Consider the following 57,671-nt stretch of genomic DNA (forward strand, 5'->3'; position numbering starts at 1 on the left):
TCGCGGAACCACCGGATCGAGCCCGTCCACCCCACCCGCTCGGCCAGCACCGTCGCCGGCATGTCCGGCACTTCCCTCAACAGCGCCCGCACTCGCGGCTCGAACACGGTGAACGACGTCGGGCTAGGCGACCGCTCATACCTCGGCGGCGCCTGCGAGCCCACAGCCTTGATGACCGTCGTCCGCGAGATACCCAGCCGTTCAGCGATCCGCGCCTTCGGCACACCCTCCGCCGCCAGCCTCCTGATCAGCGCCCAGTCCTCCAAAGTGATCACACTCCAATCGTTGAGTGCTCACTTCTCACCGCCGAAACTGTTCAGTTTTCGAGCGCCGCCGACACGGAACCTCTGGCTGTTCCCCGCTCGCGCGGGGGTGATCCGGCGTTCCACGTGGCGATCCCGTCCGCGTGCGCCTGTTCCCCGCTCGCGCGGGGGTGATCCGTAGTGACCGGACGGCACCCAGGACGGCCACGCCTGTTCCCCGCTCGCGCGGGGGTGATCCGAAGTCGATGCCGCCCAGGTGTGTGATCGCGAGCTGTTCCCCGCTCGCGCGGGGGTGATCCAGCCACGTCGCCCTCTTGACCTTCGCCGCGGACCTGTTCCCCGCTCGCGCGGGGGTGATCCCACCACCGCCGACCCCACCGCGTCCACCAGGTCCTGTTCCCCGCTCGCGCGGGGGTGATCCCCTGGTGGCGACACTCAAGCCGCTGGTCGATGGCTGTTCCCCGCTCGCGCGGGGGTGATCCCACCACGACGTTACGGCTACGGTGCCTGGCCGCCTGTTCCCCGCTCGCGCGGGGGTGATCCCTCGGTGAACCCGTACGGCCGCCCTTCGAGCACCTGTTCCCCGCTCGCGCGGGGGTGATCCGGCCTTGGCCGGCCAGGCGATGGTGCTCGCCATCTGTTCCCCGCTCGCGCGGGGGTGATCCCCGCCTACAGCGGCGAGATCATGACGATCAAGTCTGTTCCCCGCTCGCGCGGGGGTGATCCTGGGGCTGGGACTACAGAAAGAACGGTGCAGCGCTGTTCCCCGCTCGCGCGGGGGTGATCCCGCCGCCGCGCCGGCCGGGTCGGTCACTGTAACCTGTTCCCCGCTCGCGCGGGGGTGATCCCACCTTCAACGGCATGGTCGAGATCAGCCCCGACTGTTCCCCGCTCGCGCGGGGGTGATCCATCATCCGGTGGCTCCGATGAGCAACACCAACGCTGTTCCCCGCTCGCGCGGGGGTGATCCCCTGTCGAAGGCCGGTAACGGGCTCGCCGACACCTGTTCCCCGCTCGCGCGGGGGTGATCCCCCGGCACCTGGCACACCGCCGGTGGAGCAGACCTGTTCCCCGCTCGCGCGGGGGTGATCCCCCGATGGTGGCCGAGTCGGTGACGTACCCGATCTGTTCCCCGCTCGCGCGGGGGTGATCCGACGGAAGAGGGCTAAGCCATGCCGACCGTGACCTGTTCCCCGCTCGCGCGGGGGTGATCCCTCGTCACGGGACCACTTGGACGGCGGTTTAGGCTGTTCCCCGCTCGCGCGGGGGTGATCCCCCGGCACAGGTGCAGTTCCCGTCCCTCGCCGGCTGTTCCCCGCTCGCGCGGGGGTGATCCGTCGTAGACCAGTTGCAGGTTGGCCTCGGCTACCTGTTCCCCGCTCGCGCGGGGGTGATCCCCTCAGAGGCCTCCCCAGCTGGCCCACCCCCACCTGTTCCCCGCTCGCGCGGGGGTGATCCGAACTCGCGGACCGCGGCGGTGCGCGGGTCGCCCTGTTCCCCGCTCGCGCGGGGGTGATCCCGAGTCGTCACCACCGACCGCCGGGTTGTGCCGCTGTTCCCCGCTCGCGCGGGGGTGATCCCTGGTTGGTCGCCCAGGGTGACCACTCGGGGGCCCTGTTCCCCGCTCGCGCGGGGGTGATCCCTTCGCCCAGACCCCCGTCCTGGCCGTGGCCGACTGTTCCCCGCTCGCGCGGGGGTGATCCTTGTCCTCATCCCTGGGCCGAAGGTCGGGCGGGCTGTTCCCCGCTCGCGCGGGGGTGATCCCGTCGCCGGCCTGGCGGGCACACCCGACACGATCTGTTCCCCGCTCGCGCGGGGGTGATCCCTACTCCGGCATCGCCCAGGGCAACCTGGCGAACTGTTCCCCGCTCGCGCGGGGGTGATCCCTCGTCGGCTTTGATGCCTTTGGCGTCGGCGGTCTGTTCCCCGCTCGCGCGGGGGTGATCCCTGGACACCGTACTCATTGAGCGTGTCGAGGAACTGTTCCCCGCTCGCGCGGGGGTGATCCCAACGACGCGCTGGTGACACAGGTGGCTGGTGTCTGTTCCCCGCTCGCGCGGGGGTGATCCTCACCTGCCGGACCGAACACCTCGAACTCGACCCTGTTCCCCGCTCGCGCGGGGGTGATCCTCTCACCTACCAGCTGAGTTACTTCTCGTAGGCCTGTTCCCCGCTCGCGCGGGGGTGATCCGTGATCGCGGTCACCCGACCGATTCTGCTCCTCCTGTTCCCCGCTCGCGCGGGGGTGATCCGTCGGGCGACAAGGGCAAGAAGGCCGAGTACAACTGTTCCCCGCTCGCGCGGGGGTGATCCCACTACCCCCGTGCCGCCATCGTGTCAACACCACTGTTCCCCGCTCGCGCGGGGGTGATCCCCAGGGCGGTGACCTCTGGGTGACGGTTTTACACTGTTCCCCGCTCGCGCGGGGGTGATCCCTTGATGTCCAGGGCGCAGGCGGCGTCGCCGTCCTGTTCCCCGCTCGCGCGGGGGTGATCCCGGGGTCGAGAACGGCACCACGATCCCGTACACCTGTTCCCCGCTCGCGCGGGGGTGATCCAACGTCGGCCGCCTTGCGGAGGTCGTCGGACTTCTGTTCCCCGCTCGCGCGGGGGTGATCCCTCCGTGGCCTCGACGAGCACCTGCACGGCAGCCTGTTCCCCGCTCGCGCGGGGGTGATCCCGTCCTCAAGCACCGCACACGCGGACGGGATCGCTGTTCCCCGCTCGCGCGGGGGTGATCCGAACGGCAGCGAGCTCTCGTCCAACGCAGGGGTCTGTTCCCCGCTCGCGCGGGGGTGATCCGCCGAACCCGGGGGCAGCTCCACCCCCGCCGGCCTGTTCCCCGCTCGCGCGGGGGTGATCCGGTCTTCGTGGTCGGCCCACCGGTCCCGAACTGCTGTTCCCCGCTCGCGCGGGGGTGATCCCTGGCGGCCGGCCGCCGCCTGACGCTGAGCGCGCTGTTCCCCGCTCGCGCGGGGGTGATCCCTGGCGGCCGGCCGCCGCCTGACGCTGAGCGCGCTGTTCCCCGCTCGCGCGGGGGTGATCCCAGCTCCGGTGCCGGACTCGGCCTGGACGCGCCCTGTTCCCCGCTCGCGCGGGGGTGATCCCGCCACCTGGTAGGCGGCCTGCGGCTGGAAGTCCTGTTCCCCGCTCGCGCGGGGGTGATCCCTGACCAGCGTCGTCACCGCCGACAGCGCCGCCCTGTTCCCCGCTCGCGCGGGGGTGATCCGGCGACACCGTCGGCGTCTTCCAAATCGAATCCCTGTTCCCCGCTCGCGCGGGGGTGATCCCTACACCCCTGAGCCGGTGGCTCCGACGCTGTTCTGTTCTCCGCTCGCGCGGGGGTGATCCCACCACCATCTGCCGGTCCGGTGGGTACACCACCTGTTCCCCGCTCGCGCGGGGGTGATCCCCGCTGGCGCGTCCCAGGTCATCCCCGTGGACCTGTTCCCCGCTCGCGCGGGGTGATCCTTTCGCACGGCGAACCGCAACCACCGCAGACAACTGTTCCCCGCTCACGCGGGGGTGATCCGATGACGACGCGTGCAAGCTCACCGCCTACACCCTGTTCCCCGCTCGCGCGGGGTGATCCGGGGCCATGTCGCCATGCGAACCGCAGAAAACTCTGTTCCCCGCTCGCACGGGGGTGATCCGTCGACCCGGACCCGGCGGGCGTCCCAGTGCCGCTGTTCCCCGCTCGCGCGGGGGTGATCCCGTGGCCGAGCACGGCACGTCCGACGATTTTTTCTGTTTCCGCTCGCGCGGGGGTGATCCGACATGCCGAGCGAGGTCTTCGTCGCGATCGATCTGTTCCCCGCTCGCGCGGGGGTGATCCCGTGCCTATTCCCTTCGGGAATAGGCACGTTGCGCTCGCGCAGCGGCACCTCGAGGTGATCGGTCAGCTTCAAGATCATCTCCGGGGTGGGTCGGGAGCGGCCAGTCTCGACGAAGCTCAGGTGCCGCCTCAAGATCTCGGCTCGGACGGACAACTCCAGCTGGCTCAGCCGTCGACGCTCGCGCCATTCACGTAGCAGTTGGCCCGACCGGACGGCTGGCGGTGGACGTCATCCGCCAGACGCTAGCGGTCACCGGACGCCGCGCGATTACCTCCGATGTCCCGGCCACGCATCACCGCAAGGGAATCGACACGACCGATGCACCGAAGCAAAGCTCGCCCTCGTCAAGCAGCACACCGAAGCGACTGTTATGACCGACCTGATCACCAACTACCTGGCCTGCTGGAACGAGGCCGACTCCGACGCCCGCCACGCGCTGATCGACCAGTGCTGGAGCGAGGCCGCATGGCCGGACCCGATGACCGAGGTGGCCGGTCGTGCGGCGCTGAACGCCACTATCAGCGCCGTTCAGCAACAGTTCCCGGGCTGGTCTTCACCCGTCGGCAACGTGGATGTGCACCACAACCAGGCGCGGTTCCAGTGGGAGCTCGGGCCGGCAGGGGCCGAACCGGTCGTCATCGGATTCGACGTCGTCGTCACCGATGCGCACGGGCGTATCGAGCGCGTCCTGGACTTCCTGGACCACGTCCCCGAGTGATCGCTGCATTTGGCAAACTCCCGACGGATGCCCAGCTTCGGACAGCGCTTACCCCCGCCCCAGCTGTACAGACGGATTGGCTTCGCTAGGTCAGTGGTGGCACCGGACCGGCGATGATGCTGCGGTCGCGGGCTCGACGGGCAGCTTCGTCGACGATGCTGGTGGCAAGCTCAGCCAGCTTCACGTTCTGTCGCTGGCTGAGGTCACGCAAAGCAGTCAGAGCTTCGTCGGGGCCACTACCGCGCCGGCTCATCAAGATTCCGACCGCGCGCTCCACGACGGCACCCTCGGTCATGGCCCAATGGGCGCTCGCTGCCAGCCGATTCGCCGCGGCCAACTGCTGGGCGTTGGCGATAACCGCCGAAGCTGCCGCGGTTACCAGCTGCGCACGCTGGGCAACCGGATCGGTGAAGGCATTCTTCGCCTTCGCGTACAAGGTGACCGCGCCCAGCGGTGGCTCGACGCGCAGTGGCAGCGCCAAGACGCTGTGCAGGCCCACACGGCCCGCGCGTGGCCCGAATCGGGACCAGCGAGGCTCACCGCCGAGCGATCCGGACATCACCGGCTGAGCCCCGGCGGCGGCGCTCAAGGAGGGTCCCTCGCCGAGCTCGTCCTGCAGCCGTTCGAGCTCGGTGGCGAATTTCTCGGTGCCGGCAACCGCATCCGCGCGATCGGCCTCTACCAACCGGATGCAGGCTCCATCCACGCCGGTGATCGACTCGTGCACGATGTGAGCTATCGATTGCAGGACGGACGCCAGGTCCCCCTGACCCAGCGGGATCTGAACCAGCTTCATAAGTGCTGGCGAGAGGTCGTTAGCACCCTGCAGGGACAACTCAGCTCCGAACGCCGGCCGATGCCAGAGAGCAAGGCCATCTCGCGATGCCACGCTCCTCTTTACGAGAGGACTTCGGAACCGAACGCCGGACGGATTGCCCGTCGCTGAGCACTCGGTGTCAGGAGCCCCCCGACGCCGTATGCACCTTGACCGCCTGGCCACCGAGCGAGACGTACAACCTGGCCCAGGCCTGGTCGATCGTGGTTGGGCTCGCGCCGTCGCAATACGGTTTCGCCCCGTTGCTGGTGTAGTACTGCATCATTTGCAGGATGTGAGCGGTGTCCGCATGCTGCGCGGCACCGGTGTAGAGCGGGCCGGGCCGTTGGGACTGGTGCCTCATGCAGGTCAGAGTGCCCTGCTGCTGATCGTCGAACAGCCCTGTGGCGGCGGATTTTTGTGTGTGGCCGCAGCCGGCAATGCCCCCGATCACCATTAGTGCAGCCAGGCCTGTGCCCAGTACGTGGCGGGGTTTGAGGGAGTCAGACGATGCCATGTGCAGCTCTCAGTGTGAGGCCGATTCCGACGACCAGGACCAGACCGGCGGTGAGGATCGGCATGAGGAAGGCCAGCCGGTTGGCAGCGCTGAGCCGTCTGCCCGAGGCGAGTCGGGCGAACTGGTTGCGCAATTTGACAAGGATCAGGCCGGCTGCGGTCAGCGCCCCGGCCATTCCGAGCCCGTAGAAGAGAACCAGGGTGATCCCGAATGCGGTGCGACCGAGCGCGATGGCCGCGAGGAGTACCAGCAACGCGGACGGGCTAGGGACCAGGCCACCGGCAACACCGAGGCCGATCAAGCCGCCACGGCTGAATCCCTGGCCAGGCTGGTGTGAGTGACTCCGCGACCCGAACCCGTGCCGGTGCTCGTGTCCCCCGCTGTGTACGTGCTCGTGCGGCTCGTCGTGCCGGTGCTCGTGCGGCTCGTCGTGGCTGGTCCCGTGTTCATGTGTGTGGCCGTGTTCATGTGTGTCGCCGTGTTGGTGGGTGTCGCCGTGTTGGTGGGTGTCGCCGTGTTGGTGGGTATGGCCGTGTGCGTCATGGCTCGCGAGAATGACGTCGGCATGGGTGCCACCCGCCGGTACCAGGGCGAGGTCTACGACTTCGTCTACGACGGTGGCCTGTCTGTGCTTGCGTAACCGGGCGCTCGCCGAGACCAGCAGCCCGAGCCCCACCGCGGCGATGATCAGCCCGGACAGGATGCCCAGGTCCTGTTCGGCGGCGGTTGTCGAGAACGCTGCGGTGATACTGATGATCAGGCCGAGGACGAGCACGCCGGCCGTGTGGGTGACGGTCACCGTGGCTCCGACCAGGACCACGTCGCGTAATCGGCCCTGACGGCCGACCAGATAGGCCGCCATGATGGTCTTGCCGTGGCCGGGCAGGAAGGCGTGTCCAGCACCGAGTGCCAGGGCCAGCAGGATCGCCAGCAAACCTATTCCGGCCGTGAGGTGCTTGCTGCCCACGAGGTTGTTGAAGGCGGTGGCGATTCGGTTGAGCGCGCGGACGGCTGCTCCGGCGACTGGCAGGTCTTTCGCCGCGGCGTACGTGGAGGCGCCCGAGCCGCCAGCAGTGGCGACCGAACCGGACCGGACGTTGAGCGGTGAGGACAGCATGTCGTTGGGGTAGGCGCGCAGCTCGTCGCTGACGCTGCGGGCCGGGAACGGCGACTGCCGCAGGGTCACCCGGTCGCCGACAGCGGTGATCTCGTGCCAGCCAATGCCGGCCGAATCCCAGTTGCTGTTGACCGCGACGGTGGCCTGGCCCGCGAGGTGCGCGGCTGCGGTCAGCTGGCAGGACAGCCGGCCCACCGTGAGCTGGATGACTCCCGGCCGCTCGACGTAGGAGGAGGCGCCGACTGTCAATGAGAGCCGCTGGCCGTTGACCGATATCGAGGTCGAGGTCGCCATCGCGGCGCACTGCCGGCTGGCGTACGCCGCCCGCTCGGCGTCATCGATCGTCCCGTCGCCGTTGGTGTCGATCAACGACTTGCGTTGCAGCGTCGGTATCTCGGCGATGTCCTCGACGGCGGAGTCGACGATGCGGTCGGGGTAGAGCCGCAGCCCGTCATAGTGGTTGACTGTTGCGTTGCCCAGCGGGTGAGCGCCTGCGGTCGGTGCGCCCGCCAGCCCGGTCACGGCGAAGGCGCCGATCAACATGGTGGCCAGCAGTCCGGTTCGACGGAGCGTGGCGTGGCGGATCACAACCCCGCCAGCGCGGTCCGGGCCAGCGGGGCCGCCAGCGGGTTGAAGTGCGGGTTGATGGCCAGCGCCTCCGTCAGCTCGGCTTTCGCCTGTGTCTTGTTACCCAATGCCTTGTGGATCATTCCGGCGTGGTAGTGGAACAGCGCGTTGCGGGTGCCCAGCGCCATCGCCTTCTTCTCCCAGACCAAGGCCTCGGCATCGCGGTGGTTGACGTGCAAAGCCCAGGCGTAGGCGTCGTCCATCTCGATAAACGGCCTGATTCGGATTCCTACCTTGCCGTACTTCAATGCAAGGGCCGGGTTGCCGTGATTGGCGTAGAACAGCGTCGGGTCGGTGTCCAGCGTGACGCCGTTGGCCTGGAAGAGCTTGTTCTCCGTGTCGAACACGGTGTACTGCTGCTGGGCCTCCTTCATGCGTCCGAGCGACTGCAGGTATTCCCCGTATTCCACGACGTACTCCGGCTGCGGCACGGCGTTGACCACCGCGGCGTAGTCGCGAGTCGCCGCATCGGTCCGACCGAGGGCGGCCTCGGCCCGGGCCTTGCCCTGGATCAGCGGGTAGTAGCTGGGATCGATCGTCAGGCCGGTCTCGCACAACGTCAGATCGGTCTTCGGATCCCCGGCGTTGAAGGACAGCTCGCCGAGGTAGTAATAGGCGAATGCCTTGTCCGCCGGGGCTGTGGAGGAGGCCAGCGCCTGCCGCATCGCCAGCCGGGCGTTGGAAATGTCACCGCGCAACTCGAAGACGTACTCGGCGCGGGTGAACGCGGCCACCCCGGGCTGCAGGTCGTTCATCTTCTGCGCCGCGGCGAACGCTTCCGGATAGCGGCCCAGCTGCGTCAGCGCGTCGTTGAGCGAGCCGTACAGGTTGGCGTTGTAGGGATTGAGTTTCAGCCCGCGTCGGGCCCAGCTCAACGCGCCGGTGAAGTCGTGCTCGGCCGCCTTCAGGGCGGCCTCGCCGGCCATCGCCTCGAAGTTCGAGCTGGTGTTTATGCTGAGCGACTTCTTCAGAACCGCTTCGGCCTTCGGATAGTACGAGGGGTCCACGGTGATCTTGGCCTGCTGCACGTAGTCCAATCCCAGACTCGCCCAGGCGCCGTAGTTGGCAGGCGTGGCGCGCACAGTGTCCTGCTGCTTGGCGATGTCGGCCCCGATCGGGTCCGGAATGGACGACCGCGCCGGAGAGGACGACGCCACCCCGGCCGGACCCGATGCCGTCCGGGTGGAGCCGCCGCCGGTGCCCACCGTGAAGGCCGCGACGGTGCCCGCCAAGGCGAGGAGGCCGACCCCGGCCAGCGCACCGGGCAGTGCCCAGCGAATCGGCATCACTTGCTGCCGCTCGCGAGGTAGGCGTAGGCGACGAAGTTCGACAGGTAGCTGCGGGCGTTGGTGTCGAATTGGCCCGTGCAGGTGATCAACCGCAGCTCCGGCCGACCCGTCGCTGCGTACACCGACCGGGCAGGGAACGAGCTCTTGACGTAATTAGCGGTCCGGTAGACGAGGAAGGTCGCGGTGGTTCCATCCGCCCGCGGCACAAGTACCTTGTCACCGACGCCGAGTTCCTTGAGCCGGAAGAAGACGGCCGGCCCCTTGTAGTTGTCCACATGGCCGACGATCAGCGCCGGCGGTTCATCGGCCTCACCTGGGTAGGCGCCGCTGACATACCAGCCCGCCTTGGAAAAGTCCGTGGGCACCTGCAGGGTGCCGTCGGCGGCCAGGCCCAGGCTCACCAGACTGGACGACACCCCGATCTTCGGGATCTTCACGGCAGTCGGCACCGAAGGACTGAGTCCAGTCTCGTCGGTCTTGACCGACCCGCTGATGTGCGCCGCCGGCGCGGGCCTGCTGATCGTGCTGATGGCGCCCGGGGACTTCTGAGGGACGGCCACCGCCATGGACGCGCTCTTGTGCGAACCCCCGAGGGAGCTGATCAGGACGGTGGCGGCGACGCCGAGCACCAGGCCGCCGGTGGCGAACGCGACCGGCATGACCGGAAACCGGCTAGCGGGCCGGTCACCGCTCCGGGGCGGCTCGGCCGGATCCTCAGACTCGGGCTTTTCCCCAACCGGGGGTGTGTCAGACATCGAAGACTCTTCCTGCCGTCAACGGCAATCTGGGAGGCACGACAGCCGAGCGATCTCGGCGTCGTGCCTCCCAGGCAGCACCTGTCAGGCCGACTAGCTGGCGTCCATTCCTGCAGTGTTGCTGCGGCGACGCCACACCAGTCCGGCCGAACCGAGAAGAAGCACTGCGAGGATACCGGTCGTCATCGGAACCATCGGGGTTCCGTGACTGCGGAGCGCGGTGCCACCGGCGCCGGTGTCGACCCCGCCGGTCGGCATCGTCATGCCGCTGCTACCAACGGTGGGGTTCACACCGCCGTTGACCGCCCTGTCGTTCGGCAACGCGATGTACGGGAAGCTGTTGGAGAAGGCCTTGTCGTTGGTGTTCACCCCGTCACCGGCGGCGAGGGCGGAGACGAGCTTACCCGACTGCGCAGCGCCTTCCAGCGCCTGCAGCTCGATGTCGACCACGTCATCGGACAGCCGGCGTCCATTCGGGAAACCCTGCAAATCGTTGGCCAGCACGCCCAGCCGGTTCGGCATGGCGGCGACCGGAACGGCCATGTTGAGCCGCAGCTCCTCTGACGCCACGAACTTCGACGCGGTGACGTCCTTGTTGAGCAGCTGAGAGTTCAGGTCAGCCTGGATCGGGTTGGCCGCGTCGTTCGGGTGCGTCTTGTGGATACCGGTCAGGAAGATCTCCACGAGATCGTTGCGCGGCGTGGCTGGCGCCGGGATGCCGTAGATCGACTGGATGAGCTTGGGCACCTCGGGGCTGGTCACTCGTTGGACGACGGCCGGGATGGTGTGGTCGACGTCCGGGGTGATCGAGTTGAAGGCATCCTTCAGACCGGTCGGTACGACGACCTCGTTGACCAAGGGGTTACCGAGCCGAGATACCTGCACGAACGGCCCGCTCGGGGTCGCCTTGCCCGCGGTGAGCTGAAGGGTCTGCTTCTCGGTGCTGCTCCACACCCCGATGACCGGGTTGCGGGTGCTGTTGCCGTTCAACGCCAAGGCCGCCTTGGGCACCTGCAGCGCAATGGTGTTGACGTTGTAACCGGCCAGGGTGTTCTGACCGCTCTCCTTCAGGTTCGCCCCGTACAGCAGGTCGAAGACCCGTAGGTCCAGGAAGAACGGGTCGTCGGCCTGACCGGCGAAGGTCTTGCCGGCGCCGCCGAGGACCGGCGTGATCGCGGCATCACGCAGCGAGGCGTAGTTCGGCATCGACGCGGGGCCTACATCCGAGGGAGCCGCGGTGCCGGTGGCGATCGTGGCGGCGACACCGCCCTTGATCGCCTGCAACGTGTACGTCTGCTTGAACAGCAGGTTCGGGTCGTTCAGCGAGGTGACCGGCCCGTTGTTGTACAGGAAGGTGTTGGTACCACGGTCATCGTGATTGGTGAAGGTCCACCGGTAGACGATGTCGGCCTTGCCGTCACCATTGCTGTCGATGTTGATGTCGTAGTGCGCACCCGCAGCGAACGGATAGAAGTTCGGACCACCGTTGGGCTCCTCGAACGGTATCCAGTTCGCGATGAGCGTCACCGAGTTCGCGTCGTTGGGGCTGGTGAACGCGTACACGTCGGTGTTGTCGATCTGGGGGTCCGACGCGGTGAGCGGGGCCTCGCGGTGGCTGGACGCGTCGGCGGCACCCGGCATGAACCCGACCGCGGCACCCCCTACGGCCATCAGGCCGACCAGACTCGCCGCCATGGTCCGCGAGCGGGAGCGACGGCCCTTCTGTACTTCTGTCATGCTCGATCCTTCCGCCGCCCGAAGGCAGACTGTGAGCGCAAAATGCGCGGCTTCCACCGTCATCCACGTGAGGGTGAATTTTCCAACCAGTTCAGAGCGCCCGAATCCTCGGACTCAAGCGCAGTCAATCCATGACATTCTGGGCGGCAGAGCACAATGCTCTCGTTATCGCAGCAGAAAAGCGGCGACACCGATCCCAGCCGGCTGGTGATCAACAGTCGTAGCTCACCGTAATCAGATGGATCTGTCAAGTCAGAACGGCTCGGGTGATCAAGGCGTGACCTTCGCTACGACAGAGGCGCTTGCTTTGGACCCCCGATTCACGTGAGCAGACACCAGCTCTCCGACACGGGTACCGGTCGGTCACGACACCAAATGGGTGGACACGACCAGGTTGTCGACGTAGCTGTGCGCGGCGCGGTCGAAGTCTCCGGTGCAGGTGATCAGGCGCAATACCTGCAGCGCGGTCGGTCCGTAGACGGCGGCGGTGGGGAACTTGTCTTTGGGGTACTCCTGCACCGTGTCCACCACGAATGTCAGCACGTGGCCGTTCTGCTGCCTCACCGTGGCGGTGTCGCCGGGCCGCAGGTCCTTCAGGCGGAAGAACACCGCCGGACCACTGACGGAGTCGACGTGTCCGGCAATGACAGCAGGCCCGGGATCGCCGGGCCGAACGCCGTCGGCGTACCACCCCGCACGCTGCCATTGCGAGGGCGACTGCAATGTGCCGTCGTCGGCCAGACCCAGCGGTTGTAACGAGCTGGTGACGCCGATCGCCGGAATCGATACCGACACCGGCGGCGAGGTCGTGGCGGCGGCCGCTGGGGCAGGAGCGAGCGCAGTGGGATTGCTGCTCACCAGCGCCGGTGAGGTCGACGTCGACCTCGCGGACGAAGTCGCACGCGAGGTGGTCGGCGAAGCGTCGGGCGCGGCACCACCACCACAACCGGTCAGCATGGTCAAGAGCGTGAGACCAGCGATACCGGCAGCCAGCGGTACGCCCCTGCTACCCATATTCATGAAGTGCTTGCGGCGCAGTCGGTGAGCGTCCGCGTGGTGAGCATTGCGGCGCCCAACGCGATCCACGCCGCTCCGTAGTAAGTGGGGGTGGTGGCCTGCGTTCGCTCCGCCGCGCTGAGCGCCGACGTGACGCCGGCCCGGTCACCGGCGGCCGAAGCCACTGCCGCGACCGCCACATCGCTGATCGGATGCCGCCAACTCACCTGCGGCTCCCCCGACAGCGACCGGATCGCCGGTTCGCCCAGCGAACCGACAGCCCGCGAGGCGGAGGCCGCCAGGGCACGATCGGCCGAGTCGCAGGACGAGGCCAGTCGGATCAACAGGCGAGGCGCGTCCAAGCCATACCGCGGACCAGCCGACCCATCCGGGCTGCCAGCGGGGGTAACCCCGGACGACGACTGATCCGGGTGCACGGAAGCCCAATCCGGCGGAAGCGCGGAGTTCACGAGCGTGCCGTCGAGCCGGCGAGTAGCCGTGGCGACCGAATCCCACTCCCGGTCACCGGTGAGCCGGCTCAACATGCTCGCTGTGCCGCCGACGAGATAACTGGGGTTGACCGTCGCGGGGGACTTGATCGCCCATGGCCCGGCGACCAGCACCCGTCCGGATTGAGTTGCGACAGTCTCACGTGCCAACGCGGCGGCCGCGAGCGCCCTACCACTCGATGTCGCGTGCGAGTCGCCGAATTTCCGGCCGGCGAGCGCCAACGCCCAGGCGGCATCGATGTCTGCGTCGGCGGCCGATTGCTCGTCGGCAACCTTGCCGTCCACCCACCGCCAGGCCAGCAACCCGTCCGGCTGTTGCAGATGCATCCTCGTCCAACTCCAGATCGTGTCGAACTTCGCGCGATCACCGGCCGTGACGGCCAGCAACATGCCATAGGCCTGGCCTTCGCTCACCGAGTCATTGCCCTGGTCCCGCCGTACTACCCGGCCGTCGGCATCGACCCAGGTAGCGAGGAAGTGCGCGGCCAGTGTCCGGGCCGCACGATCCGCGGTGCTCGGCTGCTGCCGATTGCGGAAGATCACCCCAGCGACCACGAGCAGAACAACCACAACGGCAGCCAGCAACCACCGTCGTGGACGCTGCGACGTCATGCCACCGGCGACCGATCCGAACGCACTCGACGGACGCCGAATCCCGCCAGCAGCAGAACCACCGCGAGCCCACCGAGCTCCAGTGCGAGTTCAGCCTTCGCGCCGCCGGTTGCCGTGAACGTGCCGGCCGTGCCGCCACCGCCCGCCGGCACCGCACCGGCCGGCATCTTCACCGCGCCCGCGGCGTCCAATGTGGTGCTCAGGGTGAGGCCGCCCCCGCGCTTGTCGAGCAGCAGGATCGAGGTGACGCTTCCCGAGGCAACGGATACCGATCCAGCCGTGCTCACCGACGGCATGCTCACCGCTATCGCCTTCAAGGGCCAGGTGCCCGCGGCCACCTGCGCGTAACCGGTGGCCGTCGCGAAGGCGGCGTCCTTGGCCACCACAGGCCCGTTCACCGCGACCACGGTTGCGGTTGGTGCGACGCTCGCGGCCTGAATGAGCCGCACCCGCGCCGTCCCGGGCTTGGGCGGGGTCAGGTCGTCGTTGAAGATCGCGCCCTTGCGCGCGGTTCCACTGCCCACGGCAGCAGCGGTATAGGCCTTGCCTGATTTGGCATCCAGCGTCCACGTCATCATCGGCCGCTGGGTGGCGGGCGCGCCGTGCGGGCGCATCGACACCGTGTAGAGGCCGGCCTTGACCGGGGTGTACTTGCTGACGCCGCCGTATACCTCGTTCGGGACCCACAGCGTGGTGGTGCCGCCGGAGAACGCGGTCAGGTAGACGTCGACCCCGGGTGCGTCCGGTGACAGGTGAGCGCTGCGGATATCTGCAATGCCGGTCGGCGTGGGCGAGGCGTAGGCGAGGCCACCGGTGCCTGCGGCGGCAAGAGCCACGGCGAAGACCCCGGTAGCGGCGAGGCGGAAACGATTCATCGTAGGTGTCCTTAGGGGTGAGGAGGGATGTTTGTCGGAGTGATCAGCCCTGCGGCACGACGGTGTCGCCGTCGATGGACCACACCAGTCGGACACCCCCGGACGCAAGTGCCTTGATCTGCATGGGTTGATAGCTCGTGGCCTGACCACTGAGTTCGGCTCGAGCCTGGGCAACGGTAAGTCCAGCCACGTCAACCGTCCTGATCGACAGTCCCGCGGCGGCCTCACTCGGGTCGATCGCCAGCGAATCGATCTTCACCGGCTGGATCGCGGCGAGGGAGACCAGGGCTGCCGCTGCTCGCAGATCCAGCCTTCCGGTTGCCAGCTCAGCCCTCGCGGCCGGAGTCTCACTCAGCCCGGAGTTTCCCGCGAGCGCCGCCGATGCGGTTTTCCGCATCGCGGTCGCGGTCTTCAGCTGGCTGGTGAAGGAAGCCAGACCGGACGAGATCACCCGGCGCACCTCCACCCGGGTGTCGCCGGAACCGAACACCGCATACAGAACGGAGTTGTTCAGTGCCTCCGCGACTTGCGGCGCCGCCTGCGGATTGGTCCGCAGCGATTGGGTGGATACGACGTAGTCGTAGTCCTTCCACCCGTCCGGCGAGAGCCGTTGGACCGCGGGATCGGTGTCGACCTTGTAGTACCAGACCACATTCTGACGAGGAAAGCCGCTGCGAACCAGATCGACCCAGAACGCGTCGTCGACGGTCAGGCGAGCGGTGTGCGGAATGTTCTGCTCGATCCAGCTCTCGGCTTGGGTCACGGGCTTGTCCAACGGACCGATGAACAGACCACGCTGCTGGGAGACCCAATCCGGGCCGCCCAGTCCCACCGCGACCAGACCGACCACCACGACCACCGGCAGTAACGGGGCGAAGCTGCGCCGGCCAGCAACTCTGGTCTTCCACCGACGCGGCACCCAGTGGGCGGCGCGGTCGGCGACGCCGGCGATCAGCAGGGCCGCGAGCGGCAGCATCGCGATCACATAGGGCACGGGCAGATAGCCGGGCCGCAGCATGGTCAGCAAGAGCAACGCATAACCCACTGCGAGGGGCCGCAGCCTGCTGATCGCCAGCGCCGGGACAACTGCCAACACCGACAGCACCGGGAATACCGTGTCCAGCTGCAGCCATTGGTGCAGATGGTCATGGCTCAGCGTGCCAGGGCTGAAGATGCTGCCGCTGGCCTGGCGGGTGAACAGCTGAAACTTGACTCCATTGAGCAGGCTTACGTGATTGGCTCCGGGCATCAACTCGTTCTTGATGACCGCGTAGAGCACGTAGAAGCCGCCGGTCAGTACGAACGCCGAGGCCGCCAGGGACACGGCGTACCGGCGGGTGCCACCGATGCCGCTGCTACGCCACAACAGGTAGCCGACCGCAGGCAACAGCAGCAGTGACGTCTCTTTCGTGAGCACCGCTATGGCAAAAGCCAGACCGGAGGCGGCATAGGCCCATAGTTGCCGGCGTGGGCTCAACGCCAAGGCCAGCGCCGCGAGGATCCACGGAGTCGCGATGTTGTCCAGGTAGACCGTCCGGTGGAACTGCACCGCGAGCGGGGACAGGCTGAACAGCGCCACCGCCAGAGCAGCTGCCCAGCGCGCCATCAGCAGCCGCCGGCAGACAACCCACAGCAGCACGCAGCTCACCAACTGGAAGAACAGCATGCCCTCGCGGCCGGCCAGCACCGCGTTCGGTTCACGGCCGAAGGCATCAGTCAGCCAGGTGTAGGCAGCGAGCTGGATCCAGCCCAGCGGCGGATGGTCATACCAGTACGTGTAATGGCCCAACGAGTGAAACGTCTGAACCGCGTACGCCTGGGCTACATAGGTACCCTCATCGTCGATGCGCTGCGGAGCGCCGGCCATTCCGATGCCCTGCCACAGCATCGCCAGGACGAGCAGCGGCGACAGGGTGGCCAGACTGCGCCAATGCACCTGGAGCCATTCGGTTCGGCGGCGGAACCCACTGTCGGGCACTTTGGCCCGGATCGCGGTGCTCGTCACGACGCCAACTCCAGACGCGGGTCCACCTGCGCGCCCGCAGTATCGATGCGGTGCAGGTTGCTGTGCTCGGTCTTTTCCCAGCTGCCGTCTCCGCGCAACTGCCGTACCACCGCCCGAATTGATGCGAAGGCGAGTAGCAGCTGGTAGGGAACGGCTCCCACGACCAGGTAGACGTAATCCCGCAGTCGGCGTTTCAGGCCGTACAGCTTGCAGAACTCCCCGTAACCGGCCGCCTCGACCGCGACCGTCATGATCGTGGGCACGATCGGTAGCAGCGTGATCAGCACCACGCCGGTGGGCACACTGGTGAAGAGCATCAGCGCCACTGAGAGCGGGACCAGCAGCCCTGTCATGGCTTGCAGGAACGGCATCGACAGGGTGTATCGGGCCAGCAGCCGTTGACTGCGAGTCGGCAACTTGCGCCATTCGCCCTTACCGAGGACCTGAAGGAAGCCCTGGTTCCACCGCGTCCGCTGCTTGACGAGGGAACGAATACTGCCGGGGGTCTCCTCGCGAGTGACGACCTCAGGCTCGTAGGCGACGGCGACGACCGCGCCGCGGCTGGACAGTCGCACGCCGATCTCGCAGTCCTCGGCCAGACACTCGGGATCCCATCCCTTCACTTCGCGCAGCAAGTCCGTCCGGGTGAAAACGGTATTACCGCCCAACGGAATGAAGTTGCGCGCGGCGTGATAGTGCAATCTACTGCGGAACCAGAAGTAGTACTCCAGGCAGTTTCGCAGCGTCCACCAACTTGTGTGTGCGTTCATGAGCTGCACCCCGCCCTGCACCACGTCAGCACCGGTTTCGGCAAACCGGGCATCGACGTGGCGAATCAACTCTGGATGCACCTCGTCCTCGGCATCGAAAACGCCGACGATGTCACCCCGGCAAGACTTCAGCGCAGTGTTGAGCGCCTTCGGCTTGTTCTTGGGGACCGAATGGTCGATCACCACGCGAACCCGATCGGGATGGCGGGCAGCCGCCTCCCGCGCGACCAACTCGGTCTCCGGGTCGTCGTGGCCGATGATGGCGATCACTTCGACGTCGGGGTGGTTCACCGCGGCGAGGGTATCCAGCGTCTGACCCAGGACGGCCTGCTCGTGCCTGGCCGGCACCAGCAGCGAGAAGCTCAGGTGAGTGTCACGCGTGAGCTCGTTGAACCGCGTGCCGCTCAGGTGTTTCGGGGTGCGCCAGGCATGAAGCATCCACGAGAGCGTCGTTGCGGCGACCGCGGTGAGCGCGAGGCTGAGCAATATCAGCGCGCCGATACCGACTAGTTCCGCGATCGAGGCCGAATGGTGCACTGCCACCGGAACGGTCGGCCTGGACCTGACGGCCGGCCCCAACAGCCCTCCCGGCATGGGCCCCGGCGTGGCCGGGGGCAGCACCGGCGAACCGGCCGCCTGCGCCGCCGGAAGGGCGAACGCCCCCCACGTGAGGCCGAAGGCGCTCAGCGCCAGGCCGCTCGAAACGGCTCGGCGCCGCAGCGCAGCGTTGATGACATAAGGATGAAACAAAAGAAGCCCCCGTGTGTTGGGCGTGCCGCTCGTAGCTCGAGCAGCGTGATACCCATTCAAACGTCGTTCGGAGTCAGCCGCCACCATGGTTTGGAATTCGATGAACTTTACGCCGAATTAGCGAATATCCGAACGTTGAGTAATTCGCTGATCACGGACAGTAACTTTGCCTGCCACATGTTTTTATTTTTAGCACCTGGCTATACGTCCATACGAAACAATAGTTGTCCTCGCCCGCTTACGTCACCCATCCCGGCCTCGGCTGCGTGGCTCGCGGTGTGACGGAGCGTCCTGGCGGGTGCCGCCCTGCGTTGCTCGGGCGGCGATGCCTGGTGCAACCGGGAAGGCCTCGGAAACCCGCGGGCGGAAAGGATGGACGTGGAGCCGCCTCGGAGAATCGAACTCCGGACCTTCTCATTACGAGTGAGACGCTCTGCCGACTGAGCTAAGGCGGCGCACGGCGAACCGCGACCAGCGAAGTCTAACCGGTGCGGCCGGTGCTGGTCGAACCGGTGCGGCCAGTGCTGGTCGAACCAGGCCCCAGCCAACGAGGGTCCCGGCGAACCATCCTCAATCAGAACCCCAAGGCAGCCAAGCTCACAGGGTCGCCACAGAGTTCCCACAGGCAGCAACCAGCCGTACGGCGCAATGTCCACAGTGAGGACCAGTACCACCTGACCCGCTTCGTCACCGCACAGGGAGGAGGGCGGCACCTACGATCGCGCGCTCGCCTAGCTACGGCGGGGCGCAAGACCAGCCACTGGATGTGGTTCGTCTTTCCGCAGTCGCCGGACTGGGGCAGAGCGCGACGTCACGCAGGTACGCCATCACCTCCCTCGGCGAAGCGCGGGCGTATCTGGCCCAATCCCGTGCTCGGCCCGCGCCCGCTGGTGTCCGCGACGTGGTCACGGCAAGTGACGCCTCTAGTGCCGCCCAACTTCTCGATGGCATCGACGCGCACAAGCTGCGTTCGTCGATGACGCTGTTCCTGCGGGCAGCGCCGGCCAAGCAGGTGTTCGCCGAGGTTCTGGATCGCTTCTCCGACGCAACCGCCGATCCCGCGACCGACGCCCTGCTCTGAGGGCACAGCCGGAGCACCGGCCCCTGGCGAATTCTGGAATCCGCCGATATTACCTCGCTGGTAATCGACCGGTCCGACGCTACCGGTCAGCCTAGGGCAATGACGCTAGAAGACTCCACTGTCCTCATCGACCTGGGCCCGATCAGGGACGCTGCCGTCGAACAACTCGCTGCCCGGCGCACCGTGAAGCTCGCCCCTAGCACGCTGGCCACCGCCTCGAGCCAGGATCCGGACAAGATCCGGCGGGCGTTTCCCGACTCGAACGCGGTACTGAGCGCACTGGTTCTTGGCGCCTACAACGACATGAGCGACGCCGCGGAGGCCGCGATCGTACCCGGTGACTCGCCACTGCAGCGCTGGATCGCGATCAGCCGGGGCGTCCGGGCCTGGGCGTTGGGCCACCCGGACGAGTACAGCCTCATCTGGGGTCAGCCGGTGCCCGATTTTTCCGCGCCGCCGGAGACGATGGCCGCCGGTGCCCGCACGGTGCTGGCGTTGCTGGCCACCCTGCACGAGGCACTCGCGGCCGGTGAGCTTCTTGGCGGCGAGGACGACCTGCCGCTGCCGCCCGCGATGGCCGCAAACGTGACTGCGTTGGCCGAAGGCCTACTCAACGGCCTGCCCGACTGGGTCATCGCCCGCATGCTGGTCGCCTGGACTCAGCTGCATGGCATGGTCGGCTTCGAGGTCAACGGCCACATCGCCGGCGTAGCGGGGGATCCCGAGGCCTTCTTCGATCATGCGGCTGCCCAGATGGGTCGCTACGTAGGCCTGTCCCGTTGATGGCGGTCGCCTCGTTCAATCATCCGACACCTAGAGGAACATTTATGCTCGCGACCGCCGAAAAAGTGCTGCACTGGCCGTTCTCACGAACTATGCACGGCCGTCCCCCGGTCGAATTCGACCTGCTGCGCACCGAATCGGCGTGCCCGGTACTGCTACCGGCCGGCGCTACCGAGTCCCGGCGTGCCTGGTTGGTCACCGCCTACGACGACGTCCGGCAGGCTTTGGCGGACCCGCGACTGTCGGCCGACGAGGTCCGTCCAGGCGCACCTGTTCGCATCCAGGTGCCACCGGGCGAGCGACCGAGTTCCTTTCTGCGCATGGACGATCCCGATCATGCCAGGTTGCGCAGCATGATCACGTCCGAATTCACCGCGCACCGAGCTCGGGCCGTCCGGCCCGTGGTGCAGCAGCGCATCGACGATCTACTCGACATTCTCGCGGCATCGCCTGGTGCGGCTGATCTGCAGCAGGTCTTCACCCGGGCGCTGCCGACGATGATCATCGCGGGCATTCTCGGGGTACCGACGGCAGACACTGGGAACTTCGTCGAACTGACCAGGACCGTGCTGTCGCAGGACGATCCGATGGTTGCTTTTGCCGCCTACCAGCAGATCACGCAGTACCTTCGCGACCTTGCCGTTTCCAAGCTGGCGGAACCAGGCGAGGACTTGATGAGCCGGGTGGCCACCAAGCACGTGCGCACCGGTCACCTCACCATCGACCAGCTGGTCGGTATCGCCCGGCTGGTACTCATCGCCGGGCACGAGACCACCACGAACCAACTCGCGCTCAACGTCCTGAGCCTGCTGCTCGATGCGAACCTGCGCGCCCAGGTCCTCACCGACGGTGGGGCGAAGATCGGGCAGTACGTCGAAGAGGCAATGCGCTATTGGTCAATCTCACAGGACGCGATTCTGCGACAGGCAACGGTCGACCTGGAACTGGGCGGCGTGCAGATGCGGGCCGGCGACGCGGTCGTGATTTCGATCCCAGCCGCGAACAACGACCCCGCAATGTTCGCCGATCAAGACGTGATCCGGTTGGACCGCGATTCGGGCAAGCATCTGCAGTGGGGCTACGGCCCGCATTTCTGCCTCGGCGCCCCGCTGGCTCGCCTGGAGATGGAACTCGCCCTGCGCTCGCTGTTCGAGCGATTTCCCAGTCTGGCGCTGGCAGTGGACGATCCCGCACCGCTGTATCGGACTGACACGATCTTCTTCGGTGTGAAGACTCTGCCGGTGACCTGGGACCCGGAACTACCTCGCAGGTAATTGAGGTACGCCGCCGTAGCCGCGATCTTCATAGAACGTCGACTAATCCGAACATCCGAAAAGAAGGAGCGCATCATGAGCTCTGATGTGAGTACTGGACCCCCTGCCCTACAAACGGCGAACCCGGCTGAGCGGGCACCGCAGGGCGCCGCCGCCGACAAGGTCCGCTGGGGTGCACTTGCCCTCGTCATGGTCGGCACCTTCGTCACCATCCTTGACTACTTCATCGCCAATGTCGCCATTCCGTCGATCCAATCCGGCCTGCACGCCAGCCCGGCGCAGGTCCAGTTGATCTTCGCCGGCTACGGCGTTGCCTTGACCGCCGGGCTGATCACCGGTGGAAGGCTGGGCGATCTCTACGGACGCCGCCGCATGTTCGGCATCGGACTCGCCGTGTTCACCGTCGCATCGCTCGCCTGCGGGCTGGCCCCGACGGCCACCGACCTGGTACTGGCGCGCATCGTGCAGGGCGTCGGCGCGGCTCTGCTGGTACCCCAGGTGCTCGGCATTCTTTCCACGATGTACACCGGCGAGCACCGCGCGAAGGCGTTCACCGCTTATGGCCTGGTGATCGGCCTGGCCGGCGTCTTCGGTCAGCTGGTCGGCGGCGCTCTGATCAGCCTCAACATCGACGGTCTCGACTGGCGTGCGGTGTTCCTGATCAACGTTCCCATCGGACTGCTCGGTCTCTTGTTCATCCCGAAGGTACTGCCCAAGATCGCCAGCACCCCCGGCGCCAGCTTGGATCTGCTCGGTGCCTTCCTGGTGACCGGCGCGCTGGGCCTGCTGGTGTACTGCCTCGTCGAGGGCCGCGAGCAGCACTGGCCGGTGTGGTCCTGGGCCGGGCTGATCCTGGCGGTCGTCCTGGCTGTCGAGGCGATCGTGCATCTGCGTCGCCTCGCCGCTCGCGGCGGCCAGCCCTTGATCGACCCGGGTATGTTCGCCAACCGCACCTTCTCGGTGGGCCTGGCTGCAACCGTGACCTACTTCCTCTCGATGGGTTCGTTCTTCCTGCTGTTTGCCTTCTACCTGCAGCAGGGCCGCGGATTGAGCGCGTTGCAGTCCGGCCTGCTGTTCATCGCACTCGGCTCCGGATACTTCGGCACCTCGGTGCTCGCCACCTCGCTGAGCAAGCTGATGGGACGCCAACTGGTGGCAGTCGGCCCGGTGACGATAGCCTTGGGCTACGGCCTGGTCGCGCTGACCGTGCATGAGATCGGTATCGGCGGCGACATCGGCTGGCTCATTCCGGGCCTGCTGGTCGCCGGTTTCGGCATGGGCATGACGACCGGTCCGCTGACCAACACCGTGCTGATGGGCGTGGACCCGCAACACGCGGCCGCTGCCTCGGGTGCCGTCAACACCGCCCAGGAGGGTGGCGCGGCGATCGGTGTGGCCATTGCGGGCACCGTGTTCTACCCGGCCCTGGGCAACGTCGTACACGCCGAGTCCTTCGCCCACGCGCTGCAGGTGTCGCTCATCCCATTGATGGCATTCGGGATTCTCGCCGCCCTCCTTGCACAGTTGCTGCCGCGTCCGGCCAAGGTCTGAACCAACCCGGACCCGGCGCGCCCGTGACAGCGATACGTCGTTGCCTGGCGCGCCGCCACCACCCCTGCCGAGCCTGGAGCTGACCATGAGCCTGCTGACAACCCGTGATGGAACCCGTTTGTATTTCGAAGATTGGGGAACCGGACGTCCGGTGATTCTGCTCGGCACTGCCATGCTGAGCGCCAAGATGTGGGAACACCAGGCTCCATACCTGGCTAAAGAGGGTTTTCGCTGCATCACCTATGACCGGCGCGGCTCCGGCCGGTCGGACCGGCCGTGGCAGGGCTATGACTACGACAGCCTGGCCGACGACCTCGCCGATCTGCTCGACCACCTCGACCTGACCGACGTCGCCCTGGTCGGCTACGCCGTCGGTGGTGGCGAAGCGGTGCAGTACCTGGCCCGGTACGGCGAGCAGCGGGTGAGCGGGTTGGTCCTCGTTGCCTCGACCACTCCCTTCATGATGCAGACCCAGGACAATCCCGATGGCCTCGACATCGCCTTGTTCGATCAGTTGGTCGAGGTGATGACCGCGGACCGCCCGAAGTGGATGAGCGAGCTGGCCGGGACGTTCTTCGCCGGCGCTGACCCCGAACGCGCCGCGGTGTCCGCTGAATTTGCCCGCTGGATCATCGACATCGCGCTCGACAGCTCGCCCCGTGCCGCGGTGGAGATCTACCGGACGCTGATCACCGCCGACCAGCGAACCGAGACCGCGAAGGTCTCGGTTCCCACGATGATCATTCATGGCGACGCCGACCTGGGCGCGCCGTGGCCGCTGTGCGGCCTCAAGACGTCACAACTACTGCCCGATGCTTCGGTTCACCTCTACCCGGGTGCAGCACACGGCCTGTTCGCGACCCACGCCGATCGATTGAATGCCGACCTGCAGGCGTTCCTGTCTGCCGGGGCGGTTCTGCCGGGCCGGGCATCGAGGGAGGACAGCACGGTAGCTGTGCAGCACCGGTGACCGATCCCAACCCGCCGGTAGGTGGCGCGTCGGCTGAGCGGGGCGGCACTCCCTCGCGAGCGAGTGAACTGCAACTGATCCTGGATCCGCAAGTGCCCGCGTCGCATGTCAGCTACATCGACACCCCGGACGTCGGGCCCAACAGCGTGTCGGCGCTCGAGATCTCGGAGCAGCTCGGGGTGCCAATGCGCGGTCGCCGGGTGCTACAGGGTATGGCCAGCCGCGCGCCCGTCTACTTCTACCGCTCGATCGCCGATCCGCTGCTGGCTAACGTTCGGGACTCGATCGCCACCATCCTCGCCGGCTTTCGGCCCTACCCGGCGCTGGCGATAGATCACAATTGGGATCTGGTCGCCGCCAATTCGAGCTTTGCGCTGCTCACGGCGGACGTGGCGCCTGAGTTACGCGCGCTGCCGATCAACGTGTTGCGGCTGAGTCTGCATCCGGGCGGCCTCGCCGGCCGGATTCGGAATCTGGCACAGTGGCGCTTTCATGTGCTGCGCCACCTGGACGAGGCGGCCCGAACCAGCGGCCGTCGCCAGCTACACGAACTGCATGCCGAGCTCAGCGACTACCCGGGCGGGGAAAGCTACGAGGTCGAGCCGGGCGTTGCTGTTCCGCTACGAATCCGGTCCGGGCATCGCGAGCTGGCATTCCTGTCCACGGTGACGGCGCTGAGCGGTGCCAGCGCGGAGCTGAGCATCGAAGCCTTCCTACCCGCGGACGAGTCGACGGCGCAGATCCTGCACGAGTTGATGTAGCAGCCGCCTCAGTTTCGCCGTGAAACCATGCGTGCGCTGATTCACACCGGCGCCGATGGGCCTGCCGCAACGAAAGGCTCGCGGCCGGATCGGCTGCGAGCCTTTCGTTGTGTCGGGAACAGCTTTTCAACTTGCGGAGAGGGCAAGATTCGAACTTGCGCAGGCCGTGAAGCCCATCCGAGCGATGCCCGGATCCCCTTAAACCACTCAGGGAACCTCTCCTTGAAGGATTACCGCGCTACCCGCCTGCCGGCTACTGTTCGGCTTTCCTTGCTAAACCCACTCTGCCAGCGTTGCCTGATCCAGCGCTGACATCTGGCTGACGATCGGAGCCTGCCCAACGTCGAGGTCGCGGGCTCGCGCGCCACTTTCATGGGGGGTGACCGGGCGGGTCTGCTGGTTAGGCCGTATCGTTCGGCTCAGGGCGGCAAATAACCTGTTTTTGGACGGTGAAGCCACATATGCTGGTAGCGGAATTAAGGCAGCCCTACCTCGTTCGATAACTCCCGACCGCCAGCGCCAGGAGGGTGCTCATGACCCAACAACTAGACCAACGGTATGTGTTCGGCGACTTGTTGCGTGATTGGCGCCGCTCCCGCAACGTCACCCAGATGGCGCTCGCAAACAAGGCCGAGATCTCGCCACGGCACCTCAGCTTCGTCGAGAACGGCCGTTCCACGCCGAGTCGCAGTCTGGTGATCCGACTGGCCGGGCACCTCGAGGTGCCTCTGCGCGGCCGTAACCAACTGCTGCTGGCCGCAGGCTTCGCGCCGGAATACTCCAAGCAGGAGCTGGACGGACCACGGCTGTCCATGGTCCGGATGGCCATCAGCAAGGTACTGACCGGTCACGACCCCTACCCAGCTCTGGTGGTCGACCACAGCTGGAATTTGGTCGAGGCCAATGCGAGTGCGTCATTACTCATCGCCGAGTTGCCTGCGGACCTGCTGGCGGAGCCGTGCAACATGCTCCGGATCAGCCTGCATCCGCGTGGGCTGGCGCCCCGCATCCTCAATCTCGAGGAGTGGACCGAGCACGTGCTCGACCGATTGAGGCGCCAGATGCGCATCAGCGGCGACCGGGAGTTGGTCAAGCTGCATGCCGAGCTCACCGGCTACACCGGTAACCGTGCGCCCAGGCAGGACGCACCGAGCCGCAATCCCGTGGCCGGCGACGTGATCGTGCCGATGCGGCTGCAGCACGGCGAGCACGTGTTGTCCCTGTTCAGCACGGTCACCACCTTCGGCACCCCGCGTGACATCACCGTGGAGGAACTGGCGATCGAGGCCTTCTACCCGGCGGATGAGGAAACCTCAGAATTGCTCCGCTCGCTCTAGCCCCACGCTGCTCCGCTCGCCGCACAGCACAAGCCGCGCGGGGAGCGGCCGGCTACCCGTAGGTAGACGTCCGGTCCCAGCGCGGCCCGGGTTGTGCGGTTGTGCGGGGTCAGGCAGCGGCAGGCATCTTGTCGATGAAGCCACTGACACCGCTGATCTTGCCGTCCTCGCCGATCACGGCGACATCGAAGCCCACCACGATGGCCTCGGTGCCCGGGGCAGTGACGAGCTCCCAGGTGAACCGGACGATGTTGTGGTGCGCATCGAAGGTGGTGCCCCGGACGAACTGCAGGCCCTTGAACTGATCCTGGGCGCCCTGCAGCACCTGGTTGAAACCGTCGCGGCCGACGACCGAGGCCAGCGGGTCGGTGTACACGGCGTCCTCGGCCCACAGCTTCTCGATCTTGGCCGTACGGGCGCCCGCGTCGGTCTCGTTCCAGACGGCGATGTAATCGTCGACGACCGCGTTGAGGTCGGTCACCGTAATCTCCTTTGTCGAAGTCACGACAGTTCCTTTCCGGTTGGCGGCCAGGCCCTTCCTTGCGGACCTGAGCCTGCGTGCTTGGCCGGCTGAGCTCTGCCCCTTCGGGACAGCAGATCGCCGTTGCGGACATGCACCGTGGCGTTCAGTGGCTCGCCCCGGTTTAGCAAGCCTCGCCCTGACCGGACCTATCTGTCGATGACGTGAGGGGTAATATCCTCGGGTATTGGAATCTGGCTACCGCACCCCCTATGCTGCAGGCATATTCTCGGACCGTCGAGTATGCACGAATGCGCGTACCTGGGACCGGCTCTAAACGGCCATGGAAGATTCACCCGCTGTTCATGGCGAAACGACGCTGGAGGTTACCGGATTATGTCGGGTGAACTCGCGCGGCGGCTGGTGCCCGACGATCTCTGGCAACTGCTCGAGCCCCTGATCCCGCCACCACGCACCCGACCGCAAGGTGGCGGCCGGTCCCGGGCCGACGATCGGGCCGTGTTCAGCGCGATCGCGTTCGTGCTGACCAGCAACTGCCCCTGGCGGGCGCTGCCACCGGTGTTCGGCGTGAAGCCACCGACGGTGCACCGCCGGTTCGGTGAATGGGCCGCACTCGATTTATGGGAGCGCCTGTATGAGAAGTCCGTTGCCTGTTACGGCGAAGGACCTGAGGTGGATTGGACCCGCGCGCTGGCTGAATCGGTCGAGTCCCGCACCCGGGCCGAGTCCGATCAGCGCCCTGTCAGGCACGAATCAGTCGCCGCTGTTGAGATCGATGGCACCGGACAGCCTGGTCCGGCGGCGGTGACTCTTCCGGATCGACGGGCAACGATATGACCAACGACGTGCACCACCCCCCGCACCGCGAAGTTGCCGATCATGGTGATGATGCGGGGCCGTTCCTCGGAGAAAGCCTCAACTTACCTTCGTCCGAGCAGTCCGCCGACATTCTGGAGGGCCTCGTCATCGAGATCTTCCGGGACCGGCTGCTGCTGGTTGAGGGCGAAGAACTCAGCATGGACACCAATTACTTCGATCTCGGGCTCACGTCGCTGCGGCTGACCGAAATCAAGCAGCGGCTCGAAGACACTCTCGACATCGCCATCGATGCCACCGTGCTCTTCAACCAGCCCACCGTCGATGACCTCATCGAGTACCTGAACGGGCTGCCGGCCGCCGTTTCCGGCGTCTCCGCCGCCTGACGTCCTCGGTCGGACCCGCCTGCCGACGCCTGCAGTACACCTCTCGGCTTTCCGCCCACCCTCGGCGGATTCGAGCGGGTACCCCAACACCTTCCCGAAGGAGCACCGATGTCGTCCGAGCCGAGCGAGGCCGTTCCGTCCGGAGAGGATGGCCTCGACGCCCTGCTCCAGCAGAAGTACGAGCCGATCGCCATCGTCGGTGTCGGCCTGCGCTTTCCCGGTGGTAGCGAATCCCTCGACGAATTCGATGAGTTCCTCGCTAAGGGCAGCTCCGGTATCAGTCCGTTGCCGTCCGATCGCTGGGATGTCACCGCCTTCACCCCGGAGGGGCCCGATGACCGCGGTAAGATCCAAACCACCGGTGGCGGCTTTCTCGACAGGATCGACCTGTTCGATCCGATGTTCTTCAACATTTCACCGAAAGAAGCGCAGTACATCGACCCCCAGCAGCGGATGCTGCTCGAAACAGCCTGGCAGGCACTGGAGAATGCCAACATCGACCCGACCTCGCTGCGGCGCGGCAACGGCGGCGTCTACATCGGTGCCAGCTCGATCGACTACGCACTCGAACTGGACTCGCTCCCCTATACCGAGCTCGATGGCCTACTCGCCTCCGGCATCACGATGTTCCCGCTGTCGGGCCGGATCTCTTACTTCCTCGGTTGGCGTGGACCGAGCGCAAGCATCGACACCGCCTGCTCCTCCTCGCTGACCGCGCTGCACATGGCGGTCCAGGGCCTGCGCAGCGGCGAGACCGACATCGCCCTGTGCGGCGGCGTCAATGCGCTGCACCACCCCCGCATCTCGGTCGTGTTCTCGCACGCCAACATGCTTGCCCCGGACGGCCTGTGCAAAACCTTCGACGACGGCGCCGACGGTTACGTGCGGGCCGAGGGGTGTGCAGTGATCGTCCTCAAGCGGCTATCCACCGCCCAGCGCGACAATGACGACATCCTCGCGATCGTGCGGGGCACCGCGGTCGGCCAGGACGGTGACAGCGTCGGGCTGACTGTTCCGAACGGGACGGCCCAAGAGATCGTGATGCGCAACGCGATCAAAGCCGCCCGGCTGACTCCCGGTGACGTCTCCTACGTCGAGGCCCACGGCACCGGCACACCGCTCGGCGACCCGATCGAACTCGGTGCGATCAACGACGTGTTCAGTGATTCCCACGACAAGCAGAACCCGTTGGTCGTCGGCTCGGTGAAGACGAATCTGGGTCACATGGAACCGGCCTCGGGCCTGGTCGGTCTGATCAAGGTCGTCGCCCAACTGCGTAGCGCAACCATCTACCCGCACCTGAACCTGACCACCCCGTCCGGACGGATTCCCTGGGATCGCTATTCGATCGAGATCCCGGTGGTGGGTCGCAGCTGGTCGGCGCCGATCCGGCGGGCGTTGGTCAACAGCTTCGGCTTCGCCGGCGCGATCGCCGCGGTCGTACTCGAACAGGCACCGCAACCCGCGCCCCGACCGGCACCGGCGGCCAGCGAGCAGCCACCGTCGGTGTTGACGGTGTCGGCCAAGAGCGCGGCCGCGCTGGCAGCTCAGCTTGCCGAGTACCAGCAGTACGCAGCCGACCGTCCGGACCTCGACGCGGGTCAGTTCTGCGCCACCGGCAACATCGGTCGGGCGCACTTCAAGCATCGGGCCGCGGCCGTGGTCACCGACCGTGCCAGCCTGGTACGCGCGCTGGATCAGCAGGCCGCACGCACCGACCGACCCGAACCGGTTGCCATCCGCAAGACCGGATTTCTGTTCAGCGGGCAGGGCTCGCAATACGCCGGCATGGGTGCGGCCCTGTACCGGCAGTACCCGGTATTCGCCCGCTGGGTCGACGAGTGCGATCAGCTGTTCGGGCCGCTGCTGACCGAATCGGTCCGGGCCCTGCTGCTCGGCCAGACACCGGAGCCGGAGCTGATTCACCAGACCGGATATACCCAACCGGCTCTGTTCACCCTCGAATACGCACTCGCCAAACTCTGGCTGTCTTGGGGTGTGCAGCCGGGTGTGTTGATCGGGCACAGCATCGGCGAGGTCGTCGCGGCGACCGTGGCCGGCGTCTTCAGCCTCGCCGACGCGGTCACCCTGGTCGCCGCCCGTGGCCGGCTGATGCAATCGGTCAGCACCCCCGGCGGCATGGCGGCGGTCAGCACTGCGGCTGACGAGCTGACCGGATTGCTGGCCGACTACCCGGATCTGGCACTGGCTGCAATCAATGCACCCGACCAGTGCGTCATCTCCGGCGGCCTCGAATCGCTGGCAACGGTGTCGGCGGTGCTCACCGACGCCGGTGTCCGGGTCGAGCAGTTGGCCGTATCGCATGCCTTCCACTCGCCGCTGATGACCGAGGTGTACGACAAGTTCCTCTCTGCGCTAGAGGGAATCGCGTTCAACGAGCCCACCCTGTCAATAGTCTCGAACGTGACGGGCAAGCTGGGCCAGCGCGGTGAGTTGACCGATCCGCACTACTGGGTACGCCACATCGGCAGCCCGGTGCTGTTCCAGGCCGGCCTCGCCGCGGGCGTCCGGCGCGGTCGGCACGCTCTGATCGAGATCGGCCCGTCCACCGCGCTCACCTCCTTGGCCGGGCGCTGCCTGGGCACCGATGAACATCTGTGGCTGGCCAGCCTGCGCCGCCGCAACACCGGTGGCGACACCATTGTCAAGTCTCTCGCCGCCGGCTACCTCGGTGGGCTGAGCATCGACTGGCGGCGGGTGCACGGTGACGACCGACCCGACTTGCTGACGCTGCCCACCTACCGGTTCCAGCGCAAGCGCTACTGGCTGCCCAACGGCGGCGTCGGCCGCAGGCGTGCCACGGCGGTCGCCTCGACGAGCCATCCGTTGCTCGGCGAACAGGTTTCAGCCGGTGCCGCCGACGACGGTTACAGCTGGCAGTTCGACGCCGAGTGGAGCACCGAGCAACCCGGTTACCTGGCCGAGCACCTCATCGCCGACGCTACGACGGTACCGATCGCGGCCTACATCGAGACGATCATGGCCGCGCAGGACGCGATCTGGGGCCATACCGGCCGAGTCGTCACCGATCTGAGCGTCGGCGAGCCATTGGTTCTCAGCAACGACGAGGCCAGGGTGCGTACCACCGTGGCCTGTCGGCCTGGCGCGGACCAGGTCGAGATCCGGATCGAAAGCGCGCTGGGTGAGGTGGTGACCGAGCATGCCCGGGCCACGCTGTTGACCGAGGCCACGCCCCTGACGCCCGGTGACGGCCTCTGGCAACACCTGTACGATCGCGGACCCGTCACCGGTTCGATCTCTGGCGCCGATCTCTACACCGATTTCGCCTCGGTAGGGCGTCACTACGGTCCGGCGTTCCGGTTGCTGACCACGGTCGACTGCCACCCCGCCGGAGTTCTTGCCGCGGAGCTGACCTGCCGCCCGGCCGGACCGGTGGAACAGCTGCCGGTCGAGGTGGTCGAGGCCGCGCTGCAGGCGCTGGCCGCTGCCGACCTGGACGGCGTACTGCGCAGCGCGGTCAGCATGCAGTCGGTCCGGATGTTCAAGAAACCGCGCGGCTCCCAGCTCCAGGTCGTGGCTCAGACCGGGTCGGAGCCGACGGCGCCGGGACAGCGGTGGACTGCCGATCTGCTCATCCTCGAAGGGCGGAACCCGGTCGCCGAGCTGCGCGGCGTAGTTCTTGAAATAGGCGGCGCCGTTGCCGAACGCCAGCACTTCGAGCACCAACTGAGCTGGTTGGCCGACGAACGGCAACTGCCCCGCACGTCTCAGCCGCGCCACGTGCTCACCCTCAACTCCAACCTGCCAGCACTGGCCGATGCGGCCTGTCAGGTATCGCCGCTGGCCGACCTCGCGGAACTGCCCGACGCGCTCGAGGACCGGTCGGTCACCGACGTCTGCTGGTTCTGGCGCCGCAGCGCGGAGCCGGTGAGTTCGGCAGCCTTGCGGGCCGAATGCGAACGCAACTACCGCGAGCTGCTGCAGGTGATCGGTGATCTGGAGGCGTCGCCGCCGAGCCGGCGGCTGCGACTGTGGCTGGTGACCCGCGGTGCCCAACTGCTGCCGGGCGATCGCCCCGACGACGGCCAGGCGCTCGCCGCGAGCACCCTATGGGGCTTCGGCCGGGTCCTGCTCAACGAACACCCGCGCTACTCCGCCACTCTGGTCGATCTCGATCCGGCCGGCGACAGCGCCCCGCTGGTGTCGGAGTGGGAATCCGACAGCAACGCCGAGTTCCAGCTGGCTTACCGCGGCAGGGAGCGGCAGGTGCGCAGGGTGCAGCCGGTCGCGGTCGCCGAGTACGCGACCGAAGGACTGTCCGACACAATCCGGCTGCGGCCCGATCGTACGTACCTGATCACCGGCGGCCTGGGTGGGCTCGGCCTGGTCACCGCCCGTAAGCTGGTGGAGCTCGGCGCCCGGGACCTGACGCTGGTCAGCCGGCGTGCCATTGCCACCCCCGAGGCCACCGCGGTACTCGACCAGCTGTCCGAACGGGCCACCGTCCGGCTGCTACGGGCGGACCTGGGTGCTGCCGAGGACGTCCGGCAACTGTTTGCCGACCTGCGCGTGGACGCGCCACCGGTGGGCGGCATCGTGCACGCGGCCGGCGAGATCGGCCAGTCGATGATCAGCGGACTGACCTGGGAGGCCATCGATGAGCAATTGGCGCCGAAGGTCTACGGCGGTTGGGCGCTGCACGAGGCGAGCCGGGACCTAACCGATCTTGAGTTCTTCGTGCTGTACACCTCGATCGCGGGAGTGATCGGGGGATTGACCCAGGCGCACTACTCTGCGGCCAGCACCTACGGTGACGCGCTGGCGGTCTGGCGGCGCGCGAGCGGGCTGCCGGCTCTGGCGGTCGACTGGGGCGCCTGGGCAGGGGTCGGCATGTCGGCGCGGCTGGACCCGACACTGAGTCGTCAGGTGGAACTCGGCGGCATCGGTTTCTTCTCCCCGACCCGGGCACTGCGTGCGCTGTCGGGACTGCTCAGCGATCCGACCGCTCACCGCATCGTGGGCCAGTACGACTGGGATGTTATCGCCACCGCCGGGCCAATCTCCGATGCGCTGTACAGCGAGGTCGCCCGGCCCGCCCAGCGCGCCGCCGCCGGCCTGGACATTGCGGCCCTGGTGGCAAAGCCGAAGGAGGAACGGCTCGCCGTCATTGCCGGCGTCATTCGGGCGACCGTCGCGGCGGCATTGCAGTACGACGAACCCGAATCCCTCGACACGACCGCGGAACTGCTGTCCCTGGGCCTGGATTCGCTGATGTCGATGGAGGTCAAGCGCGGTCTGGAAGCAGCCTTCGGACTCATCCTCGGAGCATCGCTGACCTATGACTACCCGACGGTCAAGCAGCTCACCGATTTCGTCAACGGCCAACTACTCGACACCGAGGGAAGCAGTTCATGAGCACCGCACCGGCCCCGACCTTGGCCCGCCGCGCGATCGAGCACGCCCGCGAGCGCGGCGACCACCCGGCGATCATCTGTGAAGATCGAGTGGTCAACTACCGGCGGCTGCATTCCGACAGCAACCGGGTGGCTCATGCGCTGCGGGCCACCGGCATCGAGGTCGGGAACAGGATCGGTTATCTGGGCAAGGAATCCGAGCATTACTACACCTCGCTGCTGGCTTGCGCGAAGGTAGGCGCGGTGCTGGTACCGGTGAACTGGCGGTTGACACCGCGCGAGGTCGACCACATCCTGGGTGACTCCGGCGCCCAACTTCTCATGTTCGACGACGAATACCGCGAAGTGGTGGAGCGGATACGGACGGAGCTGCCCCAGCTGCGCGAGCTGGTGTGCCTGGACCTCGGCGGCGACAGCGATCACGGGCAGGGCTTGCGCGATTGGTCCGCCGGCTTCGACGATTCGGACCTTCCGCCGGTGACCGGATTCGACGACGCGGTCGTGCAGATCTACACCAGCGGCACATCCGGCCTGCCCAAGGGCGTGGTGCTGGCGAACCGATCGTTCTTCACGCTGCCGACGGCGATGAGCGCGGCCGGTGTCGCCTGGATCGACTGGCTGTCCACCGACGTCAACCTGATCACCCTGCCCGGTATGGGAATCGCCGGCATTGGCTGGTTCATGCACGGCTTCAGCGCCGGTGCCACCAACGTCATCATGCGGATGTTCGAGCCGCAGGAGGCGGTTCGGCTGGTGCGGGCGTGGGGTGTCACGACCACCTTCGCCGCGCCCGCCATGCTGCAGCTCATGCTCGATGAGCGTGGGGTGGACAACTCGACGTTCGCCTCGTTCCGCAAGATCGCCTACGGTGCGGCCCCGATCTCCGAGGCGCTGCTGAGCCGGTGCATCGAAGTTTTCGGATGTGAATTGGCCCAGATCTATTCCAGCACCGAGGCCGGTAGTGTCGCGGTCTGCCTGCCTCCGGCGGTGCACACGCTGGGCAATCCGCTGTTGCGTGCCGCCGGCCGGCCGTGCCCGGGCAACGAGCTCAAGATAGTGCCCGTCACCAGTGCGCCGGAGGCCACCGGTGAGCCGGCGGCGCCCGGTGTCATCGGACAGGTCTGCATCAAGACACCGGCGGCAATGCTCGAGTACTGGAACAACCCGGCCGCCACCGCGGCAGCCTTGCAGGACGGCTGGTTGCACATGGGTGATCTCGGCTACCTCGACGACGACGGCTACCTGTTCCTGTGCGACCGGATCAACGACACCATCATCGTCGCCGGCCAGAACATTTACCCGGCCGAGGTCGAGAAGCAACTGAGCGAGCATCCCGAGGTCAGCGATGTAGCGGTGTTCGGGGTGCCCAACCCGCGCTGGGGTGACTCCGTCTATGCCAGCGTGGTGTTGACTCCCGGCGCTACCGTGACCCCGCGGCAGCTGAACCTGTTCCTGCGCGGCCGACTCGCGGACTACAAACTGCCGACCGGATACCGCTTTGCCGAGCGGTTGCCCCGGAACCCAGCCGGCAAGCTCCTGCGGCGCGAGATTCGCGATGACCTGCTCGCCGAAGTGCATGCCACCGAGCCCGAGTTCGTCCAGACCTGAGGAGACCAGATCATGTCCGATTCAGACCAGCCCCAGGTCGGGGTGCTGCTGCCCACCAGGGAGCAGGCGATCACCGGGAGCTTTGCCGGTCGCCCGCTGATCTCGTTCGCCCAGCAGGCCGAGCTACTCGGTTTCGATTCGCTGTGGACGGGTGACTCGCTGCTGGCCAGGCCCCGCCTGGATCCTGTCGTGGTGCTCGCGGCCGCCGCTGCGGCGACCAGCCGCATCACCCTCGGCACCGCCGCGATCACTCCGGCGCTGCGGCATCCGCTGATCGCAGCGAACATGATCACCAGCCTGGACCACGTCAGCTCCGGACGACTCGTGCTCGGGGTCGGCTCGGGATTTCCGATGCCCGAGACCGAACTCGAATTCGCCGCCGTCGGTGCCTCCTTCACCGGTCGGGCCGCCAGGCTGGACGAGACAACTCAACTGTGGCAGCGGGCCTGGGCCAGCACTACCCCGGAGGGGACCACCGACTTCACCGGCAAGTACTGGCAGGCCACCGGGTTAGACCGGCTGCCGGACCCCGCGCGGCCGGGGGGACCGCCGCTGTGGCTGGCCGGTAGCGACACTCCGCGGGTGCTGGCGCGGGTCGTCCAGTACTACGATGGGTGGCTGCCCTTTCTACCCTCCGCGCAGGCGTATGCCAAAGCCTGGCAGCAGATTCAGGTCGAGGCTACGGCCGCGGGACGAGCACCGGGCGCTATTACGGCGGGCATGTACGCCACCATCACGGTCAACCCGAACCGGGCGGCGGCCCAAGCCGAACTCGAGGATTACCTCGGGCATTACTACGGCCGCTCACTCGATCAGATGTCCCGGCTCCAGGCCTACGGCTGGGGAACGCCCGAGGAATGTGCCGACTGGCTGGCCGGCTACGTCCGGGCCGGGGCCCGACACATCATCATCCGGGTCGGCTCGTTGGATGCCGAGACGCAGTTGAAGGACATCGCCTCGATCGTGCTGCCCGTCCTACGCGCCGCACGCTGAAATCAACCCCACCCCGAAGGAGACCCCAGGTGACACTCGATTCCGCAACCCGCATGACCGCGACCCGCGGCCACTGGTTCCAGCCCGTCGAGCCCAGTCCGACCGCCGAGATACGGCTGTTCCTGTTCCCCCACGCCGGTAGCGGCGCGATCATCTATCGTGACTGGGCCGCGCTGCTGTCCGACGACATCGCCGCCCAGGCGGTCACGCTGCCGGGCCGACACGACCGGCGGGAGGAGGAAACGTTCACCGACTGGGATTATCTGCTCGATGCACTCTACGACGCCGTGCTGGATGAGCTCGACGATCGGCCGTTCGCCTTCTTCGGGCACTGCCTCGGCGCCCAGCTCGCCTTTCGGCTGGCCATTCGGATGGACCAGGACGGCATCGACACCCCGGCGCTGATCGGGATGTCGGGCTGGGCGCCGGAAGGATTCTTTCTCCCGACCGAGGAGCAGGCCCAGATGCCCGAGGCCGAGATGATCGGCTGGATCAAGAAGCTCGGGTCCTTTCCCGCCGCGGTCTACGACAATCCCGAGATGCTGGCGCTGGTGATCCCAGCGCTGCGAGCGGATCTCTCGGTGGCCGCGCAGTATCGTGACGACGGCGTGGGGGTCTCGTGCCCGCTGGTGTCCTACGGCGGTCGCTCCGATCCGCTGATGGAGGATCCGGCCGCGATGTCGTCCTGGCCCTGCCGCAGCCCGCAGTACCTCGGCCACAGTGACTACTCCGGCGGCCACTTCTATATCGACACCCACGCGGCCGCGGTGACCTCGGACTTTTCCCGTCACCTGCACCGGTTGGTCGAACGCAACAGCTGAGCGGATGGATCAGGTAGAAGATTGCCCAACACGTAGCAGAGGGACGAGGCCGGACGATGCAGCACGACCCGAAGGCACTGCTGGCATTGATGCCGCTGGCCGACACGCTTGACATCCGAATCGAATCGGTGCACCCGGACGAGGTGGTGGGATCGATGGCGTGGGCGCCAGAACGCTGCACCGCCGCGGGCGTGCTGCACGGCGGTGCCCTGGTGAGTCTTGCCGACTGCATGGCGGGCATCTGTGCCTACGTCAACCTGCCCCCGGGCGCCGCGACGTCGACCATAGAGCTGAAGATCAACTATTTCGCGGCGGTGCGCGCCGGCACAGTGGTCGCGGTGGCCCGGCCACTGCACAAGGGTCGGACGGTCACGGTGGTGCAGACGAGTTTGTTCCGTACCGAGAACGGCACGGACCGGATGCTCGTCGGCCAGGTCATCCAGACCCAGGTCGTGTTGCAGTAGCGCGGGCGAGCCGGAGCTAGACCTGCCCGTAGCGTGGTGAACACTGTGGAGGCACCGCTCCGACGCTGCCGACACGGTGTTGATCGACGAAGACGGGGCGGCCGGGCGGCAATCGCGACGCGGGGTGATCCGAGGGGCGGGATCAGGACCGCAGTGACAGGTGATCGCCACCGTAATGCAGGGCCGGGTCGTGGTTGAGGATCGCGGTCTCCAACTTGCGCAACGATGGCGACGGGGATACCCCGAGCTCGTCGTCCAGGCGCACGCGCATCCGACGGAAGGCACTCAAGGCCTCGGTCTGGCGGCCGGACCGGTACAGCGCGACCATCAGCTGCTCGCAGATTCGCTCGTTCAGCGAGGGAGATTCCACCAGCGCGCTGAGCTCTGATATCACCTCGCTGTGCCGTCCGTGGTGCAGTTCCAGATCGAAGAGGGTCTCCAACGCGACCGTCCGGGCGGCCTCCAGACTTGCCGCTGCGGCCTGGCAGATCGATCCGCCCATCGGGCCACCGAAGACCGGGCCGCGCCAGGCGCCCAGAGCTTGCCGGATCCGATCCACCGCGGCGTGCGGGTCCACAGCCGCGCGCCTGCGCGCCTCCTGGACGGTCTGCATGAACAGCAGCGCGTCCACATCGACGTCGGTGACCAGCAGCCGATAGCCCGAGGGCAGGCTGAGCAGACCCAGCGGCTGCCGATCGCCCACCGAGTGCAGCTTGCGGCGAAGCCGGCTCACATGTGCCTGCAGGGAGTTCTCAGCGGTGGCGGGTGGGTTCTCCGCCCACAGCTCGTCGACCAATGACTGCACCGAGACCGTCCGGGAGCCGGCCGCCAGCAGCGTCGCCAGCAACGTGCGCTGAATCGTGCCACGAATCTCGGTCTGCCGATCTGCGGACCACACCTCGAGGTTGCCCAGTAACCGGAATCTCGGTTGCCGGCCGGTGCCGAATTCAGCGGCAGGCTCGTAGTCCATGTTCCACGCGTGAGTTGATGTGAGCATCGCGGTTCTCAGCTCTCTTGGTAGAGAAGGACTTGTTCTGCGGACACCGCAGGCTTGGTCTGGCCATCGAGCTCGGCGGCTATCAGAAAGGCGGCCTCCCAGAAGCCGCGGGGCCGACTGCGCGCCGATTGCAGGGTGACCTCGATGCGAACGCGACTGCCGACCGGCACCGGGGTGAGGAACTTGGCTTTGTGCACCTCTTTGTTCAGTACCAGCCCGACGCCCTGCACCGAGATCACCTCGCCCAGCAGCCGGGGCACCATGGCCAGCACCAGGTAGCCGTGTGCAACGGTCGAGCCGAACGGGCCGGCCTCGGCGAGCAGTGGATCGGTGTGTATCCATTGCTCGTCGCCGGTGGCGGCGGCGAAACTGTCGATCAATGGCTGGCTGATCGACCGCCAGCCGCTGGCACCGAGCCGTTCACCGACCAACGGCGCCAGCTCGGCCGGATGCGCGAAGGTTCTCATACCGCGGCCTGTGCCGGAGCGGCTGCCCCGCCAGCCTGCTGTTGCCGGATCGCGACGGTTCCACCGCCGATGGCATGCATCCCGCCATCGACGTGCAGCACCTCGCCGCTGACCGCGGGCAACCAGTCCGACCACAGGGCGCAAACGGCACGGCCGACCGGATAGGGATCGCGAACGTCCCAGCCCAGGGGGGCCCGTGCGGCCCAGGCGTGCTCAAAACCGTCGAAGGCGCCGATGGCCGAAGCTGCGATGGTGCGCAGCGGGCCGGCGGCGATCAGGTTGACCCGTGTTCCGGCCGGGCCCAACGCGTTGGCCAGATACCGGCAGCAGCCTTCCAGTCCAGCCTTGGCCACCCCCATCCAGTCATAGCCCGGCCACGCCTGGCCGGCGTCGAAGTCCAGCCCGACCAGCGAACCGCCGCCGGCCTGAGCCAGTAGCGGTCCGAACGTCCGGCCGAAGGCGGCGAAGGTATAGGTGGACACCTCGAACGCCTGGGCGACCTCGGGCCAGGGCGCGGACAGAAAACCACCGTCCAGGGTGGTCGCCGGTGCGAAGGCGATGCTGTGCAACACGCCATCGAGCTTTCCCCAGCGTTTGTCACACCAATCGGCGACGGTATCGAGATGGTCGGGGCGGGTGGCGTCCATCTCGAGCACCTGGCAGTTTGGCGACAGCCGCTCGGCGAAGCGTTCGGTCAGCCGCAGTCCGCGCCCGAACCCGGTCAGCACCACCTCGGCGCCCTGCTGCAATGCCAGCTCGGCCGCCGCGTAGGCGATGGACCTCTCGTTCAACACGCCGGTTACGAGCAGGCGTTTGTCGGCCAGCAACATGGGCTCTCCCGGGAAACCGGATCGTAGGTTGGGGTACGGCGCGCTCACGACGCGTCGAGCAGCGCCTGCAGCTCGGCCAGTGCCTGATTCGCCTGAGTAGCGACGGCGGCATCGTCGGGTGCCCCACACACCGCAGCGAACATCTCGAGCACCTTGTGCCCGGCTTCCACCCGCTGCGGATCGGTGGCGGGTTGGTCGCTCTCAGCCGGCGTACCGGTGATGGCAGTCGGCGCCTCGGTGGCGTCCTGCTCTTCGATGGTGACAGTCATGATCGATCTCCTTGTTATGGGGACGAATCCGGTTAGAGGGCGCCGCAGGCCCGGAAGACATGGACGAACGCCGCGACATCCGCGGGCCCGTCGAAGGCGACGTACTCCGGCAGCACCAGATGCTGAGCCCACTTCTCCTTGTAGGCCAGCTGGGTCTTCGCCGGGTAGACCGCTTCTCCGTACTCCCACAGCAGCCCGGTCAGCTCACTGAATGCGGTGCTGTGGCCCGGGAGTTCGCGATCGGCGTCGAGCCCCGTGAAGGGGGTGAACCCGAAATGCAGCCAGGCGATGCCCTCGTCGCCGAAGGCGTCAATCGCGGCCTTGTTGATGGCCTCCATGATGCCCGGGAGCTTGCCCGGAATCCGGCGGCTGAGGTCGTGCATCCAACCGGCCCTGGCCCCGAACACCGGGGAGTAGGAGATGTAGCCGGCCAGTTCGCCGTCGATGGTGCCGATGAACAGCCGCCGATGGCCCTGCATCTCGCCGCCGTACTCGCCCACCAGGAACTCGAGCTGGTGCACCTCCTCGCCCTTGCCACGCAACCAGATCGCGTCCAGCGCACGCATCTGCTCGGCCCAGTCCGCGTAGTCGGCCTCGAAGACCACCAGACCGGCCTTGTGCGCCCGGGCGATCTTATTGCGCAACCGCATGAATCGGGTCCCCGCCAGCGAGAATCGGCTGAGCTCGATGGCGTAGGAGGCGCCGACCTGGTTCACAGTGAAACCGGTCTCGACGTAGCGCACGGCATCGGCCTGTTGCAGCTGGATGCTCACCACCGACCTGCCCTGCTCGGTCGCGAATTCGCGAAAGGCGGTCAGTAGCGCGTCATAGGACTCTGTCGGGGCGAACGGGCCGCCGAATTGAACCAGGTACTTGCCGGTCTGACGATATGCGATCGCACCCTCGGTGTCCGGCAGCGAAAAATACAGGTTGCCACTATTGACCGCAAGAAATGCACTCGGATTCTGTGCACCCGTAAAATCGCGGACCGCGTCGTACATGCGGGTTGCCGTAATTTCTGCCATGACCTGGTTCCTCTTCGGTTGACTGCAGGAGGTTTTATCGACGACTATTCGGTAGATCCGCACTTATTCCGTCGCCCTTGACTGCAATCAGATTTAGTCACGTGTTCCGGGCATACGCAAGCGTCGAGTGCCCACCGGGCCCTACGGGGACCTCCTTCCGTCTCATTTGGGCCCGAGGGCGGGGTTGTGTCGATAGATAGCAGCCGATTTGACCCGGTGATCGACCATCATTGAGCGTCCGCTGCCGGCGCGGGTGACTACAGGCAGGTAGCGGTGTCTCAGCTGGGTTTTCAGCAACGAATGCCCCAGTCACGGCCGAACCTCTCGTTCGGGAGCGCCCCGAAGCAGCTGTGCGCTTGTGGCGGTCCGCATTACCTGGCGAGTAGTTTCTCGCACCGACTTCTCCAGCCAATCGAGACATGCAATTGATGGCGCGTCGTCGGATTGGCCGTGCACGCGTCCCGCGTCAGGAACGCGTCAGCGGCCAGGGGCACCGTGGTCGCCATGATGACCACACCGACCCGTTGCCGAGTCGCCCACATCATCGCGAATCCGACTGCCGGCCAAGTCGACTCTGACCTCATCGCCGAGTTGGTCGGCCGGTGCCAGGCCCGGGTCAGCAAGTTGCACGTCTTTCTGACCGCCGACCGCGGTGATGCCGAGCAAGCCGCCGCCGCCGCAGTCCGGGAGGGCGCCGACGTCGTCATCGCGGTCGGTGGCGACGGCACCGTGCGCGAGGTGGTGCAGGGCCTGCTCGGGACGGGCGAGGGCGCCGAGCTGCCCAGCCTGCTAGTGGTACCGGCCGGCACCGGCAACTCCAGCTATCTGGCCCAGTGGGGCCGGCTGGACTGGCGCGAGGCGGTGGTGGCCGCACTGAGCGGTACCGGAGCGGAACGCCGGCTGCTCGACCTGGCCAAGCTCGTCGAGCTCGACCAACTGGTGCTGTTGGGCGCATGTTCCGGACTGATCGCCGAAGCCCTGACCACGGCTCGGTCGGTGCCGGTCACCGGACCCGAGCGGTACCGGATCGCGCTGGCGCGGACTGCCGTCGACTTCGTGCCCTATGCCGGCCGGGTACTGGTCGACGGGCTCGAGGTGCACTCCGGTGACACCGTCTTCGCCAACGTGGGCGGCGGCCGATTCCGCGGCGGCACCTACCAGGTGCTGCCGCGCTCGATCCTCGATGACGGGCTGCTCGACGTCTGCGTCGTGGGCAGCCCGGTCGCGGCCGTGGACGTCCCCGAATTGACCCTGACCGGCGGCCACCTAGGCTTGCTGGGTGTCGTCTACGCGCGCGGCAGCCGGATTACCGTGGAGCGCACCGACGGCGTGCCGATCAGCTTCGAGCACGACGGCGAACTCGCCACCACCGAACTCACCTCGGTCACCCTGCAGGTGTTGCCGCAGGTGCTGCCGGTGCTGTGCCGAACCGGTCTTGCCGGCCTGCAATCGATCCGGTGACCGAGCCGGCACTGGCGGTCCAGCTCGGTACCTGGGCGAGCTCGCTTCGGCTGGACGATGTCCCGAGCCGGGTCGCCAGCCTGGCCACCAGCCAGGTGCTGTCCCAGCTCGCGGCCATCCGGGCCGGCCTCGCGCACCCGCTCGGTCGCCGGTTGCTCGCCGCCTACGGGCCGCCGCTGCAGGCCGATACCGGCCGGTCCGCGGCGGTGCTCGCGGCGCTGGGCTCATGGCTGAACCTCGATGACACCGCTTACGCCGGACATCTGGGCCCCTCGACGGTGTCCGTTCCGGTCGCCTATGCCCACGCCGAAGGGCGCTCCGGTGCTGCCCTGCTGGCCGCCGTGATCGCAGCCGACGAGTGCGCGGCCCGGATCACCGCGGCGGCGACGCTCGGACCACTGCGAGGGCAGAGTGCGCTGCACACCCACCTGGCCGGTGCCGTGGCCGGCCGGCTGCATGTGCAGGCGGCGCCGGCGCAGCGCTGGATCGATGCCCTGGGCCTGAGCTTCAGCACCCCTAGCTGGCCGGCCATGCACGGGTTCCTCGGCAGTGATGCCAAGGTGCTGCATGCCTTCGTGCCGGTGCGAGCGGCCATGGACGCGTGCGACGCGGCGGCGGCCGGGCTACGCGGCGCACCCGACATCCTCGAACATCCGGACGGTTTCCTGGCCCGGTTTGCGACGGTGCCGTTGCCCGCCGAGGTGATCGCAGGCCTGGGCCGACGCTGGTATACCGACACTCTGTCGTTCAAGGTTCGCCCGGGAGGACCGGGCATCGACGCGGCGGTGGACTGCTGCTTGGACTTGCATCGACAGTTGCGTGCGGCCGGGGTCTCGATCGACCAGGACGTGGCCGCCATCGACATCGACGCCTCGATCTACACCCTCTTCGCTGCGGGGCGGGCCGAGCAGTACCTCGACGGCGCGGCCACGCCGATCAGCGCCTTACTGCTAACGACCCCGTACGCAGTTGCCTCGACCCTGCTCACCGGCACCCTCACGGTCGCTGACTTCGCCGAGCCGGCGCTCGGTGAGCAGCGCCGCTGGGCGCTGGCCGAACGGGTCCGGCTCACCGAGGATCCCGAACTGACCGCGCAGCTGTTCGCCGCGACCGCGCCGTTCGGCGAGGCGGTCCGGCATGCCGGCGCGGTGGCCGCCGGCTGGCTCGGCGCGTTCGGCACCAGCTCGCTGGCTCGATTCGCAATCGACCCGGCGCAGCCGGCCGAGACGTTCGAGTCGGCGACCAAACGAACGCCGGCCCGGGTGACGGTGCGACTGCGCGACGGCCGAACGTTTTGCAGCCAGCGCGACATCCCCATCGGTGCGGCCGGTGCCGACAGTCGGCTGCGACACCGAGAACTGGTCAGGACGAAGTTTCTCGACCAGGGTGGCTCGACCGCCGTCGCCGACGCACTCGGTGAGTTGGAATTATGCCCGGCTGGCGAGCTCGCCCGACTTCTGGAACTCGCAATAAGCTAGCTGCCGCTAACCCTGCGTTCAAATTAGCGCCGATGTCGGTCAGAAACATGTCAGTGGCCGATCAGTAACGGCGGCAAAACTGCTTTCAGCACGGTGAAATGAATTCATCCAACGACTCGCCCAGTATGCAAACCCCACAACCCGAGGAGTTCGAATGGGTGGCAACAGCGTCCGGATTCGAGAGGTCCGGCCCGTCCAGACCCAGCCGAGCGAACCGGCGTTCCGCAGCTATGACTCCTACATCGCCGGCAACGACGTGCCCGGCGTCGGCTGGGTCTACACCGTGACCGCCCGGGCCCTGCTCGAAGACGTGTTCACCGCAGTCAAGCTCAAGCGCACCCTGGAACAGGACCCCCACTCCGACGCGCGCAATCACCCGTACGTGGTCGGCCGATGCGCAGTCGCGGGCACCGACCAGATCGATTCCTCGATCGAGGCGGCCGCCGCAGCCACACCGGTCTGGGCCGCGGCGCCGCTGGCGGCGCGGCTTCGGCTGGGCGAGCTCTTCCGGGAGCGATTGATCGGTCACCGAGAGGAATTCCTTGACGTGCTGGTGGCCGAGGCACACCCGCGCAAGCTGGCCGAATGGGAATTCAGCTGCCTCATGCAGGTCTTCAGCCCCGAGAGCTGCTCGTGGTACGCCGACCAGATGTACACCGAATTCGAGCACGGCCCGCGCCGGCTGATCGTGCGGCGCCAGGCCGACGGTGTGGTGTGCTTCAACCCGCCACAGAATGCGCCCGCCCCGAGCGCGGCACTGTCCGTGCTCGCGCTGATGGCCGGCAACGCCGTCGTGGTGCGGGCCCCGCGCAGTATCCCGCTGAGCACGATGTACGTCCTGCGCGAACTGGTGGTACCGCTACTGCAACAGCTGGAAGCACCGCCCGGCGTCTTGAACATTATCTGCGGTCAGCCCAAGCAAATTCTCGACCGCTGGATCGAACACCCCGATGTGAACGACATCTTCTACATCGGCGGCAGCGAAGAGGGCCTGAGCTTGCAGGAACGGTGCGTCGCGAACGGCAAGAAGCCCATTCTCGAACTGGCGGGCAACGACGGGCTGGTGGTATGGCACGATGCGAACCTCGAGTTGGCGGCCGAGGCGATCACCGAGTGCTTCTTCGGCTCCGGCCAGATCTGCATGGTGCCCAAATACGTAATTGCCCATCCCGCTATCGCCCACCAGTTGATCGTCGAAGTCGTCGCCCAGATCGCGCGGATCAAGCCCGGTTATCCCGATGATCCCGACGTCCTGCTGTCACCGGTGCGCCGCAGCGAAAAGTTCTTCGCCCAGCTGCACCAGGCAATCGCCCAGGGGGCGCACCTGATCACCGGCGGCCGCCGGGTCGAGGTTGACGGATCACCCTCGGATACCGGGGTGTTCCTCGAACCGACGGTGCTGCGGGTGGACGGCATGGTCGGTGCCAGGGAACTCGACGTGGTGGCCCACGAGACGTTCTACCCGATGGTGCCGATTGTGGTCGCCGAGCCCGGCCCGGACGATGTCTTGCTCGACCTGATGATCGAGTTCATCAACGCCAACTCCTACGGACTGCGCAACTCCCTGTGGACCGGCTCGGATGAGGTCGTCGACCACTTCGTGCGCAACGTGGGCAACGCCGGCCTGCTCAAGGTCAACGACTCGCACATCGGATTCCTGCCATATCTGCCCACTCACGGCGGTACCGGCCTGACCGGTGGCGCCTTCGGTGAGGCGAACTACCCGATCCTCAAGACCTCGCACCTCCAGGGAGTCAGCATCGCCCGCGGTGTCCGGCCACGTGATGCCGTCTTCGGCTGATCCGGATCAACCAACCGCAATCACATTCGCTCGAATTGGGGAGAACCGTCATGCGCTCGTTGGATGCCGCACGAGAGACCTGTGAGAAGTACCACCCCGGACTGTGCCAGGCGCTGGCGGGCGTTCCACTCGCCGAGCGGGAGTCCGTCGGCGGCCCGGTCATCGAGATGTTCCGTAAGCACGACGGCGTCGGTCTGCTGGTGCCGGCCGAATTCAATGGCTCTCAGGCTGGGGCGCTCAGCGCGGTCCGGGTGATGCGCGGGCTGTCGTCCTACTCCCCCTCGTTGGGCGCAGCGGTCTGCATGCACCATTTCACCGCCGCCATGCTGTATTCCCTTGCCGCAAAAACCGATCGCCTCAGCCCGGCCCAGGTCGACATGCTGAACAAGGTCGTCACGGATGGCCTGCTGATGGCCTCGGGCTGGTCCGAAGGCCGCACCAACCAGAACATTCTGCTGCCCAGCGTCACCGCGGTACGCGACGGCGAGGACTGGGTGCTCAACGGCAGCAAGAAGCCGTGCAGCCTGTCCGGCTCGATGGATCTGCTGACCGCAAGCGTCGCACTCACCGACGAGACCGGCCAGACCTCGCTGGCCTTGGCGCTGGTGCCTGCCAGCAGCGCCGGGATCTCGATCAAGCCGTTCTGGGGCACCCCGGTGCTGGCCGGCGCCGAGAGTGACGAGATTCGTCTCGACGCAGTGCGAGTCCCCGACGAGCTGATGATCCGAACCCGGCCCGACGACCCGCACCGGCTCGACGACCTGCAGACCGCGGGCTTCGTCTGGTTCGTCATGCTGATCACCTCGGTCTACACCGGTGCGGCCAGCGCGCTGGCCGAGCAGCTGCTGACCAAGGCCAAGGGCAGCAGCACCGACCGGGCCGCAGTGCTCGTCGGCATCGAATCCGCAATCGCCCAGCTCGAAGGGGTCGCCCGCCGGGTCGACGACGGGCTGAGCGGTGACGATGCGGTGGCCGCGGTGCTGGTCTGCCGGTATGCGATCCAGACCGCGCTGGCCGCGGCCACCGACCTCGGTGTCGAGCTGCTCGGCGGTACCGCGTTCATGGGATCACCCGACATCGGCTACCTGTCTTCAGCCCTGCGGGCACTGGCCTTCCATCCGCCGTCGCGCACGAGTGCTGCCGAACCGCTGCTGGACTACTTCGCCGGCGGGCCGTTGCAGCTGTCCTGATCGACCGAGCAATCACTTATCCCAGAAAGGCACATCATGACGCTTGTCGACGCCAAGCCGGTGGAGACCGAGGCCGAGATCCTCGCCCTGTACCGGGCGCACCTGAGCAAGGGCCGCGCCACCCTCGCCGAGTTGTTCGGCAGCCACATGGAGGTCTGGTCCGAGGGCTCGTGGCTGCAGACCAGCGATGGTGAGAAGTTCCTGAACTGCGGCGGTTACGGGGTGTTCATCATGGGCGCCCGGCACCCGATCGTGATGGATGCGGTGCTCACCCAGTTGCACACCCATCCGATCGCCACTCGAATCCTGCTGGAACCGATGGTCGCCCGGGCCGCCGAGGCGTTGACGTCCATCACACCCAGCGGTCTGGACCGAGTGCACTTTGCGCTGTCCGGAGCCGAAGCCGCCGAGACCGGCATCAAGCTGGCCCGGGCCAACGGCAAGCGCCGACTGGTCTCCATGGAGCGCGGTTACCACGGCAAGACCATGGGGGCCCTCTCGGTCACGGCGAAAGAGGTGTACCAGAAGCCGTTCCGGCCGCTGCTGCCCGACGTCACGCATGTTCCCTTCGACGATCTGCTGGCGCTGGAGACCGAACTCGCGATGCATCCCGGTGAGGTGTGCGTCGTGGTGGAACCGGTGCAGGGCGAGGGCGGCGTAATCCTGCCGAGCCCGGGGTACCTGACCGCGATCTCGCGATTGTGCCGCACCTACGACGGATTCCTCATCCTGGACGAGATCCAGACCGGCCTGGGCCGGCTGGGGGAATGGTGGGGCGCCGATATCGAGGGCGTCATACCGGACGTGCTGCTCACCGGCAAGGCTCTCGGCGGCGGCGTGCTGCCGGTGTCGGCCGCGATCGCCAATCGAAAGACGTTCAGCCCGTTCGACAAGGATCCCTACATCCACACCTCGACGTTCTCCGGTGCCCCAGTGCTGATGGCCGCCGTCTGCGGCGCGATCCAGGCGATCAAGGAGGAGCGACTGGTCACCCGAGCGGCCGATCTGGGCGCCCGGCTGCTGTCCGAGATCGAGCGCATCGCTCGGCAGAACTGCGATGACCTGATCGTCGAGGTCCGTGGTGTCGGGCTGATGATCGGCATCGAGTTCGTCGAGGCCGGTTTGGCCGGCGAACTGCTGATCGAACTGTTCAACCACGGCGTCGTCGCCAACCACTCCATGAACGGCAACGCCATCGTCCGGTTCACCCCGCCGGCAATTCTCACCGATTCCGACGTGGAGTACCTCCTCCGCGCCTTCGACCGCGCGACCCGCGACCTGATCGCGAACCGCGCCAGCATGCCGAAAGGTGGTAAGTGACCATGCGTCGAGTAACCGTGGACGCTCTTATCGAGGATGTGTCGGCGTTGCAGGCCTATGACCAGGTCCTGCGGTTCGACCGCTACGCAGACCTCGCCCCCCATGTGCAGTCGACCGTGGTGCACCGGACCCGCCCGGAGCCGACCGGCAGCTCCAGCTGGGAGCTCCACTTCCGCAGCGGGCTGCTCAGCTGGACCGAGCACGAACGGTTCCTCATCGATGACCTGACGATCGAGTTCGAGCAGGAACACGGCGATTTCGACGAGTTCGCCGGGCGGTGGACACTGACCCAGACCGGCGCGGATACCGCGCTGCACTTCGAGGTTGACTTCGACTTCGGCATCCCCAGTCTCGAAGGCATCCTTGACCCGATCGCCGAGCGGGTCATCAAGGAGACCGTGGCATGGTCGGTGGTCGGGCTGTTCGACGTCGTGCACCTCACCGGCGAGGACGCGCCCGATCCCGTCCCGGACCCGGTCGCCGCCGGCGTGCAGGGATAACGGCCATGGACCAGGCGAATCCCTTCGAATCACGAAACACCTATCGGCTGCATCGCGGTGAGTACCTGGTATGGCTGGCCATAGTCACCGGTCTGTTCGCCTACCACATCCGAGATGTGCGCTGGCTGCCCGCCGTTGCGCTGTTCTTGTACATCGACCTGGTCGGTTACATCCCCGGCGCCATCGCCTACCACCGCAGCAGCACCAAGCATATCTCCAAGGTCTACTACGTCCTCTACAACACCATGCACAGCATGATCACCCAGACCGTGGTGGTCGGACTGTGGGGGCTGACCATCGGCTGGGAGTGGGCCCTGCTCATCGTGCCGTTCCACATCTTCGGTGATCGCGCGCTGTTCGGCAATTTCCTCAAGCCGTTCGCCCTCGACTTCGAACCCGTCCCGTTCAAGCAGTTCGAGACGGTCAGCGCCGCGCTGAACAAGACCCGCACCACCCGGGCGATCGCCGACACCTCGCCGGCATCGTCGGTTCCACCGTCGCTCAGCGTCAGCGTGCGACTTGCTGATCCCCTTCCGCAACTCCAGAAAGGTATTGAAGATGACCGATCTCGTTCAGCGTGAGGCAGCCTGGAACACCGCGCCCGGTCTGCTCGACGGCGCCAAGAGCCTGACCCTGACCGCCCAGCAGTGCGACCTGCCGTACTGGTTCGGTTCAGTGGCCCAGGGCACGCTGCTCAAGCGGACCCGGACCGGGTATGAGGCCGGCGTCGTGACCCCGGAGTGGATGCGCACACCGGGCCCACTGCGCGAGGCACTGATGTTGGAGCTTGGTTACCGTTCGATCGCCGAGGAAAAGGCGACCCGCATCCTCGCACACTACGTCGCGGGCGCACCCGACATCCCGACGATGGACTTCTTCGCCACCCAGCTGATCGACGAGGCACGGCACTCGATGGTCTTTCGCAATCACCTCATCGACATGGGGGTCCCGGCCGACACCCTGCTGTCCACCATCAAAGCGGCGTCGGCCGACTACACCGCCGAGGTTCTCGATCCGGTCGAGGAGTTCGCGGTTCGAGTGATGCGCGACGAGGGTGATTTTGCCGGTGCGGTCGCCATCTTCACGATCGTCATCGAGGGCGTGCTGGCACCCGCCGCCGAACTCAGTGAGCGCAAGTGGAAGCTGCTCGATCCCGCAGCGAGCGAGATCGCGCGAGGCGCCGCTATCGACGAGATCCGGCACCTCACCGTCGGCAGTTCGGTGATCCGTGAACACCTGATCGCGCACCCGGAGTACCGCCCCCGGCTGCTGGAGATCCTCGCCGAGGGAGAGCGCATGTGGGACGAGCTGCCTGACCGTAAGTACGTGATGGCCCGCGAGGAGCTGTTCCAGCGGGGCATGTTCGAACATGCCGAGTTGCTCGCCGACTACGAGGTGTGGCCTGGCCGGCTGTTGCTGGACACCACGCCCGACGAGCGTTACGACACCGCGGAGCGGTGGACCGACGAGATGGCCGAGTCCCGAATGGCATACATGGGCTTGGAGGGCGTGCTGTCGGGAAGCAAGGCGCGCTCGTGAGTCGCTCGGAACCACCGGCCGGGCGGCATGCGGTGGTCTGCGGTGCCGGGGCCTGGCTGCCACCGCGTGGGGTGAGCAATGCCGAGCTCACGCGGCGGCTGGACACCACCGAGGAGTGGATCACCAGCCGGACCGGGATCGAGCATCGCCACCTCGTCGACGGCGGCCTCTCCACCGGTGATTTGGCTGTCGAGGCCGGTCTGCTCGCGATGAAGTCAGCCGGCACCAGTGCGGTGGACGCGGTGGTGCTCGCAACGACCACCCCGGATCGGCTCTGTCCGGCCACCGCCCCCGATGTGGCCGCCAGGCTCGGGCTGACCGGCGTGGCCGCCTTCGACGTGTCGGCGGTCTGCACCGGCTTTCTCTATGGCTTGGCCAGTGCCGCCGGATTGATCGCCAGCGGACTCGCCGACCACGTCTTGCTCATCGGAGCCGAAGCATTCTCGACCATCATCGATCCTGCCGACCGGACTACCGCGGTGATCTTCGGTGACGGCGCGGGTGCGGTGGTCTTGCGGGCCGGGAACGCGGATGAGCCCGGCGCGGTGGGGCCCTGTGTGCTGGGCAGCGACGGTGGCCTGGGGGATCTGATCAGCATTCCCGGCGGAGGCGCCAGAGGCCGCAGTTCCGGCCGGGACCGAACCCCGAATGATGAGTACTTCACCATGCGCGGCAAGGATGTCTATCGGCACGCGGTGCACCGGATCACCGATGCCGCCACCACCGCGGTGGACCGGGCCGGGTGGCACCTGGCCGAGGTGGACCGTTTCGTGCCGCATCAGGCCAACCAGCGGATCTCTACCGCGGTCGCCGAGCGACTGGGGATCGAACCGGCCCGCCAGGTCAGCAACATCGCCCGGGTCGGCAACACCGCCGCGGCCTCGATTCCATTGCTGCTGGCCCAGGCGGCCGAGGCCGGCCAGGTGCGTCCGCGGGATCGCGTGCTGCTGGCGGCCTTCGGCGGCGGTCTCACCTGGGGCGCCGCCACCCTCAGTTGGCCCGACATCACCGCATACAGCGCGATCGGAAGCTCGCCCGCCGCAGTCCCGGCCGCGTAGCCGTCGCGGCTTCGCCGGATCCGCACCATCAACCATCCAGACGCCCGACCCTTCCAGGTTCGTTTGAGTCCAACATCCCAAGGAGCAATGACATGTACGAAAAGCTGAAGCAGATCATGTGCAGCAAGTTCCAGGTCCCCAGCGCCGAGTTCGTACCGGGGGTCACCTTCGAGGACCTGGGACTGGATTCCCTCGATCTGGTCGAGTTGTCGCTGGTGATCGAGCAGGAGATCGGCGTCCGTATCAGCGACGACGAGCTGGCCGAGGTCGGCCAGCTCAACAACGTTGCCGACCTGGTGACCAGCCGGAGGGCGACCGTCTGATGAGCATGTCGGTTGCGGTTACCGGAATGGGCATGCTGACACCAGCCGGTGTCGGCGTGACCGATTCCTGGGCCGGTGTGCTGTCGGCCGCCGCGACCGGCCGACACGATCCCGAACTGGCAGGCCTGCCCATTGACATCAGCTGTCGGGCGGCGGGTGACCCGGCCGAACTGCTCGGTGGCCGGGTGGCTCGCCGAATGGACCGCTTCATCCAGTTCGCTGTACTCGCCGCACGCGAGGCCGTCGCTGACGCCGGCCTCGACCCGCACAGCTGGGACGGCACCCGGATCGGCGTCGTGCTCGGTTCCGCCGACGGCGGGCCGGGCACCGTCGAGACCCAGCACCGGGTCCTGCTGGAGCAAGCGGCCTCCAACGTCTCGTCGCTGCTGTTGCCCATGCAGCTGCCGAACATGTCTGCTGGCCAGGTGTGCATCGATCTCGGTATCACCGGGCCTTCTCTGGTGGTTGCCACCGCCTGCGCCTCGGGGGCGACGGCGATCGGGCTGGCTCGCGATCTGCTGCTGCTGGACCGCTGCGATGTGGTGCTGGCCGGCGGCAGCGAAGCCATGATCACGCCGCTGGTCATGGCGGGATTCGCCCGGATGGGCGCCCTGTCGGCGCGGCTGGATGATCCCGGCGGCGCCTCGCGCCCGTTCGACACGTCCCGGGACGGCTTCGTGGCGGGCGAAGGCGGCGCCGTTCTGGTGCTCGAACGCGAAGCCGACGCCCGGGCCCGTCGCGCCACCATCCGCGGCTTCATCGCGGGATTCGGCGCCACCGCCGACGCCCACCACATCACCTCACCAGACCCGTCCGGGGCCGGTTGCGAGCGGGCCATGCGCACCGCGCTGGCCGATGCCGGCATCAGCCCGGCCGAGGTCAACCACGTCAACGCACACGGCACTTCCACCACGCTCAACGATGCCGTCGAGGCCGCGGTCATCGAGCGGGTGCTGGGAACCCAGCCGTTGGTCACCTCGACCAAAGGCGTCACCGGACATCTGCTCGGCGCCGCCGGTGCCGCGGAGGCAGTCTTCGCGCTGCTGGCCATTCGCGACCAGCAGGTACCGCCGACTGCCAACCTTGCCACCGTGGAACCCAGTTTCGGAATCGAGGTCGCCGATCGAGTGACACCTCGCAAGCTGGAGGTCGCGGTGAGCAATTCCCTTGGTTTCGGCGGCCAGAACGCCGTCCTGGTACTCACCGGCGCGTAGCCGGCTCCGATCCCACCGCGATCTCACCGAGACAGCGCCCTCAGTCCGCACTCCCAGAAAAGGACGAATCATGCATGATGCGCAGGTACTTCTGCGCGCCGGTGATCAGGCGCGTGCTCAACTGGCGAGGCGCCGATTCGTGCTGGACCTCGACGGTCTGGGCAATCTGGTTGGTCGGCGCAAGGATCTGAGCAACGAACTCGACAAGCTGCGTGCTGAGTCCAAGCGGCTTGCCAAGACCGGACCGCGCGAGCCCGATGCCGACCACACCGTGACCCGCGACCGGGCCAGGCAGATCAAGCAACGGGCGCAGGAACTCGAGGCTGAGCACAAGGCAGTCGACGCAGCGGTCACCGACTTCCTACTGGATGTGCCCAACCTGCCCGCAGATCGGGCCCCGGACGGAATCTCGGAGGCCGACGCCGTCGAGCTTCGCCGGTTCGGCGAGCCAGTGGTACCGGACTTCGAGGTGCGCCACCATGCCGACTTCGGTGAGCAAACCGGACTGATCGACTTCACCCGGGCAGCCAAGCTGGCCGGGTCCCGATTCAGTGTCACCAGTGATGCACTGGCTATTCTGCAACGCGCGCTGGCAGCCTTCCTACTCGATCTGCACACCGTCGAGCACGGCTATCGCGAGTACACCGTGCCGAGTTTGGTCACCCGGCAAACCATGACCGGCACGGGCCAACTGCCCAAGTTCGCCGGCGATCTGTTCCGCACCGAGGTCGGTGATCGCGAGCTGTACCTGATTCCGACGGCCGAAGTGCCGCTGAACAACCTGTACGCCGGCGAGACGGTGCCTACCGCGGATCTGCCGCTGGCGCTCGTCGCCCATACGAACTGCTTCCGTTCCGAAGCCGGCTCCTACGGCCGCGACACCCGCGGCATCTTCCGGGTGCACGAATTCGGCAAGGTCGAGCTCGTCCGGATCTGTTCCGCCGAGGACAGTTCGGCTCAGCTGGAGCTGCTGGTCTCCCACGCTGAACGCTGCCTGCAGGAACTGGAACTGTCATACCGGGTGGTCAGCCTGGCAGCCGGTGATCTCGGCTTCAGCGCCCAACTCACCTACGACATCGAGGTGTGGCTGCCCAGCCAGCAGCGCTATCGCGAGATTTCCTCCTGTTCGGACTGTGGCCAGTTCCAGGGCCGCCGCGCCAAGATCAGAACCCGGTCCGCCGACGGCGGCAAGGACTTCGCGGCAACGCTGAACGGCTCCGGCCTGCCGCTCGGGCGCACCCTGATCGCCATTCTCGAACAGCACCAGCAGCACGACGGCTCCATCCGAATTCCGGGCGCACTCATTCCCTACACCGGCTTCGACCGCATCTTTACCGATGGCACGACGCCATCGCGCACTCGCCGTACTACGCACTGACCTGGATCGGTGTCAGCACTCAATCAGGGCCGAATCAGTCGCGCCTCCCACGCTGGGTGGTACGCCGAAAACCCGTTCCGCAAGCCTCGCAGATCCGAAGGAGCAATCCATGCGCAACGCCGCCCCAATCACGTCGCCGCCGGGCGCCACTCAGGCGACCTCCTTGGCGACCCTGACGCCGGGCTTCGACACCAGACATGTCGTCGAAACCGGAAAGAAGTTCAGCGAGGTCTCGTCACTGGTCCGACAGGCCGGCCTGATGGAGTTGCATCCTAAGCGCTACCTCGCCAAGATCGCGTTCAACACCCTGATCTTCGCGGTGGGTCTGGTGGCCTTCTTCGAATTGGGTAATTCCTGGTGGCAACTGGTGGTCGCGGTCTGGATGGGCCTGTACGGCGGGCAGAGCGCCTTCCTCTGGCACGATGCCGCGCACAAGGCCATGTTCGGCAACAAGGCCGCCGCGACCTTCGTCGGCCGGATCCATGCCAATCTGGTCAACGGGGTCAGTTACGGCTGGTGGGTCAACCACCACAACCGGCACCACAGTTTTCCCAACCACCTTGAGAACGACCCGGACATCGGTCGGCGTACGGTGATCTTCGACATCAGCCAGTACGCCGCGCGCAGCCGTAGCGGCAAATTCATCGTGCGCTACCAGAGCGTGCTGTTCTTCGTGCTGCTGGTGCTCGAAGGCTTCAAGATGCACCGCACCGCGGTCACGGCACTCCGGCAGAAGGTCGTCAAGAGTCCCTGGGTCGAGGGTGCGTTGCTGTTGGCGCATGCCGCGATCTTCCTCGGCGCCGTGTTCTGGGTGATGTCCCCGCTCAGGGCAGTGCTGTTCGTAATCGTGCAGCAGATGGTGCTCGGCGTGTACTTCGGCATGCTGTTCGCCCCCAACCACAAGGGAATGCCGGTTCGGACGGACGAGGAATCGCTGGAGTGGTTGGAGCGCCAGGTGCTCACCTCGCGCAACATCAAGCCGTCCCCGCTGATCGACTTCGTCTACGGCGGCCTGAACTACCAGGTCGAGCACCACTTGTTTCCGTCGATGCCCCAGATGAACCTGGGCAAGTGCCGGGAGATCGTCAAGGCGTACTGCGACCGCAATGCCATCCCCTACCACGAGGTGGGCTTTGTGGATTCGTACCGGGAGGTATCGAAGTTCCTGTACGACGTCAGCGAGCCGGTGCGTTCGGGCACCGTGCCCGTCGCCTCCTGATCGCCGCTGTTCCCCACCACCACCGGCCGCCCACTCACACCCGCCGTGACTGCTCGATCGACCCAACACCCCGGAGATCACCATGGCCGCATCCGCTTCACCCGGTAACGGCAAAGCCGCACCGCAGACCGCACTACGCGGAACCCTCAACACACCGAAGATCGTGCTGCTGGTGATCGCGGCCGCCGCGCCGCTGGCAGCGGTGGTCGGCACGGTACCGCTCGCCTTCGCCCTCGGCAATGGCGTCGGCGTACCGGGCATGTTTGTCTTCGCCGGCCTGGTACTGCTCTGTTTCTCGGTGGGATATGCCGCCATGAGCCGGCGCATCGTCAACGCCGGGGGTTTCTACACCTACCTCTCACTCGGGCTCGGCCGGTCAGCCGCGATCGGTGGCGGCCTGGTGGCGGTGGTGTCCTACAACGCCGCGTCCATCGGGTTGATCGGGGCCTTCGGTTACTTTGCGCAGCTCACCGCGGCGCAGCACGGTCTCGATCTGCCGTGGGAGGTTTGGGCCGCTGCGGCGATCCTCTTGACGGCATACCTCGGCTATTGCCAGATCGATCTGTCGGCCAAGGTGCTGGCGGTGCTGATGATCGCCGAGATCGCGGTGCTGGCCGTCCTGGACATCGCCGTCATCGTCTCCAAGGGCGTCCACGCGGTACCGATCGAGTCGCTGGCTCCGCACAACGTGTTCGGTGGTGCCGTCGGGGTGACGATGATGTTCGCCTTCATGTCGTTCATCGGCTTCGAATCCGCCGCCCTCTATGGCGAGGAGACCAAAGATCCGCGCCGCAGCATCCCGTTGGCCACCTATGCCTCGGTGATCGTGATCGCCGCCTTCTACGCGCTGACCAGCTGGGTCGCCGTCGGTGGCGTCGGCAAGGACCAGCTGCAAGAGGTGGCCGGCCAGCAGCTCGGCGACCTGTTCTTTCAGCTCAGTACAACCTATGTGTCCTCCGACCTGACCACCGTCATGCAGATCCTGCTCTGCACCAGCCTGCTCGCCGCGTCGTTGGCCCTGCACAACGCGACCAATCGCTACACCTTCGTGCTCGGCCGCGAACGGGTGCTACCCGGCTGGCTCGGCCAGCCGCACCCCCGGTTCCACTCACCGCACCGCGCCGGTCTGGTGCAGGTCGTGGTCAGCGCGATCGTGGTCGCCGCGTTCGCCGTCGCCGGCTTGGACCCCTACACCAGCCTCTGCACCAGCCTGCTGGGCCTCGGCACCCTCGGCATCGTGGTGATCCAGGCGGCGGCGGCGTTCTCGGTCATTGGGTTCTTCCGCAACCGGGCTGACCGGCACTGGTGGCGCACCCTGCTCGCGCCCTTGCTGGGGGCCGCCGGGTTGACGACGGCCTCCCTACTGCTGATCGAGAAGTTCTCCCTCCTGACCGGAACCACCAACCCGGTGATCAACGCGCTGCCCTGGGTGCTGCTGATCGCTGCGGGCGGTGGTGTCGGCTACGCACGCTGGCTCAAGGCCGGCCGGCCCGAGCGCTACGCCGCCATCGCTCAGGTCGAGATCCGCGAGGATGCCGACGTGCCCGTGCCCATGATCGTCGCCGACCGGGATCCGGTGCCCGTCGCCTGAGCAGTCCGATCAGGAGCGCACCATCGATACCTACGCCACCGCTTTCGAAGGTGTAGGTGTCGATGCTGCCACGGGGCGGCGGTGTGGGGACTGTCCGTTTTTTGTAGCCAATGTTGTAGCCAATCCCTGACCGGTCGAGTCCGGACTGGGACAACCTAGAAGAGCAAAAAGACCCGGCAGCCCCCTAACGGGACTTTGTGGAGCCGCCTTAAGGCGGCGCACGGCGCCATCCTCAATGAGAGCCCCAAGGCAGCCAAGCCCACAGGATTGCCACAGACTTCCCACAGGCAGCAACCAGCCGTGCGGCGCATTGTTCACAGCGTGACTACAACCAACGCCTCGCGCCCGTCCTCGATGCTGCGCACCGACGGCACCCCCGTCCGGGTTCTCGTCGTCGATGACGAGCCCAACCTCGCCGACCTGCTCACCATGGCGCTGCGCTACGAGGGCTGGGAGATCCGTACGGCCCACGACGGCCTGGGCGCAGTCCGGATGGCCCGGGAGTTCAAGCCCGACGCCGTCGTCCTCGACATCATGCTGCCAGACCTCAACGGTCTGGACGTGCTCCGCCGGCTGCGTGATGACGCCCCCAACCTGCCGGTGCTGTTCCTGACGGCCAAGGACGCCGTCGAGGACCGGATCGCGGGCCTGACCGCCGGCGGCGACGACTACGTGACCAAGCCCTTCAGCCTCGAAGAGGTCGTCGCCCGGGTCCGGGGCCTGATGCGCCGCACCTCCATCGCCGCCGCCACCAGCGGCTCGGTGCTCACCGTCGGCGATCTCAGCCTGGACGAGGAGAGCCACGAGGTCAGCCGGGCCGGGTCGGAGATCTCACTGACCGCGACGGAGTTCGAGCTGCTGCGCTACCTGATGCGCAACCCGCGCCGGGTGCTGTCCAAGGCGCAGATCCTGGACCGGGTGTGGAACTACGACTTCGGCGGACAGGCAAACGTGGTCGAGATCTACATCTCCTACCTGCGCAAGAAGATCGACGCCGGGCGTGAGCCGATGATCCACACCCTGCGCGGCGTGGGTTACGTGCTGCGCGCCGCCTGAGATGACGGCTTCACGCTGGCACGCGCTCCGCCTCAGGCGCCCCG

48 protein-coding genes, 2 tRNA genes, 2 pseudogenes and 1 CRISPR repeat array (1 of these 53 running past the window's edge) are annotated in these 57,671 nt (G+C 66.9%); of the genes and pseudogenes, 31 read left to right on the plus strand and 21 right to left on the minus strand.

Annotated features, from left to right (window positions below; all coding sequences use genetic code 11):
- On the minus strand, positions 1-266 hold a 266-nt coding region (locus RM423_RS11945; RefSeq protein ID WP_311423342.1), incomplete at its 3' end, for a helix-turn-helix domain-containing protein.
- 85 nt (positions 267-351) lie between these two features.
- A CRISPR array of direct repeats spans positions 352-3,675; the repeat unit is 28 nt; unit sequence CTGTTCCCCGCTCGCGCGGGGGTGATCC.
- A gap of 450 nt (positions 3,676-4,125) precedes the next feature.
- A pseudogene (locus RM423_RS26250) lies at positions 4,126-4,330 on the minus strand (helix-turn-helix domain-containing protein); the annotation flags it as partial.
- A gap of 138 nt (positions 4,331-4,468) precedes the next feature.
- Between RM423_RS26250 and RM423_RS11955 the strand changes: the two are divergent.
- Positions 4,469-4,816 (plus strand): nuclear transport factor 2 family protein, encoded by a 348-nt coding sequence (locus RM423_RS11955; protein ID WP_311423258.1) that lies wholly within the window; start codon positions 4,469-4,471, stop codon positions 4,814-4,816.
- An 85-nt stretch (positions 4,817-4,901) separates the two neighbouring features.
- Here RM423_RS11955 and RM423_RS11960 read toward each other — a convergent pair whose 3' ends face one another.
- From RM423_RS11960 to RM423_RS12015, 12 genes are all read right to left on the minus strand, one after another.
- The gene (locus tag RM423_RS11960; protein ID WP_311423259.1) at positions 4,902-5,612 is read right to left on the minus strand and encodes a GAF and ANTAR domain-containing protein; all 711 of its coding nucleotides are present in this window, start codon (positions 5,610-5,612) and stop codon (positions 4,902-4,904) included.
- A gap of 160 nt (positions 5,613-5,772) precedes the next feature.
- Positions 5,773-5,994: a hypothetical protein gene (locus tag RM423_RS11965; RefSeq protein ID WP_311423260.1), complete on the minus strand. Its 222-nt coding sequence runs from the start codon at positions 5,992-5,994 to the stop codon at positions 5,773-5,775.
- Positions 5,995-6,133: 139 nt separating this feature from the next.
- Positions 6,134-7,852 carry a hypothetical protein gene (locus RM423_RS11970; RefSeq protein ID WP_311423261.1) on the minus strand — a complete coding sequence of 573 codons (1,719 nt, stop codon included), beginning with the start codon at positions 7,850-7,852 and terminating at the stop codon, positions 6,134-6,136.
- A complete protein-coding gene (locus RM423_RS11975; protein WP_311423262.1) occupies positions 7,849-9,177 on the minus strand; it encodes a tetratricopeptide repeat protein in 1,329 nt (442 codons plus the stop codon). Before RM423_RS11975 ends, RM423_RS11970 begins: the two co-directional genes overlap by 4 nt.
- Positions 9,177-9,839 carry a class F sortase gene (locus RM423_RS11980; protein ID WP_311423263.1) on the minus strand — a complete coding sequence of 221 codons (663 nt, stop codon included), beginning with the start codon at positions 9,837-9,839 and terminating at the stop codon, positions 9,177-9,179. The genes RM423_RS11975 and RM423_RS11980 overlap by 1 nt, the downstream gene beginning before the upstream one ends.
- Before the next feature lie 189 nt (positions 9,840-10,028).
- On the minus strand, positions 10,029-11,672 hold the full coding sequence (locus tag RM423_RS11985; RefSeq protein ID WP_311423264.1) for a DUF4331 domain-containing protein: 1,644 nt from the start codon (positions 11,670-11,672) through the stop codon (positions 10,029-10,031).
- 363 nt (positions 11,673-12,035) lie between these two features.
- Complete coding sequence (locus RM423_RS11990; RefSeq protein WP_311423265.1) at positions 12,036-12,629, minus strand: class F sortase; 594 nt, start codon at positions 12,627-12,629, stop codon at positions 12,036-12,038.
- Positions 12,630-12,688: 59 nt separating this feature from the next.
- Positions 12,689-13,747: a glycosyl hydrolase family 8 gene (locus RM423_RS11995; RefSeq protein WP_311423266.1), complete on the minus strand. Its 1,059-nt coding sequence runs from the start codon at positions 13,745-13,747 to the stop codon at positions 12,689-12,691.
- A gap of 38 nt (positions 13,748-13,785) precedes the next feature.
- Positions 13,786-14,664, minus strand: a complete 879-nt coding sequence (locus RM423_RS12000; protein ID WP_311423267.1) for a DUF4397 domain-containing protein — start codon at positions 14,662-14,664, stop codon at positions 13,786-13,788.
- A 43-nt stretch (positions 14,665-14,707) separates the two neighbouring features.
- Positions 14,708-16,669 carry an ArnT family glycosyltransferase gene (locus tag RM423_RS12005; protein WP_311423268.1) on the minus strand — a complete coding sequence of 654 codons (1,962 nt, stop codon included), beginning with the start codon at positions 16,667-16,669 and terminating at the stop codon, positions 14,708-14,710.
- Positions 16,666-18,033, minus strand: a complete 1,368-nt coding sequence (locus RM423_RS12010) for a glycosyltransferase (RefSeq protein ID WP_396327701.1) — start codon at positions 18,031-18,033, stop codon at positions 16,666-16,668. The genes RM423_RS12005 and RM423_RS12010 overlap by 4 nt, the downstream gene beginning before the upstream one ends.
- A gap of 535 nt (positions 18,034-18,568) precedes the next feature.
- Positions 18,569-18,644: transfer RNA gene (locus tag RM423_RS12015), tRNA-Thr, on the minus strand.
- Positions 18,645-18,710: 66 nt separating this feature from the next.
- Between RM423_RS12015 and RM423_RS25595 the strand changes: the two are divergent.
- The 6 genes and pseudogenes from RM423_RS25595 to RM423_RS12045 all read left to right on the plus strand — a co-directional run bounded on the left by RM423_RS25595 (position 18,711) and on the right by RM423_RS12045 (position 24,609).
- Positions 18,711-19,270, plus strand: a pseudogene (locus RM423_RS25595) (DUF1810 family protein).
- A 99-nt stretch (positions 19,271-19,369) separates the two neighbouring features.
- Positions 19,370-20,053 (plus strand): TetR-like C-terminal domain-containing protein, encoded by a 684-nt coding sequence (locus RM423_RS12025; RefSeq protein ID WP_311423271.1) that lies wholly within the window; start codon positions 19,370-19,372, stop codon positions 20,051-20,053.
- A gap of 44 nt (positions 20,054-20,097) precedes the next feature.
- Positions 20,098-21,327, plus strand: coding sequence for a cytochrome P450 (locus tag RM423_RS12030; RefSeq protein ID WP_311423272.1), 1,230 nt, complete (start codon positions 20,098-20,100; stop codon positions 21,325-21,327).
- Between the two features lie 75 nt (positions 21,328-21,402).
- On the plus strand, positions 21,403-22,878 hold the full coding sequence (locus tag RM423_RS12035; protein WP_311423273.1) for an MFS transporter: 1,476 nt from the start codon (positions 21,403-21,405) through the stop codon (positions 22,876-22,878).
- 85 nt (positions 22,879-22,963) lie between these two features.
- Positions 22,964-23,848: an alpha/beta fold hydrolase gene (locus tag RM423_RS12040; protein WP_311423274.1), complete on the plus strand. Its 885-nt coding sequence runs from the start codon at positions 22,964-22,966 to the stop codon at positions 23,846-23,848.
- The gene (locus RM423_RS12045; RefSeq protein WP_311423275.1) at positions 23,845-24,609 is read left to right on the plus strand and encodes an MmyB family transcriptional regulator; all 765 of its coding nucleotides are present in this window, start codon (positions 23,845-23,847) and stop codon (positions 24,607-24,609) included. Before RM423_RS12040 ends, RM423_RS12045 begins: the two co-directional genes overlap by 4 nt.
- A gap of 134 nt (positions 24,610-24,743) precedes the next feature.
- On the opposite strand, the gene RM423_RS12050 is transcribed toward RM423_RS12045, so the two are convergent.
- Positions 24,744-24,831, minus strand: a tRNA-Asp gene (locus RM423_RS12050).
- 311 nt (positions 24,832-25,142) lie between these two features.
- On the opposite strand from RM423_RS12050, the gene RM423_RS12055 reads away from it, so the two are divergent.
- Positions 25,143-25,946, plus strand: a complete 804-nt coding sequence (locus RM423_RS12055; RefSeq protein WP_311423276.1) for a helix-turn-helix domain-containing protein — start codon at positions 25,143-25,145, stop codon at positions 25,944-25,946.
- 109 nt (positions 25,947-26,055) lie between these two features.
- On the opposite strand, the gene RM423_RS12060 is transcribed toward RM423_RS12055, so the two are convergent.
- Positions 26,056-26,451, minus strand: coding sequence for a nuclear transport factor 2 family protein (locus RM423_RS12060; protein ID WP_311423277.1), 396 nt, complete (start codon positions 26,449-26,451; stop codon positions 26,056-26,058).
- A 351-nt stretch (positions 26,452-26,802) separates the two neighbouring features.
- Here RM423_RS12060 and RM423_RS12065 point away from each other — a divergent pair, with 351 nt between their 5' ends.
- The 7 genes from RM423_RS12065 to RM423_RS12095 all read left to right on the plus strand — a co-directional run bounded on the left by RM423_RS12065 (position 26,803) and on the right by RM423_RS12095 (position 36,911).
- Positions 26,803-27,264 (plus strand): transposase, encoded by a 462-nt coding sequence (locus RM423_RS12065; RefSeq protein ID WP_311423278.1) that lies wholly within the window; start codon positions 26,803-26,805, stop codon positions 27,262-27,264.
- Positions 27,261-27,629, plus strand: a complete 369-nt coding sequence (locus RM423_RS12070; protein ID WP_311423279.1) for an acyl carrier protein — start codon at positions 27,261-27,263, stop codon at positions 27,627-27,629. The genes RM423_RS12065 and RM423_RS12070 overlap by 4 nt, the downstream gene beginning before the upstream one ends.
- Before the next feature lie 108 nt (positions 27,630-27,737).
- Positions 27,738-33,026: a type I polyketide synthase gene (locus RM423_RS12075; RefSeq protein ID WP_311423280.1), complete on the plus strand. Its 5,289-nt coding sequence runs from the start codon at positions 27,738-27,740 to the stop codon at positions 33,024-33,026.
- The gene (locus tag RM423_RS12080; protein ID WP_311423281.1) at positions 33,023-34,633 is read left to right on the plus strand and encodes a long-chain-fatty-acid--CoA ligase; all 1,611 of its coding nucleotides are present in this window, start codon (positions 33,023-33,025) and stop codon (positions 34,631-34,633) included. Before RM423_RS12075 ends, RM423_RS12080 begins: the two co-directional genes overlap by 4 nt.
- Before the next feature lie 12 nt (positions 34,634-34,645).
- Complete coding sequence (locus RM423_RS12085; RefSeq protein ID WP_311423282.1) at positions 34,646-35,626, plus strand: LLM class flavin-dependent oxidoreductase; 981 nt, start codon at positions 34,646-34,648, stop codon at positions 35,624-35,626.
- Between the two features lie 53 nt (positions 35,627-35,679).
- Positions 35,680-36,447 carry a thioesterase II family protein gene (locus RM423_RS12090; protein ID WP_396327702.1) on the plus strand — a complete coding sequence of 256 codons (768 nt, stop codon included), beginning with the start codon at positions 35,680-35,682 and terminating at the stop codon, positions 36,445-36,447.
- A gap of 56 nt (positions 36,448-36,503) precedes the next feature.
- On the plus strand, positions 36,504-36,911 hold the full coding sequence (locus tag RM423_RS12095; RefSeq protein WP_311423284.1) for a PaaI family thioesterase: 408 nt from the start codon (positions 36,504-36,506) through the stop codon (positions 36,909-36,911).
- 142 nt (positions 36,912-37,053) lie between these two features.
- On the opposite strand, the gene RM423_RS12100 is transcribed toward RM423_RS12095, so the two are convergent.
- The 5 genes from RM423_RS12100 to RM423_RS12120 are packed head-to-tail and all read right to left on the minus strand — an operon-like array spanning position 37,054 to position 40,499.
- Positions 37,054-37,908: an AfsR/SARP family transcriptional regulator gene (locus tag RM423_RS12100; protein ID WP_311423285.1), complete on the minus strand. Its 855-nt coding sequence runs from the start codon at positions 37,906-37,908 to the stop codon at positions 37,054-37,056.
- Between the two features lie 8 nt (positions 37,909-37,916).
- Positions 37,917-38,375 (minus strand): MaoC family dehydratase, encoded by a 459-nt coding sequence (locus RM423_RS12105; RefSeq protein WP_311423286.1) that lies wholly within the window; start codon positions 38,373-38,375, stop codon positions 37,917-37,919.
- Entirely contained in the window at positions 38,372-39,205 is an 834-nt protein-coding gene (gene fabI, locus RM423_RS12110; protein ID WP_311423287.1) for an enoyl-ACP reductase FabI, read from the minus strand. Before fabI ends, RM423_RS12105 begins: the two co-directional genes overlap by 4 nt.
- Before the next feature lie 44 nt (positions 39,206-39,249).
- Positions 39,250-39,474 (minus strand): hypothetical protein, encoded by a 225-nt coding sequence (locus RM423_RS12115; RefSeq protein ID WP_311423288.1) that lies wholly within the window; start codon positions 39,472-39,474, stop codon positions 39,250-39,252.
- A 32-nt stretch (positions 39,475-39,506) separates the two neighbouring features.
- Positions 39,507-40,499 (minus strand): DUF2156 domain-containing protein, encoded by a 993-nt coding sequence (locus RM423_RS12120; RefSeq protein ID WP_311423289.1) that lies wholly within the window; start codon positions 40,497-40,499, stop codon positions 39,507-39,509.
- Between the two features lie 504 nt (positions 40,500-41,003).
- Between RM423_RS12120 and RM423_RS12125 the strand changes: the two genes are divergently transcribed.
- The 16 genes from RM423_RS12125 to RM423_RS12200 all read left to right on the plus strand — a co-directional run.
- A complete protein-coding gene (locus RM423_RS12125; protein ID WP_311423290.1) occupies positions 41,004-41,960 on the plus strand; it encodes a diacylglycerol/lipid kinase family protein in 957 nt (318 codons plus the stop codon).
- Positions 41,957-43,438 carry an MmgE/PrpD family protein gene (locus RM423_RS12130; protein ID WP_311423291.1) on the plus strand — a complete coding sequence of 494 codons (1,482 nt, stop codon included), beginning with the start codon at positions 41,957-41,959 and terminating at the stop codon, positions 43,436-43,438. The genes RM423_RS12125 and RM423_RS12130 overlap by 4 nt, the downstream gene beginning before the upstream one ends.
- A 154-nt stretch (positions 43,439-43,592) precedes the next feature.
- Positions 43,593-45,239, plus strand: a complete 1,647-nt coding sequence (locus RM423_RS12135; RefSeq protein WP_311423292.1) for an aldehyde dehydrogenase family protein — start codon at positions 43,593-43,595, stop codon at positions 45,237-45,239.
- 50 nt (positions 45,240-45,289) lie between these two features.
- Entirely contained in the window at positions 45,290-46,429 is a 1,140-nt protein-coding gene (locus RM423_RS12140; protein ID WP_311423293.1) for an acyl-CoA dehydrogenase family protein, read from the plus strand.
- Positions 46,430-46,465: 36 nt separating this feature from the next.
- Positions 46,466-47,749 (plus strand): aspartate aminotransferase family protein, encoded by a 1,284-nt coding sequence (locus RM423_RS12145; RefSeq protein ID WP_311423294.1) that lies wholly within the window; start codon positions 46,466-46,468, stop codon positions 47,747-47,749.
- Between the two features lie 2 nt (positions 47,750-47,751).
- Positions 47,752-48,249, plus strand: coding sequence for a type II toxin-antitoxin system RatA family toxin (locus RM423_RS12150; protein ID WP_311423295.1), 498 nt, complete (start codon positions 47,752-47,754; stop codon positions 48,247-48,249).
- A 5-nt stretch (positions 48,250-48,254) separates the two neighbouring features.
- Positions 48,255-48,830 carry a hypothetical protein gene (locus RM423_RS12155; RefSeq protein WP_311423296.1) on the plus strand — a complete coding sequence of 192 codons (576 nt, stop codon included), beginning with the start codon at positions 48,255-48,257 and terminating at the stop codon, positions 48,828-48,830.
- Positions 48,808-49,788 (plus strand): ferritin family protein, encoded by a 981-nt coding sequence (locus RM423_RS12160; RefSeq protein WP_311423297.1) that lies wholly within the window; start codon positions 48,808-48,810, stop codon positions 49,786-49,788. Before RM423_RS12155 ends, RM423_RS12160 begins: the two co-directional genes overlap by 23 nt.
- Complete coding sequence (locus RM423_RS12165) at positions 49,785-50,846, plus strand: beta-ketoacyl-ACP synthase III (RefSeq protein WP_311423298.1); 1,062 nt, start codon at positions 49,785-49,787, stop codon at positions 50,844-50,846. Before RM423_RS12160 ends, RM423_RS12165 begins: the two co-directional genes overlap by 4 nt.
- A gap of 92 nt (positions 50,847-50,938) precedes the next feature.
- On the plus strand, positions 50,939-51,169 hold the full coding sequence (locus tag RM423_RS12170; RefSeq protein ID WP_311423299.1) for an acyl carrier protein: 231 nt from the start codon (positions 50,939-50,941) through the stop codon (positions 51,167-51,169).
- Positions 51,169-52,383, plus strand: coding sequence for a beta-ketoacyl-[acyl-carrier-protein] synthase family protein (locus RM423_RS12175; RefSeq protein ID WP_311423300.1), 1,215 nt, complete (start codon positions 51,169-51,171; stop codon positions 52,381-52,383). Before RM423_RS12170 ends, RM423_RS12175 begins: the two co-directional genes overlap by 1 nt.
- Positions 52,384-52,453: 70 nt before the next feature.
- Positions 52,454-53,761 carry a serine--tRNA ligase gene (serS, locus tag RM423_RS12180; protein WP_311423301.1) on the plus strand — a complete coding sequence of 436 codons (1,308 nt, stop codon included), beginning with the start codon at positions 52,454-52,456 and terminating at the stop codon, positions 53,759-53,761.
- A 109-nt stretch (positions 53,762-53,870) separates the two neighbouring features.
- Positions 53,871-54,980, plus strand: coding sequence for a fatty acid desaturase family protein (locus tag RM423_RS12185; RefSeq protein WP_311423302.1), 1,110 nt, complete (start codon positions 53,871-53,873; stop codon positions 54,978-54,980).
- An 82-nt stretch (positions 54,981-55,062) separates the two neighbouring features.
- A complete protein-coding gene (locus tag RM423_RS12190) occupies positions 55,063-56,571 on the plus strand; it encodes an APC family permease (RefSeq protein WP_311423303.1) in 1,509 nt (502 codons plus the stop codon).
- Positions 56,572-56,925: 354 nt separating this feature from the next.
- Complete coding sequence (locus RM423_RS12195) at positions 56,926-57,627, plus strand: response regulator transcription factor (protein WP_396327703.1); 702 nt, start codon at positions 56,926-56,928, stop codon at positions 57,625-57,627.
- A 1-nt stretch (position 57,628) separates the two neighbouring features.
- Positions 57,629-57,671: the beginning of a sensor histidine kinase gene (locus RM423_RS12200; RefSeq protein ID WP_311423305.1), read on the plus strand. 1,526 nt of this gene lie beyond the right edge of the window; only the first 43 of its 1,569 coding nucleotides appear in the window; it begins with the start codon at positions 57,629-57,631; its stop codon lies off the right edge, out of view.

The sequence above is a fragment of the Jatrophihabitans lederbergiae genome (assembly GCF_031845305.1).
Classification (GTDB): Bacteria; Actinomycetota; Actinomycetes; order Mycobacteriales; family Jatrophihabitantaceae; genus Jatrophihabitans_A; species Jatrophihabitans_A lederbergiae.

What these genes read in the sequence shown, in the direction of transcription:
- RM423_RS12000 (WP_311423267.1), bottom strand. Translation starts at nt 14,664, where the DNA reads ATGAATCGTTTCCGCCTCGCCGCTACCGGGGTCTTCGCCGTGGCTCTT.
- RM423_RS12090 (WP_396327702.1), top strand. Translation starts at nt 35,680, where the DNA reads ATGACCGCGACCCGCGGCCACTGGTTCCAGCCCGTCGAGCCCAGTCCG.
- RM423_RS12085 (WP_311423282.1), top strand. Translation starts at nt 34,646, where the DNA reads ATGTCCGATTCAGACCAGCCCCAGGTCGGGGTGCTGCTGCCCACCAGG.
- RM423_RS12120 (WP_311423289.1), bottom strand. Translation starts at nt 40,499, where the DNA reads ATGGCAGAAATTACGGCAACCCGCATGTACGACGCGGTCCGCGATTTT.
- RM423_RS12190 (WP_311423303.1), top strand. Translation starts at nt 55,063, where the DNA reads ATGGCCGCATCCGCTTCACCCGGTAACGGCAAAGCCGCACCGCAGACC.
- RM423_RS12065 (WP_311423278.1), top strand. Translation starts at nt 26,803, where the DNA reads ATGTCGGGTGAACTCGCGCGGCGGCTGGTGCCCGACGATCTCTGGCAA.
- RM423_RS12185 (WP_311423302.1), top strand. Translation starts at nt 53,871, where the DNA reads ATGCGCAACGCCGCCCCAATCACGTCGCCGCCGGGCGCCACTCAGGCG.
- RM423_RS12145 (WP_311423294.1), top strand. Translation starts at nt 46,466, where the DNA reads ATGACGCTTGTCGACGCCAAGCCGGTGGAGACCGAGGCCGAGATCCTC.
- RM423_RS12150 (WP_311423295.1), top strand. Translation starts at nt 47,752, where the DNA reads ATGCGTCGAGTAACCGTGGACGCTCTTATCGAGGATGTGTCGGCGTTG.
- RM423_RS11990 (WP_311423265.1), bottom strand. Translation starts at nt 12,629, where the DNA reads ATGCTGACCGGTTGTGGTGGTGGTGCCGCGCCCGACGCTTCGCCGACC.
- RM423_RS11985 (WP_311423264.1), bottom strand. Translation starts at nt 11,672, where the DNA reads ATGACAGAAGTACAGAAGGGCCGTCGCTCCCGCTCGCGGACCATGGCG.
- RM423_RS12170 (WP_311423299.1), top strand. Translation starts at nt 50,939, where the DNA reads ATGTACGAAAAGCTGAAGCAGATCATGTGCAGCAAGTTCCAGGTCCCC.
- RM423_RS12095 (WP_311423284.1), top strand. Translation starts at nt 36,504, where the DNA reads ATGCAGCACGACCCGAAGGCACTGCTGGCATTGATGCCGCTGGCCGAC.
- RM423_RS12155 (WP_311423296.1), top strand. Translation starts at nt 48,255, where the DNA reads ATGGACCAGGCGAATCCCTTCGAATCACGAAACACCTATCGGCTGCAT.
- RM423_RS12010 (WP_396327701.1), bottom strand. Translation starts at nt 18,033, where the DNA reads ATGCCGGGAGGGCTGTTGGGGCCGGCCGTCAGGTCCAGGCCGACCGTT.
- RM423_RS11975 (WP_311423262.1), bottom strand. Translation starts at nt 9,177, where the DNA reads ATGCCGATTCGCTGGGCACTGCCCGGTGCGCTGGCCGGGGTCGGCCTC.
- RM423_RS12100 (WP_311423285.1), bottom strand. Translation starts at nt 37,908, where the DNA reads ATGCTCACATCAACTCACGCGTGGAACATGGACTACGAGCCTGCCGCT.
- RM423_RS12160 (WP_311423297.1), top strand. Translation starts at nt 48,808, where the DNA reads ATGACCGATCTCGTTCAGCGTGAGGCAGCCTGGAACACCGCGCCCGGT.
- RM423_RS12175 (WP_311423300.1), top strand. Translation starts at nt 51,169, where the DNA reads ATGAGCATGTCGGTTGCGGTTACCGGAATGGGCATGCTGACACCAGCC.
- RM423_RS12025 (WP_311423271.1), top strand. Translation starts at nt 19,370, where the DNA reads ATGACGCTAGAAGACTCCACTGTCCTCATCGACCTGGGCCCGATCAGG.
- serS (WP_311423301.1), top strand. Translation starts at nt 52,454, where the DNA reads ATGCATGATGCGCAGGTACTTCTGCGCGCCGGTGATCAGGCGCGTGCT.
- RM423_RS12135 (WP_311423292.1), top strand. Translation starts at nt 43,593, where the DNA reads ATGGGTGGCAACAGCGTCCGGATTCGAGAGGTCCGGCCCGTCCAGACC.
- RM423_RS11955 (WP_311423258.1), top strand. Translation starts at nt 4,469, where the DNA reads ATGACCGACCTGATCACCAACTACCTGGCCTGCTGGAACGAGGCCGAC.
- RM423_RS12195 (WP_396327703.1), top strand. Translation starts at nt 56,926, where the DNA reads ATGCTGCGCACCGACGGCACCCCCGTCCGGGTTCTCGTCGTCGATGAC.
- RM423_RS12080 (WP_311423281.1), top strand. Translation starts at nt 33,023, where the DNA reads ATGAGCACCGCACCGGCCCCGACCTTGGCCCGCCGCGCGATCGAGCAC.
- RM423_RS12035 (WP_311423273.1), top strand. Translation starts at nt 21,403, where the DNA reads ATGAGCTCTGATGTGAGTACTGGACCCCCTGCCCTACAAACGGCGAAC.
- RM423_RS12105 (WP_311423286.1), bottom strand. Translation starts at nt 38,375, where the DNA reads ATGAGAACCTTCGCGCATCCGGCCGAGCTGGCGCCGTTGGTCGGTGAA.
- RM423_RS12040 (WP_311423274.1), top strand. Translation starts at nt 22,964, where the DNA reads ATGAGCCTGCTGACAACCCGTGATGGAACCCGTTTGTATTTCGAAGAT.
- RM423_RS12115 (WP_311423288.1), bottom strand. Translation starts at nt 39,474, where the DNA reads ATGACTGTCACCATCGAAGAGCAGGACGCCACCGAGGCGCCGACTGCC.
- RM423_RS12070 (WP_311423279.1), top strand. Translation starts at nt 27,261, where the DNA reads ATGACCAACGACGTGCACCACCCCCCGCACCGCGAAGTTGCCGATCAT.
- RM423_RS12055 (WP_311423276.1), top strand. Translation starts at nt 25,143, where the DNA reads ATGACCCAACAACTAGACCAACGGTATGTGTTCGGCGACTTGTTGCGT.
- RM423_RS11980 (WP_311423263.1), bottom strand. Translation starts at nt 9,839, where the DNA reads ATGCCGGTCGCGTTCGCCACCGGCGGCCTGGTGCTCGGCGTCGCCGCC.
- RM423_RS11965 (WP_311423260.1), bottom strand. Translation starts at nt 5,994, where the DNA reads ATGAGGCACCAGTCCCAACGGCCCGGCCCGCTCTACACCGGTGCCGCG.
- RM423_RS12075 (WP_311423280.1), top strand. Translation starts at nt 27,738, where the DNA reads ATGTCGTCCGAGCCGAGCGAGGCCGTTCCGTCCGGAGAGGATGGCCTC.
- RM423_RS12030 (WP_311423272.1), top strand. Translation starts at nt 20,098, where the DNA reads ATGCTCGCGACCGCCGAAAAAGTGCTGCACTGGCCGTTCTCACGAACT.
- RM423_RS12125 (WP_311423290.1), top strand. Translation starts at nt 41,004, where the DNA reads ATGATGACCACACCGACCCGTTGCCGAGTCGCCCACATCATCGCGAAT.
- RM423_RS12140 (WP_311423293.1), top strand. Translation starts at nt 45,290, where the DNA reads ATGCGCTCGTTGGATGCCGCACGAGAGACCTGTGAGAAGTACCACCCC.
- fabI (WP_311423287.1), bottom strand. Translation starts at nt 39,205, where the DNA reads ATGTTGCTGGCCGACAAACGCCTGCTCGTAACCGGCGTGTTGAACGAG.
- RM423_RS11960 (WP_311423259.1), bottom strand. Translation starts at nt 5,612, where the DNA reads ATGAAGCTGGTTCAGATCCCGCTGGGTCAGGGGGACCTGGCGTCCGTC.